Genomic DNA, 55,117 nt, shown 5'->3' with positions numbered 1-55,117 from the left:
AAAACTAAACGGCATTTTGGAGGCTTTATGACCTATGGAGAACTGACGGACCGTCTGGCCCAAAAAAGCGGCACGGGAAAACAGCAGCAGAGCTATGCTGTTCTGGTGCCTGTGGTGGAAGAGCACGGGGAGCTCTCGCTTCTCTTTGAAGTGCGCGCGGCCTCGCTGCGGACACAGCCCGGGGAGGTCTGTTTTCCGGGCGGCGCCATCGAGCTGGGGGAAGATCCTGCTGGGGCGGCCCTTCGGGAGACGGAGGAGGAGCTGGGGTTGGGGGCATCCTTTGTGGAGCTTGGCCCGGCTCTCGGGCGGGAGCGCCACGCGTCTGGATTCTGGACGGAGCCTGTTCTGGCCCGCCTGAACTCCGGTTGGCGGGAGGCGATTCACCCTTCTCCCGCAGAGGTGCAGGAGGTCTTTACCGTTCCCCTGGACTTTTTCCGCCGCACACCGCCTGAAGTCTACCGCTGCGCGGTGGTCACCGTGCCGCCGGAGGACTTTCCCTCTGCCGCACTGGGCTTCCCCGAGGGATATTCCTGGCGGGAGGGGGCGTTTGAGGTTCCGGTCTGGTTTTGGGAAAACCGGCCGATCTGGGGACTCACCGCCCGTATCGTGCGTCGCCTGGCGGGGCGTCTGTGAGGGGCGGCGAAGAGCGCCTGGGGCGTTTCCGCTACCGCTGGACGGAAACATGCTTTCCGCTGGGCGGGGACAGTCTGGCTTTAGGGGAGTTCTGCACGCTTCGTCGGGGAGACTCTGTTCTGGACCTGGGCTGCGGGGCAGGGCTTTTACTGCTGCTCTGTGCCCGGCGGGAGGAGGGGTTGACCCTCACGGGGGTGGAACTTGATCCGGAAGCCGGGGAAACGGCCCGGGGGAATCTGGCTGAAAATGCCCTGGAGGGGCGCATCCTCACCGGGGACCTGCGGGAGGTACCGCTGCCCAGGGGTGTGGATCTGGTGATTTCCAATCCACCCTGGTATCCGGCTGGCTCCGGGGGCCTGGGAGGCCCGGGCCGGATGGAGGAAGGCTGCACACTGCCGCAGCTATGCCGGACCGCGGCGGGCGCGCTCCGGGGGAAGGGCCGCTTCGCGCTGGTCCACCGGGCGGAGCGGCTCGCCGGAGTGCTGGCCGCTCTGCAGGATGCCGGATTGGAGCCCAAACGGCTCCAATTTTGCCGCCATGCCCCGGACAAGCTGCCTTACGCAGTGTTGGCCGAGGGCGTGAAGGGCGGCAGGCCCGGTCTGACGGTCCTGCCCGATCTGATTTGAAAAGGAGGCCCTTTGGATGGCCGGAACGCTGTATCTGGTCCCCACCCCCATCGGAAATTTGGGAGACATCTCCCGCCGGATGGCGGAGACGCTGGGGGAAGTGGATTTTATTGCCGCCGAGGACACCCGTGTGACCCTGCGGCTGCTCAACCATATGGGACTGAAGAAAAGTCTCATGAGTTACTACCGGCACAACACGGCGGAAGCCGGCCGGCAGGTGCTGGATCGCCTGCTGGCCGGGGAGAACGGGGCTCTGGTCACCGACGCCGGGACACCGGCGGTCAGCGATCCCGGAGAGGACCTGGTGGCGCTGTGCGCGGAAAACGGAGTGGAGGTGGTGGCCGTCCCGGGCCCCTGCGCGCTCATCACCGCTCTGGCTGTTTCGGGGCTTCCCACGGCCCGCTTTACATTTGAGGGATTCCTGCCCATGAACCGGAAAAACCGCCGCGCCCTGCTGGACACGCTGGCGGCCGAGGAGCGGACCATGATCTTTTATGAGGCGCCGCACAAGCTGTCCGCTACGCTGGAAGATCTGGCGGCGGCCTTCGGTGGGGATCGGCGTGTCTCTCTCTGCCGGGAATTGACCAAGCTCCATGAGGAGGTCGACCGGACCACACTGGCCGGGGCGGTGGAGCGCTATCGGACGCAAGCGCCCCGGGGCGAGTTTGTGCTGGTGGTGGAGGGTGTCCGCCATATAGAGACAGAAGGAGCGACTATCGGGCAGGGGCTGGAGCGGGTGGGGGACCTTCAGAGTGGGGGGCTTTCCCGGAAAGACGCAGTTAAACAGGCGGCTAAAGAGTTGGGCCTGACCCGGAACGAGCTGTATGCGGCGGCTATCAAGGAGAGATAGAGGTTTTGTATTAAAACGTCGAAAGATGGGGAAAAATGTAGAAAGGTGCGGACATTGCTTTTGAAGCAATGTCCGCACCTTTTTCGGAAAGGCTGAGCCGAAACGCAGGAACGGCCTGCTGTGGCGGAATGACCATGGCACAAAGAGAGGGCCGCCGCAAAACGGCGTTCGGCCCCTTGGATCCTGAGCAAAAGATTACAGCGCACCCAACTCCCGCAGGCAGTTCCTGCAAATGGTCTTACCCTTGTAGTTGATCACATCGCTGGCGTCATCGCAAAAGACGCAGGCAGGCTGATACTTCCGAAGAACGATGGACGAGCCGTCCACATAGATCTCCAGGGAGTCCTTTTCCTCAATGTCCAAAGTGCGGCGCAGCTCGATTGGGAGCACGATACGCCCCAACTCATCTACTTTTCTAACGATTCCGGTTGATTTCACAGTTCTATCTCCTTTGATATTTGTTTCTGAAAATCTTAACGTAATTATAACATAGGATGTTAATTTGTCAATCAAAATTTGGAAAATTTAGAAGAAAATATTAGATATAATTTCAAATAACTGGAAATCAGTCGAGAAAAGGCATTGGTATAGCTTGGCCCACCGGTGCATAGGTTGGAGGGACAGGAGGGAAAAGCAATGGCAATGTCTTGGATTTGGACTGGAATGGTCGTTGTGTCCGTGGTATACGGACTTTGGTCTGGAAATGGATCGGCAGTGGCGGCTGCCGCAGTAGAGGGAGCCGCCGCTGCCATCCAGCTCTGCCTTACCATGGCGGGGGTGATGTGCCTGTGGATGGGGGTCATGGAGGTGATGAAGCGCTCCGGTTTGGCAGCGGGGCTTTCCCGGCTGCTGCGCCCCATTCTGTGCCGGCTCTATCCCGACTTCAAAAATGATCGGGAGACCATGGATGCCGTTTCAGCCAATGTCTCGGCCAATCTGCTGGGACTGGGCAACGCGGCAACGCCGCTGGGCATTCAGGCGGCCCGCCGGATGGCCAGGCGGACGCCGGGAAAAGCTTCGAACAGTCTGTGTATGCTGGTGGTCTGCAATACCGCCTCCATCCAGCTCATCCCCACCACGGTGGCCGGAGTGCGGCTGGCGGCGGGGTGCGCCGCGCCGTTTGATATTTTGCCCGCGGTATGGCTGGCCTCCGGGATCTCGGTATTGGTGGGGATCCTGGCGGCCAAACTTATGGGCAGTGTGTGGAGGGAATAGGGATGGATCTTCTTTTCGATATGGTGGTGCCCCTCCTCATCGCTTTTGTGGCCCTCTGGGGAATGGCCCACCGGGTGGACGTGTACGACGGACTGGTCCAGGGGGCGGGAGAGGGATTGGGCGTTCTGGTGAAGATCATTCCGGCCATGGTGGGGCTGATGACGGCGGTGTATATGCTCCGTGCCTCCGGTGTGCTGGAGCTGGCGGGCCGGCTGCTGGAGCCGCTGCTCACCCGACTGGGAGTGCCGCCTGAGACGGTTGGACTGCTGCTGGTGCGGCCGGTGAGCGGCAACGCCGCACTGGGAGTAGGGGCAGAGCTCATCTCCACCTATGGGGCTGATTCCACAGTGGGGCGTACCGCCGCCGTTATGCTGGGTTCCACTGAGACCACCTTCTACACCATTGCCGTCTATTTCGGCGCCGCCGGGGTCTCCAAGACGCGTTACGCCGTCCCGGCAGCTCTGTGTGCCGATATTGCCGCCTTCCTGGCGGCCTCCTGGGCCGTGCGGGTTTGCTTCGGTTAGAAAATGAGGTTGACAAAAGATGCGGAATGGAGTAAAATGCAAAAAACCTACAAGAAAGATGGGAATTAAAATGAACACTGCTTCCATTCTGACCGACCTGATCGGAAACACCCCGCTTCTGTGCCTGGGACGCTTTGCGCCGGACGGGAATGTGCTGGCCAAGCTGGAGTGCATGAATCCCCTCTCCTCCGCCAAGGACCGGGCGGCCCTCTATATGATCGACGGGGCGGAGCGCACCGGAAAGCTGACCCCGGGCGGGGTCATTGTGGAACCCACCAGCGGCAACACCGGTGTGGGCCTGGCTTACATCGGGGTGCTGCGGGGCTACCGGGTCATCCTTACGATGCCGGAGTCCATGAGTCTGGAGCGGCGGAACCTGCTCTCCGCCCTGGGTGCCGAGCTGGTGCTCACCCCGGCCGCCGAGGGGATGGCAGGGGCGGTCAGCGAGGCCAAGCGTCTGGCCGCTGATCTGCCTGGGGCGTGGATCCCGGATCAGTTCGGCAATCCGGACAACCCCAGGGCCCACTACGAGACCACCGGCCCCGAGATCTGGCGGGATACCGACGGCGGAGTGGATGTGCTGGTGGCCGGGGTAGGTACCGGCGGCACGCTCTGCGGTGCGGGACGCTACCTCAAGGAGCGCAAGAGCGGCGTGAAGGTGATGGCGGTGGAGCCTGCCGAGTCTCCTATCCTCTCCGGAGGGAAGGCCGGCCCCCACAAGATCCAGGGGATCGGCGCCAACTTTGTGCCGGAGAACTTTGACCGCGGTGTGGTGGACGAAGTCCTCACCGTGCCCGGTGAGGCTGCCCTGGCAGCCGGGCGGGAGCTGGTCCGGACCGAGGGGCTGCTGTGCGGCATCTCCTCCGGGGCGGCCGCCTATGCCGCCCGGGCGCTGGCGCAGCGCCCGGAGTTCCGGGGCAAGACCATCGTGGCGGTGCTGCCCGACACGGGAGAGCGCTATTTGTCCACCGAGCTGTTTCAAAAGTGAGCCGTTTTTCCATTTGACTGAAAAGCGACCGCCCCAACGGATCATCTCCGCTGGGGCGGTCGCTTTTGAAATTTCTCTTTGCCGGGACTGCGTCAGGCGGAGGGCCCACACTTTTCCTGATAGCGGGTCACCAGGTCGCCCAAAGTCATACCGTCCACCACCTGATTCACCGCCTGGCGGATCTTGGTCCACACTTCCACGGTGACGCACTGATCGATCCGATCGCAGGTACAGCCCTCCTCGGCACAGACAACGGGCGCCAGGCTGCCCTCCAGAACCCGCAGGATCTCTCCCACGGTGTATTCCTCCGGAGCGCGGGTCAGCAGATAGCCGCCTCCGGCGCCCCGGACGCTGCGCACCAGCCCGGCCCGGCTGAGCTGAGTGACGATCTGTTCCAGATATTTATCGGAAATGTCCTGCCGTTCCGCCACATCCCGCAGAGGGACGGGCTGGCCGGAGCTGGTGAGGGCGATGTCCAGCATCAGCCGCAGGGCATAACGCCCTTTTGTGGAAATCTTCATGGAGTGTCCTCCTAAATCCTGCTTTTTTTGTATGATATATATCATATCATATTTCTCTGAAATTACAAGCAAAAAAACACTTGACTTTCGTACAAAAAAGCGCTAAAGTAAACCACGGAAAGCAGGTGACAGATCGTGAATTTTGGGCTTTGGCACGGCTATTGCGATTCCTACCGCTATTATGATAGCGGTTTTTTGCCATGCCCATAACCGGATCTGTCGTTGCGTGAGAAGAGGACGCGGCAGCCCGATTTGGGCCGCCGCGTTTTTTGATGTGAAAACCGTTAAAGAAGGAGAGAAATCATCATGGTCGTCATTATGAAGCAGGGCTTTACCCAGGCGGAACTGGACCACGCCATTCAGGAGATGAGGAACGGCGGGGTCAAAGTCATGATCTCCCGGGGCAGCGAGACCACCATCCTGGGCGCCGAGGGCAACGCGCAGAACATTGATGTGGAAAAGATGGAGGCCCTTCCCGGTGTGGAGCGGGTCATGCGGGTCAGCGAGCCCTATAAGAAGGCCAATCGAAAGTACCACCCGGATGACACCGTGGTGGAGATCGTGCCCGGCACGGCGGTGGGCGGAAACAAACTGCTGGTGGTGGCCGGGCCCTGCTCGGTGGAGAGCGAGACCCAGATCACCGGCATTGCCCGGGCGGTGCAAGGCGCCGGGGCGGCAGCTCTCCGGGGGGGCGCCTTCAAACCCCGCACCTCGCCCTACTCCTTTCAGGGGATGGGCTACCAGGGGCTGGATCTGCTGGAGAAGGCCCGGGCGGCCACCGGACTGCCCATTGTCACCGAGCTTATGTCCACCGACGACATCGACTACTTCGCCGAGCATGTGGATGTGATTCAGGTGGGGGCCCGGAACATGCAGAACTTTGATCTGCTCAAGCGCCTGGGAAAACTCAACAAGCCCATTCTCCTCAAGCGGGGCCTTTCGGCCACCATCGAGGAGTGGCTCATGTCCGCAGAGTACATTCTGGCGGGAGGCAATCCCAACGTTATTCTCTGTGAGCGCGGCATCCGCACCTTTGAGACCTTCACCCGCAATACGCTGGATCTGTCCGCCGTCATGGCGGTGAAGCGGCAGTCCCACCTGCCGGTGATGGTGGATCCCTCTCATGCGGGGGGCCAGGCCTGGATGGTGGAACGCATGAGCCTGGCGGCCATCGCCGCGGGGGCGGACGGCCTGATCATCGAGGTGCACAACGACCCTATCCACGCCCTGTGCGACGGGCAGCAGTCCATCACGCCGCCCCAGTTCAGCGCGCTGATGGAGAAGGCCCGCAGAGTGGCCGAGTGCGTGGGACGCACGATGTAGCACGAAAGGATCGGAAGCGGGGAGGAAGCGGCAGTGGAGAAAAAATTTGTGGTGGTGGGGCTTGGCCTGATCGGCGGGTCCATGGCACTGGCCCTGAAGGGGTTTGAGGGATTTCGGATCGTGGGTGTGGATGTGTCCCAGCCCACCCTCCGCTTTGCCCGGGAGCACGGCGTGGCCGACGAGGTCACCGAAAACGCCGCGGAGGCGGTGGAGGGGGCGGATGTGGTGATGCTGGCCCTCCATCCTCAGGGGATCCTGGACTTTCTGGAGCGGCATCGGGACCAGTTCAAGCCCGGGTGCCTGGTTACCGACGTGTGCGGCGTGAAATCCGCCGTGATGGCCGCGGCGGAGTGCCTGCCCGAGGGAGTGGACTTCATCGGTTGTCATCCCATGGCGGGAACAGAATTTTCCGGAGTGGAGCACGCCTTTGCCGGGATGTTCCGGGACTCCCATTTCATCCTGACGCCTCGGGAGACCAGTACTCCAGAGCATCTGTCGCTCATGGAGCGGCTGGCCGAGCGGATCGGCTGCCAGGATGTCGTGCGCACCACACCCGAGGTCCACGACGCCATTCTGGCCTACACCAGTCAGATGATGCACATCATCGCCGTGTCGGTGTGCGACGATCCCAGCCTGTTTGCCTGTAAGGGCTATGAGGGCAGCTCCTTCCGGGGCTGTACCCGTGTGGCGGCGCTGGACGTGGGGCTGTGGACGCAGCTTTTTTCTCTGAACGCTCCGGCGCTGGTGGGGTGCCTGGACACCCTCATCGGCAATCTGAGCGCCTACCGGGAGGCAGTGGCCTCCGGAGACCGGGCGGCTCTGGCTGCAAAGCTGGCCTGGTCGGCGGATCGGAAACGGCAGATGGACCTGCCCGGGCCGGACCTGCTGGGGTAAGGGGGCGGGCCGGAGGCGGAACGAGGCGGCCTCGCACGGGAAGATCCCCGGCGCGCGGCGGCCTCGCGGTGTTCAATCTCCCTGGATCATGCGGACCATATCCCGGGTGACATCGGTGGTATAGGGGTTGAGGCAGGAGTTGATGATCTTCAGGCTTTCCTCCACATCCAGCGCGTAGCAGGCTTCGGTTCCCCGGTAAGTGGCGGTGCCGTCTCCCGGCAGGGTGGCTGTGGTGAGGTCGGCAAAGTCGAAGCCCAGGGCGGGGTCGGCAAACCAGAGCAGATTGCCCAAAGAGAGGTCGGTCTTGACATACCGGGAGAAGATTTCAATGTAGCTGCCCAACTTCTGAGGATTGGAGAGGACCTTCCTGGCGATGGCCTTGACCATGTTCTGCTGGGTGCGGGTACGGCCGATGTCGGCGTCAGGGTAGGCGTCGTAGATGTTGTGGGGGTAGCGCCCGGGCCCGTCGGAATTCTTCCGGCAGCGCACCACCTCCAGAGCCTGCTGGCCCGTCAGGTGCTGAAGGCCGGGCTCAAAGTGGATATGAAGGTCCTGGTCAGGGGCATCATAGCTCATGTGGACGGGTACGTCGAAGTCCACGCCGCCCACCTCGTCCACGACCTCCACGAAGATCTCGGTGTCCACCAGCACATAGTGGTCGATGGGGATGCCCAGGACCTCGCTGACGGCGTCCTTCAGATCCAAAATGCCGCCGTCGGGAGGATTGGCGATGTTGCCGTTGGGATAGGCGGCGTTGATCTTGTGATATTTCCACCCATCCCGGTCCACCAGTGTATCCCGGGGGACAGAGACCAGACCGATCTTCTGGTTGACAGTGTCGTAAGTGCACACCATGATGGTGTCCGTACTCCCGCTGACCTGATCCTCGGCGGCCAGCAGGAAAGTCCAGGTGCCGTCTTTTCGGGTGAGGCCCTGGCTCTCATTCTCCTCGGTGCCGGGGTCGTCGGTAACGGCGGAGGAGGATTGGGGTGGAGGGTCGGCGGTGGAGGGCCGGCGGGAGGCCAGTTTCCAGCCGGCCCAGAGGATCACGACGCCGGCGGAGAGGACCACCAGGGTCCGATAAAGCACCTTGGCCAGCCGCCGGGGGCCGGAGGAGCGTTTCTTCTTTCGTGGACTGGATGACACGGGTCAGGTTCCCCTTTCCGTCTTTGGTAACAGACATGGTTCAGTATAGCCAGTTTTGACGGGGGAAGCAAGGCAGAATGAAAAAAATAAGAAAATTGTAAAACGGATGGCTAGGGTGTCTTTTTACACAGCAGAGCCGCAGTGAGGGAGTTGACCGCCCCCAGCAGGTCTACGAGAAGCTGATTTTGGCAGGCAAGCTGTTCCAGCGCCTGCGTCATGGCTGCCGAGGCACCCTCGGATGAGTGGGGGCATATGCCCGGTTCCGGCTGCGGGATGGAAAAGACATAGCGGCGCATGGGCTCCTCTTCTTCCAGCTCCAGCTCGCGCTGGGCGGCCAGAACCTTGGAGTGAGCTCTGGCGGCGGTTCGATATGTACGGCTGTCGCGCCTGGTCATTTCAAAAACCTCCTTTCTTGGCTGCTCCATTTTATGCCCGGTGTGGAAAAAGGTCCCTCCCTCTTGACAATACCCTACTCATTGAGTAGACTGAATGACAGTTTAGAAAGGAAGTTGTGCTATGAAAAAGAAGCGACTTTTGGCCCTCGCACTCAGTTTGTCCCTGTTGGCCGCCTGCGGCTCCAAGCAGGCCGACCCGACCCCTGCCCCCACAGCCGAGCCGACGCCGGCAGCCACCCCCGCCCCTGTGGGAGAAGATGTGAGTGTGGCCGTGCTCAAAGGCCCCACCGGGCTGGGCGCCGCCAAGCTGATGGCGGAGAACGAGGCGGGCGAGGCCGTCAATCACTATACCTTCAGCGTTCTGGCGGAGCCCACCGAGGCAGTGGCCGGCCTGTCCCGCGCAGAGGAGCCTTTTGACATCGCCGCCGTACCTACCAACCTGGCCTCCACTCTGTACCACAAGACGGATGGGGGCGTTCAGCTCCTGGCCCTCAACACGCTGGGAGTCCTCTACCTGCTGGAGAAGGGAGATGCGGTGCACTCCATGGCGGATCTGGCGGGCAAGACCGTCTACGCCACAGGCCAGGGAGCCAATCCCGAGTATGTCCTCAACTACCTCCTGCGTCAGAACGGCCTGGAGCCGGGAAAGGACGTGACGGTGGAGTGGAAGGCCAGCGATGAGCTCACCACTCTCATGGCCTCCGGGGAGATCGACCTGTGCATGCTCCCCGTGCCTGCCGCCACCAGTGTGCTGATGCAGAACGCCGACGTGCGCAAAGCGGTGAGCCTGACCGACGAGTGGGAGAAATCCGGCGCCGAAGGTGTGCTCACCATGGGCTGCGTGGTGGCCCGGACGGCCTTTGTTCAGGAACACCCTGAGGCGGTCAAGGCCTTCCTGGAGGAGTACGGCGCCTCCATCGCCTATATGTCTGATAAGGCCAATCTGGACGACGCCTCCGCCCTGGCCGAGACCTACGGCATCGTTCCCAAGGCCGCTGTGGCCAAGAAGGCCCTGCCCGACGCCAACCTTTGCTTTATCACCGGAGACGACATGATCGCCGGGATCCAGGGCTACTACGAGGTCCTCTTTGCCGCGGATCCGGCCTCCATCGGCGGCTCCATCCCTGACGGGGCGTTCTATTTCGGCGCAGACGCGTAAAACATGAGGGAGAAGCTGCAGAATGTGGGGCTGCCCCTGCTTTTCTGGTTCCTGGTGTGGGAGCTGACGGCCCGCTGGGTGGGGAAGGAGCTGATCCTCCCCGCACCGGAGGCAGTGGCCCGCTCCCTGGCCACCTTGGCGGGGACGGGGGATTTCTGGCGCGCCGCCGCCGCCACACTGCTGCGTATTCTGGCGGGTTTTGGCGTGGGGGCGGTCCTGGGCACGGCGCTGGGGGCGGCCACCGCCGCCTCCCGGTGGTGCGACCGGCTGTTTTCCCCCGCCCTTCGGGCGGTGCGGACGGTTCCGGTGGTCTCCTTTATTCTTCTGCTCTACTTTTCCCTTCCTACGGCCCGGGTTCCGGTGGCGGTGGCCGCCCTCATGGCGCTGCCGGTGGTCTGGCGTTCCGCCCGGCAGGGCATTGCCGCCGCCGATCCCCTTTTGCTGGAGTTGGCGGGAGCCTATCGTTTCGGCCGGGCCAAGACCCTTCGCCTGGTCTATCTTCCCGCCGCGGCTCCTGCGTTGACCGCCGGATGGGAGACGGCCCTGGGGCTGGCCTGGAAGTCGGGCGTGGCGGCGGAGGTGCTCTGCCAGCCCCGCTGGGCGGCCGGGACCGGCCTCCAGAGCGCCAAGGCCTATCTGGATACCGCCGGCGTAGTAGCGTGGACCGTGGTGATCGTTCTCATGAGCCTGGCGGTCGAGGGAGTCCTGAAATGGGCCCTCCACCGGTGGAGGAGGGGATACGAAAGGTGATCCGAGCGAGAGATATAACAGTTCGTTATGGAGAAAAGCTGGTTTTAGACCACTTTAACCTCTCGGTACCCGAGACTGGGCTCACGTTTCTCTCCGGAGCGTCGGGGCGCGGCAAGACCACCCTTCTGCGCGTGCTGGCGGGGCTTTCCACCCCCGAGAGCGGAGAGGTCTCCCTGCCGGGTCGGGCGGTGCTCCTGTTTCAGGAGGATCGCCTTTTTCCCTGGCGGACTGTCCGGCAGCAGATAGAGGATGTGCTCCCCAAGGCGGAGGCTGGCCGGGCGGCGGAGTTTCTGGCCCTGACTGAGCTCACAGAGGCGGCAGAGCTGCGTCCGGCTCAGCTTTCCGGCGGCATGGCCCGACGGTTGGCTCTGGCCCGGGCCCTGGCGCTGAGCGGGGCGGTCTACCTCCTGGACGAACCCTTCGCCGGGGTGGACCTGGCCCGGGCGGAGCGCATTTTAGCGCGGATGCGATCTCTAAGCCGGCCAATGCTGCTCACAGGCCATGTGCCGGAACTGGCCCGACTCTGTGATCGGGTGGTGGAAATGTTGTAGGTCCCTTGCAAAAAAAGTCCCCAAAACGGAGTCCACTCCGTTTTGGGGACTTTTTGATTTGCGGGCACAAAGCCGCTATTTTTTGGACTGGGCGGCCGGAGTGATGGGCTCGTCGTGCTCGAAGGTGTCGAAGTAATCCTCGTCCTGAAGCACCGGGCGGCGGTGACGGATGATGGCCGTGATGGTGGGATAGAGGACGATGGCGATGAGACCGCCGGAATAGCCGTTGTTGTAGAGGTTGATACCCTCCACGGGAGTACCGGCGTGGAGCACCACGGAGGAGTGAAGAAATCCGGCCAGTACGCCGAAGGGCCAGCCGAAACAGCCCGCGATGGGGGCCAGAGTGGTGCAGAAGAGGCCGGCCAACTGAACGGAGCTGTCGTTGATGTTCCACTGCATGGTGAGTCCGCCGATCACGACTCCCAGCATGATGGGGGTGATATTGCGGCAGTGTTTTCCGTAGGCGGAAAAGCCGATGATGGTAAAAATGCCGCCCAGGGTTGGGCCGTTCAGATCGCCGCCGATGACCAGGATGTAAAGTACGCCGATCAGGCCGTTCACACCCATATTGATGAGTACCGGAGCGGCGCCGTAAGTACGAAGAAAGTCGCTGGGGGCCCGACCGCTGTCTTTCAGCAGGTGCCGGTAACCGGCCCATGCGGCCCAGGGGGGGCGGCCGCAGAAGAAGAAGCCGGCCAGAATAAATGTGCCGCACAGCAGCGCCATAAAGATCCCCAGCGTAAAGTTGTAGCCTTTTGCCCAGTAATAGGCGGTGGTGGGCGCGTGGCCCATGGAGCTCATCACGGGGACCAGCATCATGGCCACCAGGCCGCAGGCAAAACCCATGTTGTAGAGGTTCATGCCGTTTTGGATGCGGTAGGTATAGGCGGACAGGGAAGGCAGCAGGAAACCGATGCAGACGCCCAGCATGATCCCCACAAAAAAGCCCGACACACCGCCGGAGAAGCATACAAAGCTGACCACTGGGGCCAGCGAGGTGGCCAGCAAAGAGACGTTGGAGTATTTGACGAAGGGTTCCCGCCGGAAACGGGCATAGAGGAAGGAACCCAGAATGATCGGCCAGATGTTGAAGATGTTTTTGCCGAACAGGGAGAATCCGCCCATCAGGCCCAGCGTGACAATGGTGTATCCGTTGAGCGGATCTTTTACCAGCCAGATGATCAGCAGCGTGGCGAGGATGACCAGAGCGGAGTTGATGAAGGCGGCGCCGATCCCTGCCAGCTCAATGTAGTCGGTGATGAGGGAGTCCTCCATGAAAATGATCTTCTGCATGCCCTCCCAGATATGGGCGGGCGAATCCAGCACGAAGGCCAAAAACACCAACGAGATACAGTAACAGATGGCGGCGGGGTATATCCTTTTATAGCGCATCCTTGGCTCCCCCTTCGGGTCAGTTTGCGGCAAAAAAGTCCTCAGTCTGCCGGGCATTTTTCATTACTTCAGTTTTTAACTCTTCCAGTGTATCAAATTTTCTTTCGCTGCGCAAGTGTTTAAAAAATTCCATACGAATATTTTGCCCATAAAGATCTCCGTCAAAATGGAGGATAAAACCTTCCACGGTCACCGCGCCTCCGTCGTCCAAAGTGGGGCGGACCCCGATATTGGTCACGGCAGGGTGGACCTCTCCGTTTTCCAGAACTACGCGGGTGACGTATACGCCGTGGGCGGGCACCAGCATCCCGGGGGCGAAGTGGAGATTCACGGTTGGGAAGCCCAGGGTGGTCCCCAGACGCTTGCCGTGGGAGACCGTGTCGGTGAGGGTATAGGGGTGGCCCAGGAAGCGGACCGCCTGCTCCATTTCCCCCTGGGCGACCAGCGTACGGATATAGGTGGAGGAGACGGTGATCCCATCCCGTTCCACCTTGGGCACGATGTCGCAGCCGATGCACAGCTCCCGGCACAGCTCCCGCAGGCGCTGCGGGTTTCCCTCACCCTTGTATCCGAAGTGGAAGTCGTGACCGGCCACCAGGTGGACGGCGTGGTGTTCCTTCACCAGCAGCTCGGTGACAAACTCCCGCCAGGGGGTCTTCATCATCCGCTCGTCATAGTGGCCGATGATGACGTCCCGGATGCCGTAGTACCGGCGCATCAGGTCCGCCCGGTCGGCGGGGGTGGAGAGAAGAGGGACCGGCGTGTTCAAAATCAGCGCGGAGGGATGGGTGTCGAAGGTAAAGGCGGAAGGGACGGCGTCCAGTTCCCGGGCGCGCTGGGCACAAAGGGAGAGGAGCGCGCCGTGGCCCGTGTGGACGCCGTCAAAAAATCCCAGGGCGATGACCCTGGCGTGTTCATTTGTATTCAAAAGCTACACCTCGAAAAAGTTCTTGATGGAGGAGAGGGAGCCCGCTGCAACTGATCCCAAAAGAAGAAAGTCTCCCTCCGGGCCGTAAACCCGGTAAGTCCCGTCAGAGACATTTTTTATGGTCAGCCCGGCCCCGTGACGGAGCCGTGTCTCTCCCGCGGCATTCACCGTAAGGGCGGGCCTGTCCCGAAACAGCTGGTCCAGAGGCCGGAGCAGGGAGAGCGGGTCCGAGGCGTTCACCACTTCGGCCAGGGGCAGAGCGTCCTGTTCCAAGGAAAAGCCGCAGGCCTCGGTGCGGATCAGAGAGGACATCACACCCCCGCAGCCCAGGGCCTGTCCAATGTCGTGGCAGAGGGTGCGGATGTAGGTGCCCTTGGAGCACCGGACACGAAGCTGAAAGTCCCCGTCCGGGGACAGCTCCTCCAGCAGCTCCAGATCGTAGATCGTTACGGCCCGGGGCGGGCGCTCCACTTCCACGCCTCTGCGGGCCAATTCATAGAGCTTTTTTCCGCCGATCTTGATGGCAGAATACATGGGGGGCACTTGCAGGATCTCGCCGTGGAAGGGGAGAAGGGCGGCGTGGACCCGCTCCCAGTCTGTGATGGCCGGCCGGCGTTCCAGCACCTCCCCGGAGCTGTCCTGGGTGCTGGTGGTCAGGCCCAGCCGCAGACCGGCCAGGTATTCCTTCTCTCCGGTCTCGGCAAACTGGATGGCCCGGGTGGCCCGGCCCAGAAAGACCGGCAGAACGCCGGTGGCCATGGGATCCAGCGTTCCGGCGTGTCCCACCCGTTTTTCATGGAACACGCCCCGCAGTTTGGCGCACACGTCCATGCTGGTCCAGTCCCGGGGCTTGTCGATGATGAGAATGCCGCTGGGCATGTCAGTCCCTCCCGTCTCCATTTTTCCCCTGCACCCGGCGAATGGCACCGAGAATGGCCTGCTTGGCATCGGCAATGGAACCCATCACGGTGCATCCGGAAGCAGCCGCATGCCCCCCGCCGCCCAAAAGGGCGCAGACATGGGAGGCGTTCAGATCGGCCCCCGTTCGTACGGAGAGTTTGCATTCCCCGGGCTTCATCTCCCGGATGGTGACGGCCGTGTGGACGCCCTCCAGTTGTCCCACAAAGGCGGCGATATCTTCCACGTCCTCCTCCCGGGCATTGAGCTCGGCCAGGTCAGCCAGGGAGAGGGCAGCCAGGGCGATCTGCCCGTGATCCAAGAGCTCCAGCGTCTCCATGATCCGCGCCTCCAGGCGCAGACGGGTATAGCTCTTGGTGCGGAAATGGCGCTTATTGACCCATGCGGTGTCGATTCCGGTCTCCATCAGGGCCGCCGCCACCCGGTGGGTGTTGGGGGTGGTGTTGGAGTACATGAAACAGCCGGTGTCGGTGGATACCGCCACGTAGAGGGGGAGGGCGATCTCCCGGGTGACGGGGAACCACTGGCCGACGATGTCGTAGATGATCTCGCCGCAGGCGGCCCGGTCTGCCGCCACGCAGTTATTTTGTGCGAAACCCTCGTTGGAGGGATGGTGATCGATGGCCAGCGCCACCTTTCCCGCATAGGGAAGGGCATTTTCGGGAAACAGTCCCTCGCTGGCGATGTCCACTGAGAGGACCGTCTCGGGCACAAATCCCGCCGGGGCCAGGACCCCCTCCAGGTAGGGGGTGAACAGGGAGGTGGCGTCGGCGTTGGGAAGGATCCAGGCGGTCTTGCCCAGCGCCCTGAGAGCCAGGCAAAGCCCGGCGGCGCAGCCCAGGGTGTCACCGTCGGGGCGTTTGTGGGTGAGGATGAGATAGCCGTCCCGATCAGAGAGCCAGCGGGCGGCGGCTTGGATGGTCATTGCCATAAGCGATTGCCTCCTGAACGAATGCTTATTTGTCCAGCCCTTCCAGAATTTCCAAAATATGAGCGCCCTTGTCGATGGAGTCGTCCCGCAGGAAGACCAGCTCCGGGGTGCAGCGCAGGGAGAGCTCGGCACCCAGTTCCCGGCGTAGGTATCCCGCGGCGGACTTAAGCCCCTTGATCACTTGATCGGCGTCGCTCTTGTCCAGAATGCTGACATGGACCTTGGCGTATTTGAGGTCGGGAGTGGTTTCCACACCGGTAATGGAGATGAGGCCGTGGACCCGGGGATCCTTGACTGAACGGATCAGCTCGGACAGGGTCCGCTGGATCTCCTCGTTGATGCGTCCGATACGGTTGTTGGGCATAATGGGGCCTCCTTTTATGATGTGAGGCGGCAGCGCCGCCGGAACTTGAAAAGCACAAAAAAGGGGCGGGCGCTATGCCCGCCCCTATGGCTTTTACTGTTGGATCTGCTGCATTTCAAAGCACTCCAAGGTGTCGCCAACCTTGATGTCGCTGTACTTCTCCACTCCGATGCCGCACTCATAGCCCTGGGCGACTTCCTTCACGTCATCCTTGAACCGGCGCAGGGAACCGATGGCGCCTTCGTGGACCACGATGCCGTCCCGCACCAGGCGGATCTGGGCGCTGCGGGTAACGCGCCCGGAAGTGACGTAGCAGCCGGCGATGATGCCGGCACCGGTGATCTTGTAGACCTCCCGGACCTCCACGGTGCCCAGCTCCACTTCCTTGAACTTGGGAGAGAGCATACCCTTCATGGCCGTCTCGATCTCGTCGATACAGTCATAGATGACCCGGTACATCCGCATATCCACATGATCCCGGGCGGCGGTGGCCTTGGCGTTGCCGTCGGGCCGGACGTTGAAGCCCACGATGATGGCGTTGGAGGTGGCGGCCAGCATGACGTCGCTTTCATTGATGGCGCCCACCGCACAGTGGATGACCCGCACCCGGACCTCTTCGTTGGAGATCTTCTCCAGAGAGGACTTCACAGCCTCGGCGGAGCCCTGGACATCGGCTTTGACGATGACGTTCAGATTTTTCATTTCGCCCTGCTGGATCTGGCTGAACAGATCCTCCAGCGTGACCTTACCCACCGCGCCGGAGGCGGCCATCTTCTGGTCGTGCTTGCGCTGCTCGGCCAGCTCCCGGGCCATGCGCTCGTCGGCCACGGCATGGAAGTCGTCGCCCGCCTCGGGGACCTCGGCCATACCGATGATCTCTACGGGCACGGAGGGACCGGCGTGCTCCAGCTTTTGGCCGGAGGCGTCGGTCATGGCGCGGACGCGGCCCACGGCGGTGCCCGCGATGATGACGTCGCCCTGGTTCAGGGTGCCGTTCTGCACCAGCAGAGTGGCCACAGGGCCGCGGCCCTTGTCCAGGCGGGCCTCGATGACTGCGCCGTGAGCGGAGCGGTTGGGGTTGGCCTTGAGCTCCTTCATCTCGGCGGTAAGGGTGACCATATCCAGCAGATTGTCCACGCCCTCGCCGGTCTTGGCGGAGATGGGGCAGATGATGGTCTCGCCGCCCCACTCCTCGGCTACCAGTTCGTACTCGGTGAGCTGCTGCTTGATGCGCTCGGGGTTGGCCTCCGGCTTATCCATCTTGTTGATGGCTACGATGATGGGCACCCCGGCGGCTTTGGCGTGGTTGATGGACTCCACCGTCTGGGGCATGATACCGTCGTCGGCGGCCACCACCAGAATGGCGATGTCAGTGATCATAGCGCCGCGGGCACGCATGGCGGTAAAGGCCTCATGACCCGGCGTATCCAGGAAGGTGATGAGCTTGCCCTCCACATTGACCTGATAGGCGCCGATGTGCTGGGTGATGCCGCCAGCCTCCCGGGAGGCTACGTGGGCGTTGCGGATATAGTCCAGAAGAGAGGTCTTGCCGTGGTCAACGTGGCCCATGACCACCACCACGGGGGCGCGGGTCTCCAGATCTTCATCCTTGTCCTCGGCGGTGTCGATGAGCTTTTCCTCGATGGTGACGATGATCTCCTTCTCCACCTTGCAGCCCATCTCTTCCGCGATGATGGCCGCGGTGTCGAAGTCGATGACGTCGCTCATGGAGGCCATGATGCCGTTCTTCATCAGCGTTTTGACCACCTCGGCTCCGGTCTTCTTCATGCGGGAAGCCAGTTCGCCCACGGCGATCTCGTCGGGGATCTTCACGGTGACGGGAGCCTTTTTGGCGATCTCCAGCTGGAGCCGGCGCATCTTCTCCTGCTCCTCCTGACGCCGCTTGTTGCCGCCGAAGGTATTGCCCCGGCGCTGGTTGCTGCCGCGGTTCTTGAACTTTTCGCGGCCGGCGTCCATCTGCTTGGTCTTGGAGGAGGCGATCTTCTCCAGACGCTCATCGTACTTTTCCAGATTGACGTTGCCGCCCTTGCGGGTATCCACCAGCTTCTTTTCGGGGACCCGGCTGGTGGGCGTGCGCTGGGCCGGCACCTGGGCGCGGGGCTGGCCCTGCGCCTGCGCGGGAGCCGGCTGCTGGGGCCGGGAGGCCTGGTTCCGGGGCGCGGACTGGGCGGATGCGCCGCCCTGGGGGGCTCTGGGTCCGGGAGCGGGTTTGACCGCCTCGGGCCGGGGGGCCGGCGCGGCAGGCTTGGGCTCGTGATACACGTCGGCAAAGACGCTCTCGATGCTCTCCACCTGGTTGTGCTGGGTCAGGTACTCGAAGATGAGAGAGAGCTCCCGATCCTCCAGCGCCTGCATATGGTTCTTGGGGGCCGTGGCATACTCCGTGAGGATGTCAACGATCTCCTTGGAATTCCGGCCAAAATCCTTGGCTACTTCATGGACACGATATTTAGTATTCAGCAAATAAGCCACCTCCATACAGGGGACTTGCGCCAATGAGAAAAGAGGAGAGGGATTCTCCCCCTTTCTGATTGGAACAAGCCCGATTGCCTATGCTCACAGTTTTTGCGGTCATGATCCGGGTGCCTTGGGCGGCGGCGCCCAGGGTTTGCGGGCGGAGCTTCGCTCCGCTTTTTCTCTGGCCCGGGTCTCCTTTTGGCGGCGAAAGGCCTTTTCTGCCTTTCGATCCAGCCGCTGGGCAGCTTCCCCGCAGAGCTCCGGGTCCAGTTCGGCCAGTTTTTTTGCCGCCGCGGCGGCAAAACTGGTGTCGGTAATGGCCAGGATCGCGCAGGAACTCCGTCCCAGGGCAAAGCCCAGCTCCGATTTGGTACAGGGGATGCTCAAACAGGGACAGTTTCCGATCTCTTCCAGACTTTTGCCCCGCCGTTGGGTATTTTCGGCGGTGTCCCCGGCCATCAGGATAAGCCTGGCCTTGTGAGTGCGGGCAGCGATGGAGACGGGCTCCTCGCCCACCTCAATCTTACCCGCCTTCCGGGCCAGGCCGACAAGGCCCAGCAGAGCGCTGTTATCCATCTCGGTCACCTGCCTCCATCTGGGCCTCCAGCGCCGTCCATACCTCGTCGGGCAGGGGGGCGGAGAAAGCCCGCTCCAGGGCCCGGGATTTCCGGGCCCGCTTCAGACACTCGGGATCGGGGCATACATAGGCCCCGCGGCCCGGTTTCTTCCCTTTAAAATCCAGTGAGACCTCTCCCTCCGGAGAGCGGACGACCCGGATGAGTTCGGGCTTGGGCCTGTGTTCCCGGCAGCCCACGCACTGGCGCAGGGGAATCTTTTTCGGCATGGGGAGATCTCCTTTCTTTCACAGCACGCCCCGAAGCTGTCATGCGCCACCAAACGCGGCGGTCCGGCGGAGATTATTCCTCGGCCGGCTCGTCGTCCAGAATGAGGTCCTCATCCGGATCTTCGGGGGCGCTGGCGGGCTTGATGTCAATTTTATAACCGGTGAGTTTGGCGGCCAGACGGGCGTTCTGGCCCTCCTTTCCGATGGCCAGGGAGAGCTGGTCGTCAGGGACTACCACCCGGCAGTTCTTGCCTTCGTCCAGTGTGGTGACGCTGATGACGTCGGCGGGGGCCAGGGCAGCGGCCACATACTGGGCCGGATCCTCGGACCATTTAATGATGTCCACCTTTTCACCCTTGAGCTCGTCGACGATATTGTTCACGCGCTGGCCCTTTGGGCCTACGCAGGCGCCGATAGGATCCACGTTGGGATCGGAGGACCACACTGCCAGTTTGGTGCGGCTGCCCGCCTCACGGGCAATGGATTTGACCTCCACGGTGCCGTCGTAGATCTCGGGCACTTCCAGTTCGAAAAGCCGCTTCACCAGACCCGGATGGGTCCGGGAAATGAGCACCTGGGGACCGCGGGTGGAGCGGCGGACCTCCACCACATACACCTTCAGCCGCATGCCCTCCACGTAGCTCTCACCGCGGACCTGCTCACTGGGGGCGAGGTAGGCCTCGGTGAATTCGCTGCCCGAGGAGATGCGCAGGGAAGCGCCTCCGCTGCGGGGGTCGATGCGGGTGATGAGACCGGTGAGGATCTCATGCTCCTTAGAGGTGAACTCGTCAAAGACCATGCCGCGCTCGGCTTCCCGCATCCCCTGGATGATGACCTGACGGGCGGTCTGGGCGGCGATGCGGCCGAAATCCCGGGTCTTGACCTCGATGCGGATCACGTCGCCCAGCATGGCCTGAGGCAGCTTCTGGCGGGCGTCCTCCAGACTGATCTCGACAGCGGGGTTGTCGACGGTCTCGACCACATCCTTTTTAATATACATGCGGACGGTGCCCTTGTCCGGATCCGCGTCCACCACGATGTTGTCGCCGGCCTCCTCGTGGTCCTTCTTATAGGCGGAGACCAGGGCCAGGGTGATCTTCTCCATCATATAGCCCTTGGGGATGCCTTTTTCCTTTTCAATGAGTTCAATGGCGGTGAAGAACTCGGCGGCGTCCAGCTCGTTGGTCTTGGGGGCCTTCTGGTTTTTCTTCGGCATGATACTGATTCTCCTTTTCCCAGTCAAACGCGCACGTACAGCCTGACCTGCGCCACGTCTTTTTTCAAAAAGGTCTTTTCCCCGGTGGAAACGTTGAGGGTGACATCGCCGTCAGCATAGGCGGACAGGGTACCCACCCAGTCCTTTCGACCGCCGTCGGGACGGTAGAGGCGCACCTCCACCTCGCTGCCCAGAAAGGCGGCGAAATGCTCCGGCTTTTTCAGCGCCCGGTCGGCACCGGCAGAGGAGACCTCAAAGGTGTAGCTGCCCTCGACAGGATCGACCTCGTCAAGCTTGTCGCTCATCACCCGGCTGATCGCCTCGCAGTCGTTGATGGAGACGCCGCCCTCTCGATCAATATAGAGCCGCAGGTACCACACCCCCGCCTCCTTGACATATTCCACGTCCCAGAGCGTGCAGCCGTTTTCCTCCACCACGGGCTGGGCCAGGGCCTGAACCACTTCGGTCACCTTTGCCATACGGTGTTTAAACCCCTCTTTCAATTAAAAAGAGTGAGGAATAAACCCCACTCTCACCATACTTACAATACTATCGTAAGGAGTATATCATGAAAACGCCTGCAATGCAAGGCTTTTTCGCAAAAAGAACCGCTGAAACGGGAGATCAGGTCCCCTTTTTTGCCTTCTGGGGGGAAAACAGGACAGGAACCGCCTGAGTGTGCCCATCGTGAGGGGTGGGCGGGGGAAATGACCTGAGCCCAAAAGCGGACGCAAAGGGTGTGAAGCCCCCTTATAAGAGTGTTAATTTTTATACATGAAGTAAGGATATGTAACATGTCACAAAAATGCAGATCATTTATTATATAATCTCACGTATTGACATAATTAATTACAGCATGTAAAATTAATATCGTAATGTAAAAGAAAAGACGACATAAAAGAAATTTAAAAGGAGCTGTGATTACATGGAACGTGATTTTCAGACGGCAGAAAATTTTCGGATCAAGGTTGTGGAACCCATCAAAAAGACCACCCGTGCCGAGCGCGAGGAGTACCTGAAGCAGGCGCAGTACAACGTTTTCCGGCTGAAGGCCGAGAATGTGTATGTGGACTGTCTCACCGACTCGGGTACCACCGCCATGAGCACTGAACAGTGGGCTGCCATGATGCTGGGCGATGAGAGCTACGCTGGCTGTAAGAGCTTCTACAAGCTGGAGGCCTCTGCCCAGGAGGTCTTTGGCATGCCCTATGTGCAGCCTACCCACCAGGGCCGCGGCGCTGACTTCATTATGGCGCAGTACTACGCCAAACCCGGCAAATATGCCGTGGGCAACATGCACTTTGATACCTTCCACGGCAACGCCGAGATCTTGGGCGCCTATCCTGTGGACTGTGTCATCGACGCAGGACTGGACGCCTCCAGCCCCGCCGAGGATTTCAAGGGCAACATCGATCTCAGAAAAGTTCAGAAGATCATTGATGAGCACGGGGAGGATTCCATTTCCGTCATCATCATCACCGTGACCTGCAACAACAACGGCGGCCAGCCGGTTTCCATGGCCAACATCCGTGCCGTCAGCGAGTTTGCCGCGGCCCACAAGATCCCCATGGTGATCGACAGCGCCCGCCTGGCGGAGAACGCCTGGTTTATCAAACACCGTGAGCCCGGCTATGCCGATAAGGATATCCGGGAGATCACCCGGGAGATGTTCTCCTACTGCGAGACGGCCACCATGAGCTCCAAGAAGGACGGCCTGGTCAATATCGGCGGTCTGATCGTGACCCGCAACCACGACTTCTATCTCTATTCCAATGTTCAGTCCATCGTCCACGAGGGCTTTATTACTTACGGCGGTCAGTCCGGCCGCGACATGGAAGCCTTGGCCGTCGGCCTGCGGGAAGCGACCACCGACGCCTATCTGGACACCCGCATTGCCCAGGTCAAGTATCTCGGAGACCGCCTGAGAGAGAAGGGGATCCCCATTGTGGAGCCCTCCGGCGGCCATGGGATCTACGTGGACGGACGCCGCTTCTTCCCCCAGATCCCCCAGTATGAATTCCCCGCTCAGCGGCTGGTGGTGGCCCTCTATGAAGAGGCCGGCATCCGCGCGGTGGAAATGGGGGCCTGCGCGTTCGGCAGCAAGGACGCCGACGGCAATCCCATCTGGCCCGAGCTGGAACTGATGCGCATCTCGGTCTCCCGCCGCGTCTACACCAACAATCACCTGGACTGCATCGCCAATGCGCTGGAGTATATCTACGCTCATCGGGATGAATACAGGGGTATGAAAATGGTCTACGAAGGCCCCATCACGGCGCTGCGTCACTTTACCGCAGGGTTCGAGCTGCTGTAATCCGCACCGGCCCGTGCTGGTGTCCGGTGCGGGCCGGGATTTCAAACGCACAAGATGAAGAGGAGACCTAACAGCCGGAACAAAGAGTAGATTTGCTCGGGTTGGATCCACATTCCGCGTGTGCTCCGGTCTGTGGATCGAACGGCTCGGCACAAAAAACGCCGTCGAAAAGCTGGCACTTTTCGACGGCGGAGCGGGCAGACTTCCGCACCTTGCGGAGCGGCAGAGTCAAAAACCACAATTGAATATTATATGCCCGTTCTTTTCGCTTGTCAAGCGGGAAATGTGTGGGGCGGCAGCGCAATACCTGTTAATACCAAATCCTATCTTGTTCGTACGCACAGGTCTTCGCGATCCTTGTCACAATGACAGGAGGGGTTTATGATGGAAATACCTGAGAACACCCTGGAATCTCCGAAGCGTGAACAATTTGGCAGCCGTATTGCATTTGTCCTGGCGTCCATGGGCGGCGCCATTGGCCTTGGAAACGTATGGAAATTTCCTTATATGGTGGGCCGCTACGGCGGCGCTGCCTTCATCGTGGTCTACATTATCGCACTGCTTGTCATCGGCGCACCTGTGCTGATGACTGAATTCGCCATTGGGCGCAAGACCGGCACCAGCTATACCAGTGCGCTCAAGAAACTGCTCCCGGGCACCAAGTGGTATCTGTTGGGCATTATCGGTGTCATTGCGCTGACTCTGACGCTTGGGTTCTACGGCGGCATTGCCGGCTGGACGGTTGCATACCTGTTCAAGTCGATCACAGGTGTGTTTGTCGGAATGGACGCCGCCCAGGTGGGGGCCGAGTTCGGCTCGTTTATTACCAACTCCGGCCAGGTCATCCTATGGCTGGCTGTGATGCTGGGAATCACGACCTTTGTCGTCCTCCGGGGCGTCAAGGGCGGAATCGAAAAAGTCTGCAACATTCTGCTGCCGGTTCTGTTTGTCATGATCGTATTCCTGGCGATTCGCTCCATTCTGCTCCCCGGCGCAGGTGCCGGACTGGAGTTCTATCTCATGCCAAAGCTGGAGAACCTCAACGGTGAGACAGTGGTGGCCGGTGTGGGACAGGCACTTTTCACATTGGGAGTAGGAGCGGGAAACCTGGTCATCTACGGAAGTTATTTGGACAAGAAAAAGTCTCTGGGCAGCAGCACCATCATGGTCGGCCTGGGAGATACTCTGGCGGCGATCCTCTTTGGCTTTATCATTTTCCCTGCTTGTGCCTCCTTTAATATCGAAGCTGGTATGGGGCCTCCGCTGGTATTTATCACGCTGCCTGCCATCTTCGCACAGATGAAGTTCGGAATGCTTTTCTCCACAGTTTTCTTCCTGCTGCTCTTTTTTGCCTGCCTCACCTCTACCATCTGCATTATGGAAGCCATTGTCGGCTTTTTTACCGATGAATTGAAGGTGGAAAGAAAGAAGGCCACTCTCATCGTAGCTGCCATCGTCTTTGCGGTGGGCGTACTGATGATGCTCTCTTTTGGCGCACTGTCTGATGTGATGATCTTCGGACGCAGCATCTTCGACTTTACCAATGACGTGCTGGTTTCCGCAATCCTGCTCCCGCTGGGGGCCCTGTTCATGATCATTCTGGTGGGCTGGGTAATCAAGCCCAAGACGATCGTGGATGAGATCAACCTCGGGGACGGCATCAAGTTCGACCGTCTCTATGTGGTCCTGGTCAAGTACATCGTACCTGTGGTCATAGCGGCTGTATTCGTGCAGTTGGTGGTCAACTTGCTGTCAGCCTAAACCTGATTTGCTGCCACAATCTCTTTATTATTTCGATATCTATCTCTCTCATGGAAACAGGCAGACTGTCCGTTTGGGGTACGGATGGCCTGCCTGTTTCAAGCTCTTTGCACTGGACTTTTTTTGCTTTTTATATTATCATATAAGAAAAGTTGTATATTTATCAAGGCCTTGCAAGCCTTGAAGGAACGCGAAACACTGCTGCAGGGAGGGCGTGTGCCTATGTCTGGAAATATGGACCATTTTTTGCCGTTGACCCAATTTGTCGCCGAGCTGATGAGCCCCGACACCGAGGTGATCCTTTATGACGCACGGGCCCGCTGCGTTTTCCATGTGATCAATCCCATGGACGATGAAATGGTGGTCGGCAGCGAGATGCGCTCTCTGGAGCGGAGCTTTCTGGATGATAGGATCTATGAAAGGGAAAACTTTATCGTCAACTACCGGGCGCTCTCCAAACATAAAAACAAGCTGAAGTCGGCCACCATGTTCCTGCGGGACGGTACCGGGGAGCTGGCCGCCATGCTGACAGTGAACGTCAATGTGGACCGGTTGGTGGAACTCAGAGACCTGCTGAATATCATGGTGTCCGGGCAGAGACCCTACGACACGCAGCAGAGAACTTCTTTTTACAACAGCTTCGACGTTTCCATCGAGGGGATGGTGAGCAGTGCCATCCAGGAGGAGCTTCGGCGCTACCATATTGACCCGCTCCGCCTGTCGCAGCAGGAAAAACTGGAAATCGTGCGCAATCTGGATCAAAAGGGGATCTTCCTGGTCAAGGGGGCGATCTCTGAGCTGGCCGGAATTCTCCAAACAACGGAGACCACGATCTATCGCTACCTCAACAAGCTGTCCAATATGGAATAAAGGACCTGAATGGCCCACCGAAGATCAGAAAGGAACCCGGCCGGGGAATTCCCGGCCGGGTTCCTTTCTGATTTTTGTTCTCAATTCAGGCGTCCAGCTCGGCCATGGCCTTGGCGGCCTCGATGGCTTTTTCCTGGGCGGCGGGAGGAGCCTCCTCGTAACGGATAAAGTGGAAGGTGAAGGAGCCGCGGCTCTGGGTCATGGAGCGCAGGTCGATGGCATAGCGGCCCATTTCGGCCATGGGCACCTCGGCCTCTACGATCTGGCCGCCCTCGCCGTCGGGGGTCATGCCCAGCACACGGCCGCGGCGCTTGTTCAGATCGCCGATGACGTCGCCCATGTAGCTGTCGGGGATGGAGACCTTCAGCTCGCCGATGGGCTCCAGCAGCACGGGACTGGCCTGGGGCATACCGGCCTTGTAGGCCAACTGTACGGCGGTCTTGAACGCCATTTCGGAGGAGTCCACCGGGTGATAGGAGCCGTCAAACAGGGTGGCCTTCAGATTCACCACGGGATAGCCTGCCAGCACGCCGTGCACCACGGCTTCCCGCATACCCTTTTCCACGGCGGGGAAGTAGTTCTTGGGCACGGCGCCGCCCACCACCTCCACGCAGAACTCCAGATCTTCCTGTTCGCCGGGCTCAAAGCGCATCCAGACGTCGCCGAACTGGCCGTGGCCGCCGGTCTGCTTCTTGTGGCGGCCCTGGACCTCCACCTTTTTGCGGATCTTCTCCCGGTAGGCCACCCGGGGATCGGAGAGCTCGGCGTCTACCGCGAAGCGGCTCTTGAGCCGGGAGACCAATACGTCCATCTGCATGTCGCCGGTGCCGGAGATCACCATCTGGCGGGTCTCGGCATTGTTGATCCAGTGGAAGGTCAGATCCTCCTCGCCCAGACGGGTCAGTCCGGAGGCGATCTTGTCCTCCTGTCCCTTGGCCTTGGGGGCGACCGCCACGGAGTAGCAGGGCTCGGGGAAGGGGATGGGCTCGATGCGGACCACCTTGCGGGGGTCGCACAGGGTGTCGCCGGTCCGGAGCTTCTCCATTTTGCCCACGGCGCCGATGTCGCCGCACTGCAGTTCCTTGACCTCCTCGGCCTTCTTGCCCCGGATCTGGTACAGACGGCCCAGCTTTTCGGTCTCCCCAGTGCGGGCGTTCACCATGGGCATATCCGGTTTGATGGAGCCGGAGAGCACCTTGATGTAGGAGTACTTCCCATACTGATCGGAGACGGTTTTCCACACAAAGGCGGCGGGCAGAGCGCCGGGAGCGGCCACAAACTCGTCCACCTCTCCGCTGGCGTTTTCCCCCATGAGCGGGCGGCCCTCCAGAGGATTGGGCAGCAGTTCGATGATGGTGTCCAGAAGCATGCGGGTGCCGAGACCGGTGTAGGCCGAGCCGCACACCACAGGGAAGAGGGAGAGGTCCTTCACGCCCTGGCGCAGGCCCTGGATCATTTCGGCATAGGAGAAGTCCTCGCCGGCAAAATATTTGTCCATCATGGCCTCGCTGGTCTCGGCCACGGATTCCTTCAAAGCGTCGTAGAGCTCATCCAAAACGGGGAGTTTGTCCTCCGGCACATCGATCTCCATCCGCTGGCCCTTGTCGCCGAACTCAAAGGCGCGCTTTTGGAGCACGTCGATGATGCCGATGACCTTCTTGTCGGCGTCCCAGATGGGGGCGACGATGGGGGCGACGTTCTTTCCCAGATGCTCCCGCATGCTGGCAAAGGCGGCGTTGTAGTCGGCGTTGTCCTCATCGGTTTTGGAGACATAGAGAATGCGGGGCAGTTTCCGGTCTGCGCAGTACTTCCATGCCTTTTCAGCGCCCACGCTCATGCCGGATTTGGCAGAGCAGACGATGACGGCGGCATCGGCAGCCTGAAGGGCTTCCATCACCTCGCCGGAAAAATCGAAATAGCCCGGGGTGTCCAGCACGTTGATCTTGCAGCCGTCATACTCCACCGGAAGGATGGAGGTGGAGATGGAGATCTGCCGCTTGCTCTCTTCGGGGTCGTAATCACTGACGGTGTTGCCGTCGGATACTTTGCCCAGACGGTCGGTCCCGCCGGTGAGATAAAGCATACTTTCCGCCAGGGAGGTCTTTCCGTTGCCACCGTGCCCCAGCAGGCAGACGTTGCGGATGTTTTGCGCGGAATAGCTCATTTGATTCCTCTCCTTACGTTATGGGATGGGGAACAGTGGGAAGGCTGGAAACCATTCCACCGCTCTTGTTCATTATAACTCAAAAATATTTACATGACAACAAAAATTTGAGAAAAATGCACAGATTGTAAAAGAGAGAAAATCAGCGAATTTTCCGGACAAAACAGAGAGCTCCGGCGACCCCAGAACGGGGTCGCCGGAGCTCTTTTTAGGGAGATTCCGGGGTAACGGTCCCCGCTGCAAGATCGACCAGATAATGCGCAGAGGTTTCCCCGCTCTGACAGGTGACCGGATATTGGCCGGAAGCATCCGCTTCCCCGCAGGAGAGCGTCCACCGGCTTCCGTCCGGGAGGACCAGGGGGAGGGAGAAAGTCTCCTGCCCTGCGTCGGTGGCCGCCGATTCGTCTGTCTGCCAGCCCGGAAAAGCCTGGTCGGCACAGAGGGACAGTGCCTGGACCTGGGGAGGAAGAGAGAGCGTCAGGCCGGTGGACGGCTGGCCCTCTGCCTTTGCGGCGTCTGAGTCCGGGGCAGCGTCCCGGGCTTCCGGTGCGGCGGCGCCAAAGCCAGTGATGCCGTTTTCGGGATTAGCATTGGCAGGAGCGGCGGCATTCTCTTGGACACTGGCCAGACCGGCACTCTGGGGGGCGGAGCCGGAATGGGAGAGGCGCAGCCCGCTCGCGCCGATCAAAATGACGGCCAATACGGCGGCGGAGGCCGCCCATCGCTTCCATTGCAGAGGCTTTTTCCGGTACTCGGACGGGATCAGGGGAACGACATTGTCCCTCCGAACAGCCTCCATGATGCGGCTGTTCAGATCGGCGGGGGGCTGGACCAGGGGCAGTTCATCCCACAGCGTCTTCAGGCCGCCCAACTCCGCCGCCAGCCTTCGACACTGAGGACATCCGGCCAGATGAGCCTCCAGCCGGGCACTTTCCTCGGGAGAGAGGGCCCCGTCCAGCCGGGCGCTGATCAGCAGTTCGTATTCTTCACAGTTGGGCATGGGCACCCTCCTTTCTTCATTGGTTCAGTCTTTGGACGGCGGCGGGCCGGAAAAGTTCCCGGACTTTTTCAGAAAATCACGGAGGGCCAGTCGAGCCCGGGCAATACGGGATTTTACCGTGCCTTCCTCCAACGCGAGACTTTGAGCAATTTCAGAATAGCTCTGCCCCTCCAGCTCCCGCAGCAGAAGCACTTGCCGGTGGTCGGGAGAGAGTGCGGCCAGCCCGGCCTCCAGGGCCTCTTTTGCCTCCCGGCGCTCCAGCTCCCGTTCCGGGGACCAGCGCTCGTCGGGCCGCTCCGCCTGACGGGCCTCGTCCCCGTTTTCCTCCACGGTCATGGACAGGGTCTCCCTCCGGCCCTGGCGGCGGAGGAAGTCGATGCAGGCGTTAGAGGTCAGGCGATAGAGCCAGGTGGAAAACGCGCTCTGACCGCCAAAGCGGGCCAGACCGCGCCAGGCGTTGAGAAACGCCTCCTGGGTGAGGTCGGCGGCGTCCTCCGGGTTCCCGGTCATGCGGTAAGCCAGATTGTACACTTTGGTCTGGTTGGCCTCCACCAGCCGGGCAAAGGCGTCCGGATCGCCGCTCCGGGCGGCGGCGACCAGTTCCTGCTCCGTCATATCCTCACCTGCCTCTCCTGATTGAAATAGGGGCACGATCCTGAAAAAGACGTGCGGTTATGACGGCTCGCCGTCTTTCAGATCGCGCTTGATCCTTTCTGTGATCTTGTAGATCTGTTCCAGAGTCTCCACCTTGCAGATCTGCTCTTTATAGTAGCCGGCATATGGGACTCCCTTTAAATACCAGGCATAGTGCTTCCGTGCCTCCAGGCAGGCGATGTGCTCTCCCTTGTGCCGGGCGGCCAGCTCGATCTGCTCCACCACGGTGTCGCATCGGGCGGCGAGAGGGGGCCTGGGTGGAATGGGCAGGCCGTCCAGCGCGGCGGCGCACTGCTGGAAAAGCCAGGGGTTGCCGAAAGCGCCCCGGCCGATCATGGCCATGGGGCAGCCGGTGTGTTTCAGAATTTTCACTGCGTCCTCAGGGGAAAACACATCTCCGTTGGCGATGACGGGAATGGACACAGCCTCCCGCACCTGGGCGATGGCGTCCCAGTCGGCCCGGCCGGAGTACATCTGCACCTTGGTGCGGCCGTGGACGGTGAGGGCGGCGGCCCCGGCATCCTCCAGCCGTTTGGCCAGTTCCACCGCGTTGAGGTGTCCCCGGTCCCAGCCCAGGCGCAGTTTGGCAGTCACCGGCACGGTCCCCGCGCCCCGGACCACAGCGGCGGTCACCCGGGCGGCCTGCTCCGGATCCCGGGCCAGACCGGAGCCGTCCCCGTTGTTGCAGACCTTGGGGACCGGGCAGCCCATATTGATGTCCAGCACGTCGGCCCCCGCCAGCTCGGCCGCCCGGGCGGCGGCCCGCTCCATGCAGGCGGGGTCGCTGCCGAAGAGCTGGACGGCGGCGGGGTGCTCTTCCTCTCCCAGCCGAAGCAGAGGGAGGGTTTTCTTATCCTGATAGCAGAGGGCCTTGGCCGACACCATCTCCGTGACGGTGTATCCCGCACCCAGCCGGCGGCAGACGGCGCGGAAAGCCAGGTCGGTCACGCCGGCCATGGGGGCCAGGGCCAGGCGGGAATGGATCTCAACATTGCCGATCTTCAAGAGAATTTCTCCTGTTCGTGTCATTGATGAAGCTATTTTAGCACGGATCCCCCGGTTTGACAATCCAAAGCGGCAGCAGTTGGGAAAATCCATTTGGACAAAACGCAGCAGCTCCCAAATTTCGGCAAAGCTTTCCTTCAGACTGTATTATACTGCCACTGGATGGATAAAATTGGAAATTTCTACATAGGAGGAGACAGCAATGGCGGCAAAGTGGAAGACCAGGGCGGCCCGAATGGGGGAGGAACTGGGGCAGACGGGCAGGGTGGTGCTCCGGGCACCCGCGCTGGCCCGTGGAGCGGAATGTGCCATTCGCTTTCTGCTGGGCGCGGTGCTGGCCGGGGGAGAGATCTTCGGCGGCTATGCGCCGTTCGGCATTGGACTGACCGCCTGCTCCGGCTCCGGCCTGGAGGGGCTATGCGCTCTGCTGGGGGCCTGCTTCGGCTACTTGACCTTCCGGGGGTTTGTGGAAGGACTGCGCTACGCCGCTGCCTGCATGCTGGCATTTTCAGTGTCCTTTGCATTCTGCGATGTCAGGTTCTGCCAAAAGAGCTGGTTTATGCCCGCCATTGCTGCCGCCATGGATGCGATCACCGGTTTTGTCTATCTCAGCGATGTGGCCTGGAGGCCGGCTCAGGTGGTGTTTTTCGGGACCGAGGTCCTGCTGGCGGGGGCGTCCGCCTATTTTTACCGTCTGGCCTTCTCCCCCTGGAAGCAAAAACGGGAGGATGCCGCTCTCTCCACCCGGCAGACAGTGAGCCTCTTTTTTCTCCTGGGCACCCTGCTGGTATCCATGGCGGGCGTGACGTTTTTAGAGGACCTGTCCCTGGGACGGCTGGCGGCGGCTCTGCTGGTGATGGCGGTGGCCCATGAGGGCGGGCTGGGCATGGGGGCGGCCACGGGGGTGGCCGCCGGGCTGGGCATGGATCTGGCCGCAGGCGGGAGCCCTTTCTATGCCATGGCCTATGGATTCTCCGGTCTGCTCACCGGGGCCGGATGGAGACAGGGCCGTCTGTTCGGCGCGCTGACCTATGTGATCTCCAACGCCGTGGCGGTGCTGTGGAGCTGGGACGGCGTGCCCAGAGTCTCCAGCCTCTATGAGGTATTTATCGCGTCTGTTCTCTTCCTCCTGCTGCCGGACAAGCTGCTCCGGCAGCTGTCTGCGCTCCTGTCCCGGGAGGCGGGGCGGGAGACGGCCCGCCGGGCGGCCGACTATGTACGGGAGCGGCTGTCCGCCACTGCCGGGGCGTTTCGCCAGGTCTACGACAGCCTTCGGGCCTCCTTTCCGCCCCGGCAGCCCAACGACGAGGATGTTTCCACGGTGTTTGACCGGACAGCGGAGCGGGTGTGCCGCAAGTGCGCCCTGCGGAACACCTGCTGGGAACACGACTATGTCAGCACCTACCACACTCTGAACGACGCCCTCCCTGCCCTTTTGGAGCGGGGAAAAGGGGAGAGCGGCGACTTTGCCCCCTGGTTTGCCAGCCGCTGCCTTCATTTTCAGGAATTTTTGCGCACGGCCAACGAAGAGGTCTCCGCGCTGCTCTACCGCCGGCAGTTTCGCAGCCGGCTGAAGGAGAGCCGCGGCGCGGTGTGCCGGCAGTACGAGGCGCTGGCCGACGTGCTTTCCAACGCTGCCGCCGAGCTCTCCGCCGATCTGACGCCAGATCCGCTGCGGGAGAAGAAGCTCCGCCAGCACCTCACTGCCCTGGGACTGGAGGGGGAGGTGGCCGCCTATTATGACGAGGCGGGCCACCTCCGGGCGGAGATCCGGGGGGATGGCCTGGAGAAGCTCCGCAGTCCGGAGGAGCAGAAAAAAATCTCTGATCTGCTGGGCCTTCCTCTCCGGCTGGACGAAGAGGAGCGGGGGCAGGTCCTTTATCTCCAGGCCGAGCCGCTGATGGCGGTGGCGGGCCTGGCGGCCCGGCGCAAGGAGGGGCAGCGGGAGAGCGGAGATACCGGGACATGGTTCAAACGAGCCGACGGCAGCCTTTTCGTCTTGCTCTGCGACGGGATGGGGAGCGGCGCCCCCGCACAGCGGGAGAGCGCTCTGGCCGTGCGGCTGCTGGAGGAGTTCCTCCGCGCCGGGCTGGAGTCCTCCGCGGCATTGCGCACGGTGAACTCCGCTCTGGCGCTGAAAAACGAGGAATCGGGCGCCTTTACCACTGTGGACCTGCTGCGGCTGGATCTGTTCACCGGCGAGGGAGAGGTCTGCAAATACGGAGCTGCGCCCACCTATGTGCGAAAGGGCGGCGCCGTCAGCCGGCTCACCGGTTCTGCTCTTCCCGCAGGGTTGGCGGACGGAGATGGTGTGGGCCCGGATGTCACCGGGATCTCCCTGGGGCCGGGGGACTGTGTGGTGCTCCTCAGCGACGGTGTGGCGGGCAGTGAGGAGGATCAGTGGATCCGGGACATGCTGATCACCTTTGACGGGGCCAGTCCGAAAGACCTGGCCCGGGACATCATGGCGGAGAGTGAGAAGCGCGTAGGTGCGGCAGACGACCGGACGGCGGTGGTCATCCGGCTGGGAAAGCGGTGATCTGCCCACCGCAGATCAGAGAAAAAGTGCCCTCCGGTGCGGGATGATCCGGGCCGGAGGCCTTTTTGTGCAGGTGCTGCAAAAAAGTGAGCGATTTTGCAGCGAGAATAAAAATTTCCAAATTTTTAAAAAGGGGTTGACGATCCCTGGGAAAGACAGTAGTATATCAATACTAAGTCCTGATAATAGATATCAAAGAAATGAGAGGCTGGGGGACGCATGAAGCGGGTATTTGGCAAGGTTGAGGCGGTCTTTGACCTTTTTTATCTGGCCGCCGGACTGGCGATCGGCCTTTGGCTGTTGAGGAGCGCGGGGGAGAGCATGGCGCGGCTGTTGGCCGGGATCATGGCGCTGGTGCTGGCCGGAGGGGATGCCTTTCACCTGATCCCGCGGGTGCGGGTGATCCTCTCGGGCCGAGAAGAGGCGCTGCGCGGGGCACTGGGCCGGGGCAAGCAGATCACCTCCATCACTATGACGGTGTTTTACCTGCTCCTGTGGCAGATCGGGCTGCTGCTCTTTGCCCAAAAACCGGCCCCTGTCTGGACGGGGCTGACGTTTCTTCTGGCGGCGGTGCGGATTTTTCTTTGCCTGATGCCGCAGAATCGCTGGCAGGATCGATACCCGCCCATTTCCTGGGGAATTTGGCGCAATATCCCCTTTTTTCTGCTGGGGGCGGAGACGGCGGCTGCCTTCTTCCTGGCCCGGGCTGGGCGGAATGAGTTCCGTGTGGCTGGCCATTGTACTGAGCTTTGGCTGCTATCTCCCAGTGGTGCTCTGGTCGAACCGAAGCCCCGGGGTGGGGATGCTGATGCTGCCCAAGACCTGCGCCTATCTCTGGATACTGGTCATGTGTCTCTCGATCCCGCAATAGACAGCGTACATGCAGGATGTTTTGCCCCAGACTGATCATTGGGGGGAGCTCGTTTCTGATCGTTGGGATTTTTCATCCCATTGAGATCCAGTGCGAGTATCATTTTACCGATCGGGTTTGGCCCGTGTTTCTGGCGGGCGGCCTTCTTTTTGTGTCCCGTTCCTGATCGTATCAACGGCGCTGGCGGTCGCGCCTTTACCATGCTGTGTAGCATCGGAGAACCGAAGGATCAGACCGAACGGGTGCGGAAGGGCTTGTTTCTGCCGATCCCAGGCGGGGGCTTGAACGCCGGTCACAGGAGGAAGGAAACTTCCCCTCCACCCAGAACGGCCGGGATTTTTGGACCCCGCTGCCCGAGACGTTCCACCAGACCACCGTGGTCATGTCCGACCGGGGGGCCCGGCCTCCTTCCGCAACATGTATTTCTTTGGGGAGCACATGTTCTCCTTTTATAACGCCAAAAACGAGCGCGTCTGGTGCAAGTTCCACCACCCCCGCCCATGTGGCGCCGGTTACCGTCAACATCAAGTACCGCCACGCGGTCCACTGCTGCCCGGCCGATCCTGGCTGGGTACGGCCGCCGCATGACTGAGGTCCTGGGGCTTGATCTGAAAAAGGTAAGGGGACTGGCCGAATTGGACCATAGGGCTTGATTCAGACCGCGCTTCCCACTACAATGTAAGCAGTTTTTACACACGGGAGTGTCTGAGATGAAACAGCTTCGCAATACGAGACAGCGGCAGTTGGTTTTGGATGCGGTGCGGGCACGGCGCGACCACCCCAGCGCGGACCAGATCTATCTTGACGTTCGGGCCGTGGACGGGCGGATCAGCCGGGGGACGGTGTACCGGAATCTCAGTATTCTTGAGGAAAGCGGGGAGATCCTCCATGTCAAGGTCCCCACTGCCGACCGCTACGACAATCGTCTGGACCTGCATTATCACCTGCTTTGCATGGGATGCGGCGCAGTGAAAGATGTAGAGCTTCCCTATCACCAGGAGCTGGACCGTGAGCTGGCCGAAAAGACAGGCTATTTCATCGCGCGTCACCGTACGGTCTTTGAAGGTTTCTGCCCAGAGTGCAGGCGAAGAAAATAAAACTTTGACCGTCATACCGCATATCAAAAGGAGATCCCCGGGAATAAAACGGGGACCTCCTTTTTTATCGCGCAAGTTGGAAAAAGGGCAAAAAGGACACCGCCCGACATTCTTTCAAATGTTGGGCGGTGTCCTTAAGGAGAAAACGGTCAGGCTTCGTATTTACAGTGAAACCGCTTCTCAAACTCCTCAATGAGGGGAGCCCGGAAGTCGGGGTGGGTGATGCCAATGAGGTTCTTGGCGCGGGTGCGGAGAGTCTCGCCCTTCAGATGGGCGATGCCGTACTCGGTGATGACATAATCCACATCGTTCCGGCAGGTGGTGACGGCAGCGCCGTGATCCAGGAAGGGAACGATCTTGGAGACGGTGCCGTGCGCGGCAGTAGAGGGGCAGGCCATGATGGACACGCCGCCCTTGGAGGCGGAAGCGCCGCGGACGAAATCAACCTGACCGCCGGTGCCGGAGATCTGCTTCAGGCCGACGGCCTCGGAGCACACCTGGCCCATCAGATCCACCTGTACGCAGGAGTTGATGGAAATCAGATTCTCGTTCTGGGCAATGACGTAGGGGTTGTTGACGTAATCAACAGGCTCCATGTCCACGTCGGGGTTGTTGTTAACGAAGTCATACAGCCGCTTGGTGCCCATCAGGAAGGTGACGACAAACTTGCCGGGCTTCAGAGTCTTCTTGGCGTTGGTGATGACGCCGGCCTCGACCAGCTCCACCACGCCGTCGGAGAACATCTCGGAGTGGATGCCCAGATCCTTCTTGTCCTTCAGGAACAGCAGGACGGCGTCGGGGATGGCTCCGATGCCCAGCTGCAGAGTGGCTCCGTCGGGAATCAGAGAAGCGCAGTGCTCCCCGATAGACTTCTCAACGTCGCCGATCTTGGGCTTGCCCAGCTCGATCAGGGGCTCGTCATGCTCGACAAAGGCATCGATCTCAGAGACGGGGATGACGGTGGCGCCATAAGTGTAGGGCATGCAGGCGTTGACCTGGGCGATGACGGTCTTGGCGGTTTTGACGGCCTCCACCGTGTAGTCGCAGGACACGCCCAGAGAGACGTTGCCGTTCTCATCGGGAGGAGTCACGTTGATGAGCGCCACGTCCACAGGCAGGGTGGTGTGGAACAGGCGAGGGATCTCAAAGAAGAAGCAGGGCGTGAAATCGCCCTGGCCGCTCTCCACGGCCTTCCGGGTGGAAGCGCCGACGAAGAGGGAGTTGTGACGGAAATGCTCACCCATATCGGGGGCGCAGTAGCCGCCCTTGCCCATGGCCACCATGTGGACGATCTCCACGTCCTTGTAGGCCGCGGCGTTCTCCACCATCTTGTCCACCAGGTAAATGGGTTCGCCGCAGGCGTGGTCGATGACGACGCGGTTGCCGGACTTGATCAGGTTGACGGCTTCCTCGGCAGGCATGGTATGCTCTTTGTAATAAGTTTTCCAATCCATAGTATTGGGGCCCCTTTCCGATTGTTTTACGTTTGCTGTCGCAACGGATCTGTAAGGATCACAGGCATGGTCAGGAATGATTGCGGCCCATCAGAGCCCGGGCTTCTGCCAGCAGATCCTCGCTCACCTGCTGAACCAGAATGACGTCCTTGATCTCGGGGATGGCTCTTTTCAATTCCTCTGCTACGACCTCTTCCGTGGTGAGGTAGGCGGAGGGGCAGCCGGAGCAATGCCCCAGGAATTGAAAACGATAGGTGCCTGCTTCGAAACTCAGAGACTTCAATTCACCTCCGTGCTCTCGCAGATGGGGGCGCACCTTTTCGTCCAATACCTTTTCGATCTCTTCCAATGTAGCCATGTTTGGATCCTCCGTTTCGTTCGTCGATGGGGTTGTGACAGCATCCGGGCCGCCCTCCGCAAATGTATTTTATTTGCAGAAGGCGGCCCGACGCTGGATCTAATTCAGTTCGACCCGCTCACGCGGGATACGTCCCAGCTGCGGAGGAATTCTCCGGCCGCTTTGCTGCTACGAGCAAGCAGGAAAGATTACTCCTTGATGTGGGCGATGGCCTTGGCCAGCTCCTTCTTGTGAGCCAGGTTGCCCTGACGGGCGATCATGATGCGCTGAGCCTGGGGAGAGCCGGCGCCGTGCATGGACTCGGTCCGGTAGCCGACGGCGGCGGTGCCGAGGGACAGGTTCTCGATCAGGCGCAGGATGCGCAGACGGTTTTCGGTGGAGACGCTGGCGACACCGCGGAGATACTTGTCGATGACGGGGCCCAGCTTGGGATCGCGGAAGTCAGCCTCGGAGGGAGCGGTGACCATCAGGCCGCCAGCAATGTCTTCGGCCAGACGGACGATCTCGTAGGGGAAGCGGGTGACGTTCTGCTTGCAGACGTTGGCCAGCAGCAGATCGATGATGTAGTTGCCGGACTCGGTGGGAGTGCCCATGGCGGAGCAGGCGATGCCGCAGCAGAACAGGGTCTCGTTGAGGTGAGTCATCTCAATGAGCTTATCCTTCACGTGGCTGGCCTTGGCGGCGCCGTTGTAATCGGCGGCGACGGCGGCAGCGCCGATGAGGACGTCGCCCACGCCGACCTTGCAGCCGCCGTAGCTCTGGCGGTGATAGCCGGCGAAACGCTCGACCAGCATGCCGGCGAACTCGGTCTCGCCGTTGAGGAAGATCCGGTCATTGGGAACGAACACGTTGTCGAACACGGTCAGGGCCTCAACACCGCCGAAGGTGGAGTTGCCCACGTCCATCTCGCTGCCCTCGCGCTTGCGGGTGTCGCAGGACTGACGGCCGACAATCATGAACAGACCCTTGGTGTCGAGAGGAACAGCAAAGGAGATAGCGTAATCCTTGTCGTCGGGGCCCATGGAGATGGTGGGCATGACGATGACTTCGTGGCTGTTCAGGATGCCGGTCTGATGGGCCTTGGCACCGCGGACGACCACGCCGTCGGGACGGCGCTCAACAACATGCAGGAACAGATCGGGATCCGCCTGAGCGTGAGGAGCCAGAGAACGGTCGCCCTTGGTATCGGTCATGGCGCCGTCGACGGTCAGGTCATTCTCCTGGCAGTAGGTCATGAAGTTCTTGAAGTTCTCATGATACTTGGTGCCGTACTTCTTGTCGATCTCATAGGTGGTGGAGAACTCGGCGTTGAAGGCGTCCATGCCCACGCAGCGCTGGAAGCAGGCGGCAGTCTTCTGGCCGCACAGACGCTGCATCTTGACCTTGTTCATCAGATCCTCAGTGGACTGATGGATGTGGGTGAAACGGTTGACCCGCTTGCCGGTGTAAGGGGAGACGGCAGTCATCAGATCCTGATACTCGGGCATCTGGGCCAGATCGTAGGTCATCTTCACGGAGTTCAGAGAGGGGCGGAGGATCGGATCGTCGACGGGGTTCTCCACCTTCTTACCAAACATATAGACTTCCATTTTGATCTTGCGGATGCTTTCGACGTACTGCTCACCAGTCATCAGTGCCATGATTCATTCATCCTTTCTTTCATCACGTTTTGCGGATACGTTTCGTGTTTTTGCTCTTAAGAAATAAACGGACTATGGATTCCGGCAGAGCCGGGATTCAACCTTGGGAGAAAAGTTGAACGCAGAGAGGGGAGGGAAAATTACTCCTTGATCCCAGCGGAAGCAGCCTTGGCAGCCGCCTTGTTCTTGCTGTAGAAGTGCAGCAGGAAGTGGAGCAGAAGGCCGACGGCCAGACCCCAGGCAGCGCCCTTGATAGCGAGAACAGAACCCATAACGCCGCAGATGCCGCGCTCGTTCTCGTCTTCGCACATCTCCATGCCCAGGCGGGTGCAGATAAAGCCCTGGACCATCAGAGTCATGGACAGAGCGATGGGGAGCACCGGCTGCAGCAGGGAGGAGATGGGCATCAGGGATACGGCCACGAAGGTGGACCAACGGAAGGAGCCGGCGCCGGAATAGAAGGACTCCATCGCCTCGGGACCCTCCTCATACCGCTGAGAAACTGCAGCGGTAACGGCGGCCCACAGAGGACCACACATCTGAGTGTAGGGGCAGGTGAGGGACATGACCACGTTACGGATGCCGCTGATCAGGTTGGAACGGTTGGCATCGAATTCCAGAACCTCGTCGGGACGGGCCACGTCGGCGTGGTGCAGCAGGGCCTCGGAAGTGACGAAGTCACCGAAAGCGATGATGTAGACCACCACGGCGGTGGGGATAGCGGCAATAAAGGTGGCGGCAGTGGGGAAGCCAATGCCGAAGGGAGTCAGCTGGCTGATGATGTTGCCGAACTCAGGAACCTTGAACAGAGGCCACCAGGTGATGTCGGGGATGGCGATCTCGCCCACCAGAGGGCCGACAATAACGGCGATGATGATGGCGGGAAGCATACCAAACTTGCCGATGGCGTTGATAAATTTATTGTTCTTGCGGATGTAGGCGAACTGGGGGCTGAACAGGCAGAAATAAGCAACCAGCAGGCCGACAGTAATACCGATGGGATAGATGCCGAAACGACCGCCGGACTTAAACTCGCCGATGACGGAAGCAATACCGCCGCCCATCAGAACACCGGCCTTCACGGAGTTAGGAACGATATCGATGACCTTGGCCCCCAGGCCGGTGATGCCGAACACCAGGAAGATGATACCGACTTCCATCTGCAGGGCGATCAGGGCGTGGGTGCGGTCAGGGCCGATGGCGTAGCCGTTGGTCAGGAACGCGGTGATGATGGGGATGGCGGGGGTGATCCAGCCGGGGACCACGGGGTCGCCCAGAAGGACGTGGAGGTTATACAGGAAACCGTTGATGATGACCATGGACAGGGCCACGCCGTACTCTACGCCGAGCACCTCGGTGAGGACGGGGATGGCACCCAAGCAGGTTGCGCACATCAGCAGGCCCTGGAGCATCTCAGGGACAGACCATGCATAGTGAACGAAGGGAAGACGGATCTTGAAGATACCCACCTTCCAGCACGGCTGGACCTCGCCCCACTTACGGTAGCGGCTGTAGCATACTTTTTCATTTGCCATTTGGATGTAAACCACCTTTCTCCTTATGTTCTGGAATTTCTTGAACTCCCTCCGCGGCGCCTGACTATCGAGCTGACGTCTCCCACCGTCCCGCGGACTTAACACACCCATTTATAATGCAAGGGGCGTGCCAAGTTGCACCGCAAATTTTTGGGCGAGGCCGAAAGCCATTGCACCACAATGGATTGATGGGAAAATAAAAATCAAAGTTTTCAAAAAATTTAAAAAGGACGAATTCCTATTGTTGCGGAAGCGCAACAATAGGAATTCGTTTAAACCCAACTGGGCCACTATTTTCTTATTTGACGTGCGTTGCAGAAATGACACGTGTTGCAAAAATGAAACAATCACATTTCAGGTATTTCTTCGGGGAAAAGTTCGGCGGAGTATTTTTTCCGCTTTCGGACAAAAGTGGAGGCGTCCATCATCAGACTGGCTGCGGCCTGGCGGACGTTTCCGTACTTTGCATAGGCACGGTTGATGGCTTGGAATTCAAGGGTTTCCACCGCTTTTTTCAGATCCATGGGGCCGTCGCCCTCCGAGTCCAGCAGGACGCCCGGAGTCCAGCTTCCGCGGAAGGGGAGGTCGGCGGTGCGGATGAGGTCGTTGGGACTCATAATGACCATCCGCTCCACCAGGTTGCGCAGTTCCCGGACATTACCCGGCCAGTCATAGTCCAACAGGGCCTGGAGAGCGGGGGGCGTAAACTGTTTGTGAAGGCCGTATTTCTTGTTCAGCTCGGCCAAAAAGGCCTTGGTGAAGGGGAGAATATCGTCCCGACGCTCCCGAAGAGGCGGGATGGTGATGGGAACCACGTTGAGGCGGTAATAGAGATCTTCCCGAAAGGTCTTTTTGCGGACCATATCCGCCAGATCGCGGTTGGTGGCGGCCAGAATGCGCACATTGATGGGGATGGGGTCTGTGCCGCCTACCCGGACGACCTGCTGCTCCTGAAGAACCCGCAGGAGTTTGACCTGCATGTCCAGAGGGAGTTCGCCGATCTCGTCGAGAAAGACCGTGCCCTTGTCGGCCATCTCAAAAAGGCCCAGTTTGCCCTCCCGGTTGGCCCCGGTAAAGGCGCCTTTCTCATAGCCGAAGAGTTCCGACTCGATGAGGTTGGGAGGGATGGCCCCGCAGTTGATGGTAAGGAATCGCTCTCCCTTTCGGGGGCTGCTCTTATAAATGTACTTGGCGATCTTCTCCTTGCCGACGCCGGTTTCACCCAGCAGCAGTACGGTGGCGTCCATAGCGGCCACCCGGTCGACCATGGACAGCACTTCCAGCATCCTGGGGTCGGAGGCGATGAGGTCGGCTGAATCCAGCACCTGGCGCCGGGCAAACTGGATCTCGGAATAATATTTTTGAGTCAGAGCTTCGGTGGCCTTGAATTTTTCCTGCAGTTCATAGAAATCAGTCATATCCCGCACATTGGTCACCACCATGACGATGCGGTCGCCCTCTCCGAATACGGGCGTGCTGGTGATGAGTGCCTTGCGGCCTGAGCGGAAGGTCTGCTCCAGAGAGGCCGGCTTCCGGGTGGACAGGGCGATGATGGTCCCGGAGCGGTCGATGACACCGGCCTTCTGGATGTCCCACATGTTTTTGCCGATGACCTCTTCCTCCCGCAGGCCGGTGATGTCCAGATAGGCCCGGTTGACGCGAATGGTGACGGCGTTGCCATCGGTGATGTAGATCCCGTCATAGGAGCTTTCAATAATCGCGTCCAGACGGTCATAGGCCTCTTGAAGGTTGTCGAACATCCCGGTGCCGTCATTGCGGCGGTAATAGCTGGGTTGACGGGTTGCCATAAGGAACACCTCCTGGGCGTAAAATAAAAGAAGAGCATGTAAAAATGCGCGTCAGGCCAGACTGGCGATGAACTGTTGTGCCGTGCGGGGGGAACGGCCGGGGTGACGGGCATCCCATCGGACGGCCCGGGCGAAAAGCTCCTCCTGAGGCATCTGTATATCCGCCTGGGCAGCCAGACGCTCCACCAGAGAGAGATACTCCGCCTTGGCCAGTCCCAGGTAAGGGATGCGCAGACCGAACCGGTCGGCCAGGGCGGTCTTTTCCTGAATGGTCTCGCCCCGATCCACCTCGTCTCCCTCCCGGTCCGAGAAGGTCTGCCGAACCAGGTTCCGGCGGTTGGAGGTGGCGTAGATGGCAACATTGGCGGGGCGGGGCTCCAGGCCGCCCTCCAGGATGGTCTTGAGGACGCCGTAGGTACGGTCGTCCTGGTCGAAGGCCAGGTCGTCGATAAACAGGATGAATTTCTGCCGCCGGCCACCCAGGGAACGGATCAGCTGAGGCATCTGTGCCACGCTGTTCTTTTCGATCTCGATCAGACGGAGATCCCCACTGTCCGGCAGAGAGAGGAGCGATTTGACCGTGGCGGATTTTCCGGTGCCGCTGTCGCCGAAGAGCAGGACATTGTTGACCAGCCGCCCCGCCAGCAGAGCCCGCGTGTTGGCCTCCACCTGGGCGCGCTGGAGCCGGTAACCCATCAGCGTCTCGCTCCCGGGAGCGTCAGGCCGTGGTACAGGCAGAAGTTGGCCGTCCTCCCATAAAAAAGCCCGGTAGCGGGCGAAGGGCCCGGTGCCATGTGACCGGTACCAGTTTGACAGGGTATCAAAGTCAAAGGCGGGCCCGGAAGTCCAAAGGGGCAGCTCTTCCGCGGCGGCACGGCCCTCCGGGGGGAGAAGGGCGGCCAGGGTTTGGCGCAGGGACGCACTGTCCAGAGCCGACAGCGCGGAGAAAGTCTCCAGATCCCGTCGGGCCGACAGCTCTCCCCCGGGCAAAGAACAGCCGGACTCCACAGCCCGGGGCCACGGGGCGTCGCAGTAACGAAGCTGCTCCAGCAGCCAGGAACCCGGCCCCTCGGCGCCTGCCTTTTCCAGTTGAAAACAAAATTCTGCCCAGGCATCCAAAGCCGGCTCTCCCGCTCCGCCGCTCAGGTGATCCAGAAGGGAGATGGCCGAGCGGAGGACCGGCTGCTCCAAAAGGGGCCGATAGGCGGTCAAACTGCGAAGCCTGTAATATAAGGAAGTCAATTCCATTTTGATGCCCTCCGATCTCTTATCCTTTATCATAAAAGGTTCCAGGGCCACTGTCAACGAAAACCGACTCTTGCGTCTCGAAGAAAAACAGGGTAGAATAAATAAAAGTTGCGCGTTTTGTCAGGAGACCGGTCTTTGGAGGCTGCCTCCCGACTGACGCATCGGCGCAGGGACAAAGAGAGGGAAGACCCATGACAAACGAGACCAAGCCGCTTTCCGTCGCTGTGGAAGAACAGATCATCCGGATCATCAAAGAGAATGAGCTTCGGCCGGGGGACCGCCTGGACACCGAGATGGAGCTCTCCCGCCGCCTGGGCGTGGGGCGGGGCACAGTACGGGAGGCCATTAAGGGACTGGTGTCCCGGAACATCCTCGTGGTGCGGCAGGGGTCGGGGACCTTTATCTCCCCGCGGCCCGGTGTGTCGGACGATCCGCTGGGGCTTACCTTTGCCAAACAAGATCGACAGCTCGCACTGGATCTGCTGGATGTGCGGCTGATGCTGGAGCCGGAGATGGCCGCCATGGCCGCTGACCGCGCCACGGACTACGAGCTGAAGCGCCTGGAAGCCCAGTGCGCCAAGGTGGAACGTTTTATAAGGGGAGAGCGGGTCTATCAGCAGGAGGATGTGGAGCTCCACCGCTGCATTGCGCTGGCCAGCCACAATCAGGTGGTGGGCACTCTCGTGCCGGTGATTCACTCCTCGGCCAGCCTGAACATCGATCTGACCCGCAACGAGCTCAAGGAGAACACCATTCGCTCACATCGGGAACTGGTGAACGCCATTCGCGGTCGAGATCCTCAGCGGGCTCGATATGCCATGATCCTGCATCTGGCGGAAAACCGCCGCTATCTCCAGGGAACACAGCAGGAATAAAAGACAAAAAAGGGCTTTTTTACCGCAATTCATCCGATGACTTTGTTAATAAATTATCAACTAAAAATTGAGACATGTCAAAACGCACAAAATATATTCTCAAAAAACAGCACTTATTCACAAAGTGAGATTTTGTTATGAAAAATTCGTTGACAAACCGGTTTCATGGAGGTAGGATGAATACGCAATCGAGAATGTCCGAGAGGGGGAAGCCGGATATGCCGAGCCTGGGCGGGCGAAAAAAGTCAGTCACCATCGATCAGGTAGCGGCACAGGCCGGGGTCTCCAAGACAACGGTCTCGCGGTTCCTCAACGGGCGGTATGATGCGCTCTCCAATGAGACACGGGAGCGGGTGGAGGAAGTCATCGAACAACTTCACTACCGCCCGAACCGGATGGCCCAGAGCCTGAAGGCCCGGAACAGCCGGCTGATCGGATGCCTGGTGAGTGATATCTCCAGTCCCTTCTCCGCTTTGATTGTCAAAGGGATCAACAGCGTATGTCTGACTGCTGGATATCAGCTTTTGCTGGTGGACAGCGGTGACGACCCTGAGCGGGAGCGCATGGGGATCCGGGATCTGCTGGAAAATCAGGTGGATGGGCTGATCGTCAACACCACCGGACAGAACGACGAATACCTCATTTCTCTGCACGAGCGGGGAGTCCCCCTGGTCCTGGCGGACCGGTGCCTGTCGGCACCCGGGCTGCTGGATACGGTGGCCACAGAGAGCTATCACATTACTTATCAGTGTGTCACTTACTTAAAAAGCCTGGGATATGACCAGGTGGCCTTTTTTACCCAGGGAAACGGACATGTGGCGCCCCGTCTGCTCCGCTATCAGGGCTATTACGATGCGCTGCGCGATCACTTCGGGCACGACGGCGGAGAGCGGCTCTACCAGTTCCGACTGGAGGACAAGAACGACTGCGTCCGTTGTCTGGACACCTTTCGCAGCAAATATTCCGGGCAGCGTCTGGCGGCCTTTGCCGTCAACGGCGTGACCATGCTCAACCTGCTTCAGGGAATTCAGGCCGCAGGGATCCAGATCGGCGCGGCCTTTGGCGTGTGTGGCTTCGATGATTGGGGCTGGGCGGATCTGATCCCGCCCGGGATCACGACCATTACCCAGGACTCCTGGATGGTGGGACGGCGTTCCGCAGAGCTCCTTCTGGAGCGGATTGCCGGAAAGGGACCGGAGTATCAAGTCTATGAAGAATTGCCCAACCGTTTGGAAATTCGCGGTTCGACCGTAAAAGGGTGAGGAAGCTCTCCCTTTTTTCGGCAGACTTTGCAAACCGGTTTCAAAGGACGGCACAGGCCCCTGTTTTCAAGGTTGCTCCCCGGCGAAGATGCCGGTTGCAATAAAGATTTTTCGAGGAGGAAAAAGAACATGACCAGTAAGAAATCTGCCCTTGCACTGCTCCTGGCCGGTACCCTCATGATGGGCGCCGCTGCCTGCGGCGGCAATAAGCCCGCCGAGTCTGCAGCCCCTGCCGAGTCCGCCGCCGCCGAGAGCCAGGCGCCCGCTGACAACGGCGGCGCGAAGGTCGGCCAGACCGTCCTGAAGTGCTCCTTCAACCAGACCATGGAGAACCCTGAGGCCAAGACTGTGGTGGAGCTGAGCGACAAGCTTTACGACGCCACCGAGGGCCGTTATTCCATCGAAGTCTATCCCAGCGAGCAGCTCGGCTCTCAGCAGGAGTCCCTGGAGCTGGTGCAGTCCGGCGCCATCGAGATGGCGATCGTGGCCAACTCCATCATCGAGGGCGTGAACCCCGACTTTGCCATCATCGGCACTCCCTACATCTATGACAGTATCGACCACCAGAAGAAGCTGTTCCAGTCCGGCGCGCTTGACGAGCTGTTCTCCACCACCGAAGCCAACGGCTTCAACGTGCTGGCCGCTTACAGCCTTGGCCCCCGCTGCCTGTACACCAAGGAACTTATCACCACTCCCGAGCAGCTGGCCGGCAAGAAGATCCGCGTCATGCAGTCTGACACCATGATCCAGATGATGAACCTCATGGGCGGCGTGGGCACCGCCATGGCACAGGGCGATGTATACTCTGCCATCCAGGCCGGCACTCTCGACGGCGCTGAGAACAACATCATCACCTACACCGACCTGCTCCAGTACGAGGTCGCTCCTTACTACACCCTGACCAACCACCTGATGATCCCCGATGAGCTGATCATCAATGCTGACGTGCTCAAGGGCATGTCTGAAGAGGATCAGGCCTCTCTGAAGAAGCTCGCCACCGAGTCTGTGGACACCATGTTCTCTCTGGCCGAGACTCTGCGTGAGGAGTACTTCACCAAGTGCAAGGATGAATTCGGCGTCACCATCACCGAGATCGACATTGCTCCCTTCCAGGAGAAGGTCTCTCCCCTCATCAAGGAGATCGCTGCCCGCAGCGAGATGACCCAGAAGGTCTACGACGAGATCCAGGCGCTGCGGTAATTACCGCCCAATTTTAGTGCCACAGTATAGCCACAATACTCTTACGTAACAGCAAGAGGCCCGCAGGCTCCTGCGGGCCTCTTCTGATAAAACTGCGGAAAAACCGGCAAGTAAGAGAAAAGGAGGACCCTGTATGCAAGCGTTAACCGCCGTCAAACGGGTGGTGGATAAGGTCATGGAGTGGATGTGCATCATCATCCTGGCCGTGATGACCGTCCTGGTGACCTACCAGGTGGTCACCCGCTACTTCTTCAACAAGCCCAGCGCCATTTCCGAGGCTCTGGCCCAGTACCTCTTTGTCTGGATGATCATGTATGGCTCTGCCTACGTGTTTGGCCTCAGAGAGCATCTGGACATCACCGTCCTGAAGGATAAACTTCATGGCGTGCCCCTGTTGCTGGTGGAGCTGCTCACCAACGTTGTACTCATTCTGTTTTCCCTGGTGGTTTTGATGTATGGGGGAAAGATGGTCACAGCCCAGCAGATGGGCACCGTGGACGCCGCCCTTCAGATCCCCATGGGCGTCATCTACTCTGCCATTCCCATTTCCGGCGTGTTCATTCTGTTCTACGCTATCTACAACATTTTTCTGGCCTTTGACAACTACAAAAAGGGCCAGTCCGGTATCAGCAAGGATGCCGGAAGCACCATGTAAGAGGAGGTAAGAAATTATGGAACAAGCAGCACTCGCCGCCCTCGTCATGGTTGTGAGTATCGTCATCATGCTGGCCCTGGGCTTTCCCATCGGCCTGTCCATCGGCGCCGGCGCCGCCGCCGCCGTCATGGTGGTACTGCCCTTTGAGCAGGCCATGATGACTGCCGCCAAACGCACCTTTACCGGTGCCAACTCGTTCTCCCTGCTGGCCATCCCCTTCTTCGTGCTGGCGGGCAACATCATGAACAACGGCGGTATCGCCAAACGATTGATCGGCTGTGCCAAAATACTGGCGCATAAGCTTCCCGGCGCCTTGGCCCAGACCAATATCGTGGCCAACATGCTTTTCGGCGCCATCTCCGGCTCCGGCGTGGCCGCAGCTTCCGCCATGGGCGGCATCCTGGGTCCCATGGAGGAGGAGGAGGGCTACGCCCGTGAATTCTCCGCCGCTGTCAATATCGCCTCCGGCCCGACCGGCATGATGATCCCCCCCAGCAACATTATGATCGTCTACTCCACCGTGGCCGGTTCTGTCTCCATCGCTGCCCTCTTTATGGCCGGCTACATCCCCGGCATCCTCTGGGGCATCGGCTGTATGATCCTCACCGGTTTTATGGCCAAGAAGCGCGGCTATGTCTCCACCGAAAAGTTCCCCCTCAAGCTGGCGCTTAAGACTCTGTGGGAGGGCATTCCCAGCCTGCTGCTCATTGTCATCGTCATCGGCGGCATTCTGGGCGGCGTCTTTACCGCCACGGAGGGCTCCGCCATCGCTGTGGTCTATTCGCTGCTGCTGAGCGTTATTTACCGCAGCATCAAGATGAAGGACCTGCCCAAGATCCTGCTGGCCAGCGTTAAGACTACCGCTGTGGTGGAATTCCTGGTGTGTGTGTCCTCCATCATGAGCTGGGTCATGTCCTTTGCCAAGATCCCCCAGATGATCTCCAACGCCATGCTGGGGATCAGCAACAATCCCATCGTGATCCTGATCATCATGAATATTATCCTGCTGCTGGTGGGCACCTTCATGGATCCCACTCCGGCGGTCCTGATCTTCACCCCCATCTTCCTGCCCATTGTGCAGTCCTTCGGGATGAACGCCGTCCACTTCGGACTGATGATGGTCATGAACCTCTGCGTGGGCACGCTGACCCCGCCGGTGGGCGCCATCCTCTTCGCGGGCTGCAAGATCGCCAATGTGAAGATCGAGCAGGTCATCAAAACGCTGCTGCCATTCTTTGGCGTGGTGCTGGTCGCGCTGCTGCTCATCACCTATATCCCGTTCTTCTCTCTCCTCATCCCCAAGGCGCTGGGCCTGATCAGCCTGCCCGCCGGGTTCAACATGTTCTTTGTGGGCGGCTGAGTCCGTCCCTTCCCTCCTCTTTTTTAGACCCATCTGCCTGACGAAAGGAATTCGCTGCTATGGAACTCAATCCCAAAATCATGATCTGTGACTGTGACCACAAGGATGTGGACACAGAAAAGGCCATTTTTGACGCTGCAGGCCTCGACTTCAAGTGGCTCCACTGCCAGACGCAGGATGAGGTCATCGAGCAGTGCCAGGGAGCGGTGTGCTTCCTCAACCAGTACGCCAGGATGGACAAGAAGATCTTTGAGGCCATTCCCACGCTCAAGCTTGTGGTGCGTTACGGTGTGGGCGTGGACAATGTGAATCTGGACGACGCTACCGAGTACGGCGTGCAGATCTGCAATGTGCCCGACTATGGCACCAACGAGGTCGCCGATCAGGCGCTGGCCCTGATGCTCTCCCTCACCCGCAAGACCCACATGATCGGCAACATGACCCGCGCCGGGGTTTGGAACTATATTGAGGCCGTTCCCGTCCATCGCCTGTCCACCCGCACGGTGGGCATCCTTGGCGCCGGGCGCATCGGAACCGCCTTCGCCCAGCGGGTGAAGGCTCTGGGCTGCAAGATCATCGCCTATGATGCTGCCTACGGTAAACCCGGCTTCCACGCGCCCGACTTTATCGAGTTCAAGGCCACCGAGGACGAGGTCCTCGCCGAGGCCGACATTCTCTCTCTCCACTGCGGCCTGAACCCCGAGACCAAGGGGATGATGGACGCCGCGGCCTTCTCCAAGATGAAGGACGGAGCCTATTTCATCAACGTGGCCCGGGGCGGACTGGTGGATGAGGATGCCTTGGAGGCGGCCCTCTCCTCCGGAAAGCTGGCCGGGGCAGGAATCGACGTGGTGTGCGCCGAGCCGCTCTCCAAGGACAGCCCGCTCTTCCGGCATGAGAACGTGGTGGTGACCCCCCACATGGGCTGGTATTCTGAGGAGTCCGCTGTGGAGCTCAACCGCAAGTGTGCCGAGGAGACCGTCCGCTTTCTGAAGGGAGAGCCGGTCCGCTACCCGGTCAACACACCCAAAAAATAAGCCGGGAAAGCACCGCACGACGGGGAGCCGGCGTGCGGTGTTTTTCCAAAACCCACCTTTGGAGGCGAAACGATATGCAGGCAATCATTTATGAAGGTGCCAACCAGCTGGCGGTCAAGGACATCCCCGTGCCCCAGGTCAAGGAGGGCTACGCCCTGGTGAAGGTGTCCCACGCGGGCATCTGCGGCACCGATCTTCACATTTACGCGGGACTCCATCCCCGGGCCAAGGCCCCTCTGGTCATGGGTCATGAGTTTTCCGGTACCCTGGAATCCGACGACGTCCCCGGCATTGCCAAAGGCACCCGGGTCACCGTCTATCCTTTGCTTTCCTGCGGCCACTGCACCCCCTGCCGGGAGGGGAACAGCCATGTGTGCAACACTCTGGGCCTGCTGGGCATCGACTGCGACGGCGGATTTGCCCAATACGTCCAGGTGCCCAAGGAGAGCATCATTCCTCTGGCCGACAATGCCTCCAACAAGCTGGGGGCCTTTGTGGAGCCCGCCGCCGTGGCGGTCCACGCCCTGCGGGAGCGGGGGTATACCCCCGGCGACAACGCCGTGGTCTTTGGCTGCGGCACGATCGGGATGGTCGTTGCCCTCACCCTGCGGGTGTTTGGCTGCCAGGACCTGGTGATGATGGAGACCGATCCCGCCCGCGCCGCGCTGGCCCGGGAGATGGGCTTCGAGGTCCAGGACCCCACCAAGCTGGGGGATATGGGCGACTACTGCAAGAGCCGTACCGGCGGCGACGGCTACGACTGGGTCTTTGACTGCGCCGGGGTGCAGCCTGTGGCTGATGTGCTGCTGGACGCTGTGAAGGTCAAGGGCCACATCCTGGTGGTGGCCTCCTACTCCAAACCTGTGGCGATGCCCTACTTCAAGGGAATGGCCAAGGAGACCGATATCCAGTTCACCCGGGTCTACCGGCTGAAGGACTTCGCCCTGGCCGCCCAGATCGTGGGCGCCGATCCCAACTATGAGAAGATCATCACGCACGTCCTCCCCGCCGCCGAGGCCCAGAAGGGCTTCGATCTCCTGACCACCAAGGGGACCGGCGCGGTGAAGGTCATGTTCACCTTTGACTGAGGAGGAGACGGCAATGACGAATTTATTTGATCTGACAGGCAAGCGGGCGCTGGTCACCGGCGGCGGCCGGGGCCTGGGTCTGGGCATGGCCGAGGGCCTGGCGGAGGCTGGGGCCAAGGTGGTCATCCTGGGATCCAGCGACGCCGTTTTGAAGGCGGCCGAGGCCCTGCGGGCCAAGGGCCTGGACGTTACCGGGCTGCGGGGAGACCTCTCCGACCGGGCCGGAATTCCCGCTGTATTTGACGCGGCGGTAGAGCTGCTGGGCGGCGGCATCGACATTCTTCTCAACAACGCCGGGGTGCAGCGCCGGAACCACTGTGAGGACTTCACGCTGGAGGACTGGGACACGGTTTTGAACGTCAATCTGACCGCCGTGTTTGTACTCTGCCAGCTGGCCGGGCGAAAGATGATCGCCCAGGGCGGCGGCAAGATCATCAATCTGGCCTCCATGCTCTCCTTCTTCGGGGGCTTTACAGTCCCGGCCTACGCCGCCAGCAAGGGCGGCGTGGCGCAGCTCACCAAGGCCCTCTCCAACGAGTGGGCGGGCAGGAACATCCAGGTCAACGCCATTGCCCCCGGCTACATGGCAACTGAGATGAACACTGCCCTCATTGCGGACGAGGGGCGCAACAAGGAGATCCTGGGCCGCATCCCTGCCGGACGATGGGGCACGCCTGAAGATATGAAGGGCCTGGCCATTTTCCTGGCAAGCTCTGCCTCCAACTACCTCAACGGCGCCGTTATCCCCGTGGACGGCGGCTACCTCTCCAGATAACCTACTTTCTTTTGAAAAAGAAAGTAGGCAAAGAAAACCTAATAGTCTTTGTCTCGCTGCTGAAAGAGAGCGCAAGCGAAAAAACTTTGATTGTTATTGCCCCTCTTCTGAAGGGGAGTGCAGGCAAAGAAACCTTTAAAATTTTTTGCGGCTCCGTATTTCCCGGGCGGCCTGCTCCAGGGATGGGGTGCAAAAGGAGTATGATTTATGGACGTAAAAGAGCTGGGCTTTGAACTGGCCCACATCGGCGTCAATCAGTCCGACGCGGCCGAGGCCAAACAGACTGTGGAGACCCTGTGCACGCTTTTCGGCTTTGACAGCCGGGAGACCGACGGCAGCTTCTTTGTCAACGATCAGTTTGAGATCATGAAGATGCCCTTCCTGGGGCGTCTGGGCCATGTGGCCATCCGCACCAACGACACCGAGAAGGCTATGGAATACCTCAAGGGCAAGGGAATTGCTTTTGACGATTCCACTGCGGGCCGCGGCCCGGACGGCAAGGTCCGGGTCATCTACTTTGCCGAGGATATCGCTGGTTTCCGGTTCCATCTGGCACAGAAGGCTTAAAGGAGGATCACATCCATGGATATTCGTTATTCCACCGGTCCCGAGGACATGAAGCACTATACCACCGAGGAGCTGCGGAAGGAATTCCTCATTGAGGATCTCTATCAGCCCGACCAGGTCACCGCCACCTACTCCCATGTGGACCGTATGGTGGTGCTGGGGATCATGCCCGTGAGCAAGACCGTGTCCATTGACCAGGGCATCGACATCTGGCACAATTTCGGAACCCGCTACTTCCTGGAGCGCCGGGAGGCCGGTGTGTTCAATCTGGGAGGCCCGGGCGTCATCGTGGCCGACGGGGTGCAGTACGACCTGGACTTCGAGGACTGCCTGTATATCACCAAAGAGACCAAGGAAGTCACCTTCCGGAGCAAGGACGGGGCCAATCCCGCCCGGTTCTATCTGGTCTCCGCCCCCGCCCACAAGGTCTGCAAGACTACCTTTATCTCCATGAAGGACGCCAACAAGCGCCCCTGCGGCGCGGAGGAAACCTGCAACAAGCGGGTCATCAACCAGTTTATCCACCCCGACGTGCTGGAGACCTGCCAGCTCTCCATGGGCCTGACCCAGCTGGCCCCCGGCAGTGTGTGGAACTCCATGCCCTGCCACACCCATGAGCGCCGGATGGAGATCTATACCTACTTCAACATCCCCGAGGACAACGCCGTGTTCCACATCATGGGCCAGCCTCAGCAGACCCGGCATCTGGTGATGCGCAATTTCGACGCGGTGATCTCGCCCTCCTGGTCCATCCACTGCGGCTGCGGCACCAGCAACTACACCTTTATCTGGGCCATGGGCGGCGAGAATCAGGCATTTGACGACATGGACAATATCGCCGTGCCCGACCTGCGGTGATAGGGTCTTTTTTCAGCGTCAGAATGTCTGTGTTCTCCGGCGGTTTTCCGGGGAACGATTTTGGAAAGGAATGATACCATGATTACCGACAAAAGCTTCCGTCTGGACGGCAAGGTGGCCCTCATCACCGGCGCCTCCTACGGCATCGGCTTTGCCATCGCTTCGGCCTACGCCTCCATGGGCGCGACCATCGTATTCAACGACATCAACGAAGAACTGATGAACAAGGGCCTGGCCGCTTACAAAGAGGCGGGGATCACCGCCCACGGCTATGTCTGCGACGTCACCGACGAAGCGGCTGTGGCTGCGTTCATTGCCAAGGTGGAGCAGGAGGTCGGCACCGTCGACATCCTGGTCAACAACGCCGGCATCATCAAGCGCATCCCCATGCTGGACATGTCCGCCGACGAATTCCGCAAGGTCATCGACGTGGATCTGAACGCCCCCTTCATCGTCTCCAAGGCGGTGATCCCCGGGATGCTCAAAAAGGGCCACGGCAAGATCATCAACATCTGCTCCATGATGAGCGAGCTGGGCCGGGAGACCGTTTCCGCCTACGCCGCCGCCAAGGGCGGCCTGAAGATGCTGACCCGGAACATCTGCTCCGAGTACGGCGAGGCCAACATCCAGTGCAACGGCATCGGCCCCGGTTACATTGCCACTCCCCAGACCGCTCCCCTTCGGGAGCGTCAGCCGGACGGCAGCCGCCACCCCTTTGACCAGTTCATCATTGCCAAGACCCCGGCCGCCCGCTGGGGCACCACCGACGACCTGATGGGCCCGGCCGTGTTCCTGGCCTCTGAGGCGTCCGACTTTGTCAACGGCCACATCCTCTATGTGGACGGCGGCATTCTGGCTTATATCGGCAAACAGCCCTAAGGGGGTCATACCAATGGAAGCAAAGCGTATTCTCACCGCCGGAGAGCCCATGGGACTCTTCATCGCGCAGGAGGAGGCCAAACTGGAGAAGGTCAAGCACTTCTCCACCTCTGTGGCGGGGGCGGAATTCAACGTGGCCGTGGGCCTGACCCGGCTGGGACACACTGCCGGGTACCTTACCAAGGTGGGAGATGATCCCTTCGGCCGTCAGATCATCAACTGCATGAACGAAAACGGCATCGACACCTCTCTGACCCAGATCGACCCGGACCACCGCACCGGTTTCATGCTCAAGAGCAAGACCAGCCAGGGAGATCCGGACATCTACTACTACCGGAAGGGCTCCGCCTCCTCCACGATTTCCCCGGAGGATGTGAGGGATGTGGACCTCACCCAGTGGGACGCCATCCATCTCTCCGGCATTCTGCCCGCCACTTCGGAAACTGCGCTGGCCACGACCTATCACCTGATGGCTGCGGCCAAAAAAGCGGGAATTCCCATCTTCTTTGATCCCAACCTGCGGCCCCAGCTCTGGCCCAGCAAGGAGAAGATGGTGGAGGAGATCAACAAGATGGCGGCCCAGGCCGACTACGTCCTCCCGGGGGAAAACGAAGGCCTGACGCTCTGCGGCAGAAAGGATCCGCTGGGCATCGGGAGCTTCTACCTGGGGCTGGGAGCCAAGACGGTCATTGTCAAGACCGGCGCCGACGGGGCGGAGACCTTTACCAAAGACGGCTCCTTCCACACCCCCGCTTATCCGCCCAAGGAGATCGTGGACACCGTGGGCGCGGGCGACGGCTTTGCCGCCGGGGTCATCAGCGCGGTACTGGAGGGCCTGCCTCTGGAGGAGGCCGTCCGCCGGGGCAGCGCCATCGGCACCATTCAGATCATGCATGTCAGTGACAACGAGGGCCTCCCCACTCGGGAGCAGCTTGCGAAGTTTATGGCGGAAAACAAGCAGAAGAACTGCTGAGAGGAGTGATTCCCATGGAGATGGAACAGGTTCTTTATCAGGTGGGCATCGTGCCTGTCATTAAAATGGACTGCGTGGAGCACGCTGTCCCGCTGGCCAGAGCGCTGGCCAACGGCGGCCTGCCCGCGGCGGAGATCACCTTCCGGTCTGCCGCCGCCGCTGGGTCTATCCGGGCCATCGCCGACGCGGTGCCCGAGCTGTTTATCTGCGCCGGGACGGTGCTGACCCCCGAGACCGCCCAGGAGGCGGTGGCGGCCGGGTCCAAGGCGATCATCAGCCCGGGACTCAATCTCGAGACGGTGCGCTGGTGTGTGCAGCAAGACGTGTCCGTCATTCCCGGTACCGCCACTCCCTCCGAGGTGGAGGCTTGTATGCGGGAAGGCCTGAAGCTGGTGAAGCTCTTCCCCGCCGAGGTGGTGGGTGGCGTGGGGATGCTCAAAGCCCTGTCCGGCCCCTACGCCGGGATGAAGTTTATGCCGACCGGCGGCGTCAAGCCGGGCAACGCCAAGGACTACCTGACACAAAAGAACGTGGTGGCCTGCGGCGGCACCTGGATCGTTCCCACCGACCTTCTGGAGGCCGGGAGGTTCGATGAGATCGAGAAGCTGGCCCGGGAAGCGGCCC

Annotated in this window: 57 protein-coding genes and 1 pseudogene (1 of these 58 cut by a window edge); 34 read left to right on the top strand and 24 right to left on the bottom strand. The window is 60.4% G+C overall.

Features of this window, described 5'->3' with window-relative positions; all coding sequences use genetic code 11:
• The 4 genes in view from ACQRD3_RS05010 to rsmI are tightly spaced (at most 16 nt apart) and all read left to right on the top strand, a layout consistent with a single transcriptional unit that may run on beyond the window.
• A protein-coding gene (locus ACQRD3_RS05010; protein ID WP_427780204.1) for a CatA-like O-acetyltransferase crosses the window boundary here: on the top strand, positions 1-31 show its final stretch. The gene continues 596 nt to the left of window position 1, outside the view; 31 of the gene's 627 nt are visible here — the last part of the coding sequence; its start codon lies off the left edge, out of view; its stop codon occupies positions 29-31.
• Complete coding sequence (locus ACQRD3_RS05005) at positions 28-633, top strand: NUDIX hydrolase (RefSeq protein WP_427780202.1); 606 nt, start codon at positions 28-30, stop codon at positions 631-633. Before ACQRD3_RS05010 ends, ACQRD3_RS05005 begins: the two co-directional genes overlap by 4 nt.
• The gene (locus ACQRD3_RS05000) at positions 630-1,259 is read left to right on the top strand and encodes a tRNA1(Val) (adenine(37)-N6)-methyltransferase (RefSeq protein WP_427780200.1); all 630 of its coding nucleotides are present in this window, start codon (positions 630-632) and stop codon (positions 1,257-1,259) included. The genes ACQRD3_RS05005 and ACQRD3_RS05000 overlap by 4 nt, the downstream gene beginning before the upstream one ends.
• A gap of 16 nt (positions 1,260-1,275) precedes the next feature.
• The gene (gene rsmI / locus ACQRD3_RS04995; protein WP_427780199.1) at positions 1,276-2,109 is read left to right on the top strand and encodes a 16S rRNA (cytidine(1402)-2'-O)-methyltransferase; all 834 of its coding nucleotides are present in this window, start codon (positions 1,276-1,278) and stop codon (positions 2,107-2,109) included.
• Positions 2,110-2,304: 195 nt separating this feature from the next.
• On the opposite strand, the gene ACQRD3_RS04990 is transcribed toward rsmI, so the two are convergent.
• Complete coding sequence (locus ACQRD3_RS04990; RefSeq protein ID WP_080907346.1) at positions 2,305-2,547, bottom strand: AbrB/MazE/SpoVT family DNA-binding domain-containing protein; 243 nt, start codon at positions 2,545-2,547, stop codon at positions 2,305-2,307.
• 198 nt (positions 2,548-2,745) lie between these two features.
• Here ACQRD3_RS04990 and ACQRD3_RS04985 point away from each other — a divergent pair, with 198 nt between their 5' ends.
• The 3 genes from ACQRD3_RS04985 to cysK all read left to right on the top strand — a co-directional run bounded on the left by ACQRD3_RS04985 (position 2,746) and on the right by cysK (position 4,836).
• On the top strand, positions 2,746-3,324 hold the full coding sequence (locus tag ACQRD3_RS04985) for a spore maturation protein A (RefSeq protein ID WP_427780197.1): 579 nt from the start codon (positions 2,746-2,748) through the stop codon (positions 3,322-3,324).
• A gap of 2 nt (positions 3,325-3,326) precedes the next feature.
• Positions 3,327-3,848: a nucleoside recognition domain-containing protein gene (locus ACQRD3_RS04980; protein ID WP_080907348.1), complete on the top strand. Its 522-nt coding sequence runs from the start codon at positions 3,327-3,329 to the stop codon at positions 3,846-3,848.
• A 70-nt stretch (positions 3,849-3,918) separates the two neighbouring features.
• Positions 3,919-4,836 (top strand): cysteine synthase A, encoded by a 918-nt coding sequence (gene cysK / locus ACQRD3_RS04975; protein ID WP_080907487.1) that lies wholly within the window; start codon positions 3,919-3,921, stop codon positions 4,834-4,836.
• 92 nt (positions 4,837-4,928) lie between these two features.
• On the opposite strand, the gene ACQRD3_RS04970 is transcribed toward cysK, so the two are convergent.
• Positions 4,929-5,357 (bottom strand): Rrf2 family transcriptional regulator, encoded by a 429-nt coding sequence (locus ACQRD3_RS04970; protein ID WP_080907350.1) that lies wholly within the window; start codon positions 5,355-5,357, stop codon positions 4,929-4,931.
• Positions 5,358-5,663: 306 nt separating this feature from the next.
• Here ACQRD3_RS04970 and aroF point away from each other — a divergent pair, with 306 nt between their 5' ends.
• Together aroF and ACQRD3_RS04960 are read left to right on the top strand one after the other, a co-directional pair.
• A complete protein-coding gene (aroF, locus tag ACQRD3_RS04965) occupies positions 5,664-6,680 on the top strand; it encodes a 3-deoxy-7-phosphoheptulonate synthase (protein WP_080907351.1) in 1,017 nt (338 codons plus the stop codon).
• Positions 6,681-6,713: 33 nt separating this feature from the next.
• Positions 6,714-7,574 (top strand): prephenate dehydrogenase, encoded by an 861-nt coding sequence (locus ACQRD3_RS04960; RefSeq protein WP_080907352.1) that lies wholly within the window; start codon positions 6,714-6,716, stop codon positions 7,572-7,574.
• A 72-nt stretch (positions 7,575-7,646) separates the two neighbouring features.
• Here ACQRD3_RS04960 and ACQRD3_RS04955 read toward each other — a convergent pair whose 3' ends face one another.
• A complete protein-coding gene (locus ACQRD3_RS04955; protein WP_427780194.1) occupies positions 7,647-8,720 on the bottom strand; it encodes an LCP family protein in 1,074 nt (357 codons plus the stop codon).
• Between the two features lie 110 nt (positions 8,721-8,830).
• Positions 8,831-9,115 carry a hypothetical protein gene (locus ACQRD3_RS04950; protein WP_080907353.1) on the bottom strand — a complete coding sequence of 95 codons (285 nt, stop codon included), beginning with the start codon at positions 9,113-9,115 and terminating at the stop codon, positions 8,831-8,833.
• Between the two features lie 121 nt (positions 9,116-9,236).
• On the opposite strand from ACQRD3_RS04950, the gene ACQRD3_RS04945 reads away from it, so the two are divergent.
• Genes ACQRD3_RS04945 through ACQRD3_RS04935 form a run of 3 tightly spaced genes read left to right on the top strand, consistent with a single transcriptional unit; the run spans position 9,237 to position 11,575 of the window.
• Positions 9,237-10,274 (top strand): ABC transporter substrate-binding protein, encoded by a 1,038-nt coding sequence (locus ACQRD3_RS04945; protein ID WP_427780192.1) that lies wholly within the window; start codon positions 9,237-9,239, stop codon positions 10,272-10,274.
• A gap of 3 nt (positions 10,275-10,277) precedes the next feature.
• On the top strand, positions 10,278-11,024 hold the full coding sequence (locus ACQRD3_RS04940) for an ABC transporter permease (RefSeq protein ID WP_427780190.1): 747 nt from the start codon (positions 10,278-10,280) through the stop codon (positions 11,022-11,024).
• Entirely contained in the window at positions 11,021-11,575 is a 555-nt protein-coding gene (locus ACQRD3_RS04935) for an ATP-binding cassette domain-containing protein (RefSeq protein ID WP_427780188.1), read from the top strand. The genes ACQRD3_RS04940 and ACQRD3_RS04935 overlap by 4 nt, the downstream gene beginning before the upstream one ends.
• A gap of 75 nt (positions 11,576-11,650) precedes the next feature.
• On the opposite strand, the gene ACQRD3_RS04930 is transcribed toward ACQRD3_RS04935, so the two are convergent.
• The 10 genes from ACQRD3_RS04930 to rimP form a co-directional block, all read right to left on the bottom strand.
• Complete coding sequence (locus tag ACQRD3_RS04930; protein WP_080907355.1) at positions 11,651-12,967, bottom strand: DUF1576 domain-containing protein; 1,317 nt, start codon at positions 12,965-12,967, stop codon at positions 11,651-11,653.
• 19 nt (positions 12,968-12,986) lie between these two features.
• Positions 12,987-13,895, bottom strand: coding sequence for a riboflavin biosynthesis protein RibF (gene ribF / locus ACQRD3_RS04925; RefSeq protein WP_427780185.1), 909 nt, complete (start codon positions 13,893-13,895; stop codon positions 12,987-12,989).
• Positions 13,896-13,898: 3 nt separating this feature from the next.
• Positions 13,899-14,774: a tRNA pseudouridine(55) synthase TruB gene (gene truB, locus ACQRD3_RS04920; protein WP_080907357.1), complete on the bottom strand. Its 876-nt coding sequence runs from the start codon at positions 14,772-14,774 to the stop codon at positions 13,899-13,901.
• 1 nt (position 14,775) lies between these two features.
• Entirely contained in the window at positions 14,776-15,744 is a 969-nt protein-coding gene (locus ACQRD3_RS04915) for a DHH family phosphoesterase (RefSeq protein ID WP_427780183.1), read from the bottom strand.
• A gap of 25 nt (positions 15,745-15,769) precedes the next feature.
• Entirely contained in the window at positions 15,770-16,108 is a 339-nt protein-coding gene (gene rbfA / locus ACQRD3_RS04910; RefSeq protein WP_080907358.1) for a 30S ribosome-binding factor RbfA, read from the bottom strand.
• 93 nt (positions 16,109-16,201) lie between these two features.
• The gene (infB, locus tag ACQRD3_RS04905; protein ID WP_080907359.1) at positions 16,202-18,607 is read right to left on the bottom strand and encodes a translation initiation factor IF-2; all 2,406 of its coding nucleotides are present in this window, start codon (positions 18,605-18,607) and stop codon (positions 16,202-16,204) included.
• 93 nt (positions 18,608-18,700) lie between these two features.
• Complete coding sequence (locus ACQRD3_RS04900) at positions 18,701-19,162, bottom strand: ribosomal L7Ae/L30e/S12e/Gadd45 family protein (protein WP_080907360.1); 462 nt, start codon at positions 19,160-19,162, stop codon at positions 18,701-18,703.
• Positions 19,155-19,430 carry an RNase P modulator RnpM gene (gene rnpM, locus ACQRD3_RS04895; protein WP_080907361.1) on the bottom strand — a complete coding sequence of 92 codons (276 nt, stop codon included), beginning with the start codon at positions 19,428-19,430 and terminating at the stop codon, positions 19,155-19,157. Before rnpM ends, ACQRD3_RS04900 begins: the two co-directional genes overlap by 8 nt.
• Before the next feature lie 73 nt (positions 19,431-19,503).
• Complete coding sequence (gene nusA, locus ACQRD3_RS04890; protein WP_080907362.1) at positions 19,504-20,646, bottom strand: transcription termination factor NusA; 1,143 nt, start codon at positions 20,644-20,646, stop codon at positions 19,504-19,506.
• 23 nt (positions 20,647-20,669) lie between these two features.
• Positions 20,670-21,125, bottom strand: coding sequence for a ribosome maturation factor RimP (rimP, locus tag ACQRD3_RS04885; RefSeq protein WP_080907363.1), 456 nt, complete (start codon positions 21,123-21,125; stop codon positions 20,670-20,672).
• Between the two features lie 446 nt (positions 21,126-21,571).
• Here rimP and ACQRD3_RS04880 point away from each other — a divergent pair, with 446 nt between their 5' ends.
• From ACQRD3_RS04880 to ACQRD3_RS04870, 3 genes are all read left to right on the top strand, one after another.
• Positions 21,572-22,960 carry a tryptophanase gene (locus tag ACQRD3_RS04880; protein WP_427780180.1) on the top strand — a complete coding sequence of 463 codons (1,389 nt, stop codon included), beginning with the start codon at positions 21,572-21,574 and terminating at the stop codon, positions 22,958-22,960.
• A 384-nt stretch (positions 22,961-23,344) separates the two neighbouring features.
• A complete protein-coding gene (locus tag ACQRD3_RS04875; RefSeq protein ID WP_427780179.1) occupies positions 23,345-24,721 on the top strand; it encodes a sodium-dependent transporter in 1,377 nt (458 codons plus the stop codon).
• A 222-nt stretch (positions 24,722-24,943) separates the two neighbouring features.
• Positions 24,944-25,591, top strand: coding sequence for a helix-turn-helix transcriptional regulator (locus ACQRD3_RS04870; RefSeq protein WP_427780177.1), 648 nt, complete (start codon positions 24,944-24,946; stop codon positions 25,589-25,591).
• Positions 25,592-25,676: 85 nt separating this feature from the next.
• On the opposite strand, the gene ACQRD3_RS04865 is transcribed toward ACQRD3_RS04870, so the two are convergent.
• The 4 genes from ACQRD3_RS04865 to dusB all read right to left on the bottom strand — a co-directional run bounded on the left by ACQRD3_RS04865 (position 25,677) and on the right by dusB (position 30,414).
• Positions 25,677-27,755 (bottom strand): elongation factor G, encoded by a 2,079-nt coding sequence (locus ACQRD3_RS04865; RefSeq protein ID WP_427780175.1) that lies wholly within the window; start codon positions 27,753-27,755, stop codon positions 25,677-25,679.
• A gap of 208 nt (positions 27,756-27,963) precedes the next feature.
• Entirely contained in the window at positions 27,964-28,755 is a 792-nt protein-coding gene (locus ACQRD3_RS04860; RefSeq protein WP_427780173.1) for an anti-sigma factor family protein, read from the bottom strand.
• A gap of 24 nt (positions 28,756-28,779) precedes the next feature.
• Positions 28,780-29,370: an RNA polymerase sigma factor gene (locus ACQRD3_RS04855; RefSeq protein WP_427780170.1), complete on the bottom strand. Its 591-nt coding sequence runs from the start codon at positions 29,368-29,370 to the stop codon at positions 28,780-28,782.
• Between the two features lie 57 nt (positions 29,371-29,427).
• Positions 29,428-30,414, bottom strand: a complete 987-nt coding sequence (gene dusB / locus ACQRD3_RS04850; RefSeq protein WP_427780167.1) for a tRNA dihydrouridine synthase DusB — start codon at positions 30,412-30,414, stop codon at positions 29,428-29,430.
• Between the two features lie 202 nt (positions 30,415-30,616).
• Between dusB and ACQRD3_RS04845 the strand changes: the two genes are divergently transcribed.
• The 5 genes and pseudogenes from ACQRD3_RS04845 (at position 30,617) to ACQRD3_RS04825 (ending at position 34,921) form a co-directional block, all read left to right on the top strand.
• The gene (locus ACQRD3_RS04845; protein ID WP_427780165.1) at positions 30,617-32,953 is read left to right on the top strand and encodes a SpoIIE family protein phosphatase; all 2,337 of its coding nucleotides are present in this window, start codon (positions 30,617-30,619) and stop codon (positions 32,951-32,953) included.
• A 219-nt stretch (positions 32,954-33,172) separates the two neighbouring features.
• Complete coding sequence (locus tag ACQRD3_RS04840; RefSeq protein ID WP_427780163.1) at positions 33,173-33,859, top strand: hypothetical protein; 687 nt, start codon at positions 33,173-33,175, stop codon at positions 33,857-33,859.
• Positions 33,841-33,990: a DUF4491 family protein gene (locus ACQRD3_RS04835; RefSeq protein ID WP_198933259.1), complete on the top strand. Its 150-nt coding sequence runs from the start codon at positions 33,841-33,843 to the stop codon at positions 33,988-33,990. Before ACQRD3_RS04840 ends, ACQRD3_RS04835 begins: the two co-directional genes overlap by 19 nt.
• A 90-nt stretch (positions 33,991-34,080) precedes the next feature.
• A pseudogene (locus tag ACQRD3_RS04830) lies at positions 34,081-34,313 on the top strand (catalase); the annotation flags it as partial.
• 221 nt (positions 34,314-34,534) lie between these two features.
• Positions 34,535-34,921 carry a Fur family transcriptional regulator gene (locus ACQRD3_RS04825; RefSeq protein ID WP_427780161.1) on the top strand — a complete coding sequence of 129 codons (387 nt, stop codon included), beginning with the start codon at positions 34,535-34,537 and terminating at the stop codon, positions 34,919-34,921.
• 149 nt (positions 34,922-35,070) lie between these two features.
• Here the strand turns inward: ACQRD3_RS04825 and ACQRD3_RS04820 are convergent, their stop codons facing one another.
• The 6 genes from ACQRD3_RS04820 to ACQRD3_RS04795 form a co-directional block, all read right to left on the bottom strand.
• The gene (locus tag ACQRD3_RS04820; RefSeq protein WP_427780159.1) at positions 35,071-36,375 is read right to left on the bottom strand and encodes an acetyl-CoA hydrolase/transferase family protein; all 1,305 of its coding nucleotides are present in this window, start codon (positions 36,373-36,375) and stop codon (positions 35,071-35,073) included.
• A 70-nt stretch (positions 36,376-36,445) separates the two neighbouring features.
• Positions 36,446-36,733: a NifU family protein gene (locus ACQRD3_RS04815; protein WP_080907421.1), complete on the bottom strand. Its 288-nt coding sequence runs from the start codon at positions 36,731-36,733 to the stop codon at positions 36,446-36,448.
• A gap of 188 nt (positions 36,734-36,921) precedes the next feature.
• Positions 36,922-38,373, bottom strand: coding sequence for a 4-hydroxyphenylacetate 3-hydroxylase family protein (locus tag ACQRD3_RS04810; RefSeq protein WP_080907422.1), 1,452 nt, complete (start codon positions 38,371-38,373; stop codon positions 36,922-36,924).
• Between the two features lie 140 nt (positions 38,374-38,513).
• The gene (locus tag ACQRD3_RS04805) at positions 38,514-39,908 is read right to left on the bottom strand and encodes a hypothetical protein (RefSeq protein WP_080907423.1); all 1,395 of its coding nucleotides are present in this window, start codon (positions 39,906-39,908) and stop codon (positions 38,514-38,516) included.
• Positions 39,909-40,255: 347 nt separating this feature from the next.
• The gene (locus tag ACQRD3_RS04800; RefSeq protein ID WP_080907424.1) at positions 40,256-41,716 is read right to left on the bottom strand and encodes a sigma 54-interacting transcriptional regulator; all 1,461 of its coding nucleotides are present in this window, start codon (positions 41,714-41,716) and stop codon (positions 40,256-40,258) included.
• A 51-nt stretch (positions 41,717-41,767) separates the two neighbouring features.
• Complete coding sequence (locus ACQRD3_RS04795; RefSeq protein ID WP_427780156.1) at positions 41,768-42,964, bottom strand: ATP-binding protein; 1,197 nt, start codon at positions 42,962-42,964, stop codon at positions 41,768-41,770.
• A 191-nt stretch (positions 42,965-43,155) separates the two neighbouring features.
• Here ACQRD3_RS04795 and ACQRD3_RS04790 point away from each other — a divergent pair, with 191 nt between their 5' ends.
• The 14 genes from ACQRD3_RS04790 to ACQRD3_RS04725 form a co-directional block, all read left to right on the top strand.
• Positions 43,156-43,839 (top strand): FadR/GntR family transcriptional regulator, encoded by a 684-nt coding sequence (locus ACQRD3_RS04790; protein ID WP_080907426.1) that lies wholly within the window; start codon positions 43,156-43,158, stop codon positions 43,837-43,839.
• 218 nt (positions 43,840-44,057) lie between these two features.
• Positions 44,058-45,101: a LacI family DNA-binding transcriptional regulator gene (locus ACQRD3_RS04785; RefSeq protein ID WP_158082937.1), complete on the top strand. Its 1,044-nt coding sequence runs from the start codon at positions 44,058-44,060 to the stop codon at positions 45,099-45,101.
• A gap of 129 nt (positions 45,102-45,230) precedes the next feature.
• Positions 45,231-46,301 carry a TRAP transporter substrate-binding protein gene (locus tag ACQRD3_RS04780; RefSeq protein WP_427780154.1) on the top strand — a complete coding sequence of 357 codons (1,071 nt, stop codon included), beginning with the start codon at positions 45,231-45,233 and terminating at the stop codon, positions 46,299-46,301.
• A gap of 133 nt (positions 46,302-46,434) precedes the next feature.
• Positions 46,435-46,956 (top strand): TRAP transporter small permease, encoded by a 522-nt coding sequence (locus ACQRD3_RS04775; RefSeq protein ID WP_080907429.1) that lies wholly within the window; start codon positions 46,435-46,437, stop codon positions 46,954-46,956.
• A 16-nt stretch (positions 46,957-46,972) separates the two neighbouring features.
• Positions 46,973-48,316 (top strand): TRAP transporter large permease, encoded by a 1,344-nt coding sequence (locus ACQRD3_RS04770; protein ID WP_080907430.1) that lies wholly within the window; start codon positions 46,973-46,975, stop codon positions 48,314-48,316.
• A gap of 59 nt (positions 48,317-48,375) precedes the next feature.
• Positions 48,376-49,353 carry a C-terminal binding protein gene (locus tag ACQRD3_RS04765; protein WP_080907431.1) on the top strand — a complete coding sequence of 326 codons (978 nt, stop codon included), beginning with the start codon at positions 48,376-48,378 and terminating at the stop codon, positions 49,351-49,353.
• A gap of 74 nt (positions 49,354-49,427) precedes the next feature.
• On the top strand, positions 49,428-50,441 hold the full coding sequence (locus tag ACQRD3_RS04760) for a zinc-dependent alcohol dehydrogenase (protein WP_427780152.1): 1,014 nt from the start codon (positions 49,428-49,430) through the stop codon (positions 50,439-50,441).
• A gap of 13 nt (positions 50,442-50,454) precedes the next feature.
• The gene (locus tag ACQRD3_RS04755) at positions 50,455-51,216 is read left to right on the top strand and encodes an SDR family oxidoreductase (protein WP_080907433.1); all 762 of its coding nucleotides are present in this window, start codon (positions 50,455-50,457) and stop codon (positions 51,214-51,216) included.
• Between the two features lie 11 nt (positions 51,217-51,227).
• Positions 51,228-51,449: a hypothetical protein gene (locus ACQRD3_RS04750; protein WP_427780150.1), complete on the top strand. Its 222-nt coding sequence runs from the start codon at positions 51,228-51,230 to the stop codon at positions 51,447-51,449.
• The gene (locus tag ACQRD3_RS04745) at positions 51,424-51,783 is read left to right on the top strand and encodes a hypothetical protein (protein WP_080907434.1); all 360 of its coding nucleotides are present in this window, start codon (positions 51,424-51,426) and stop codon (positions 51,781-51,783) included. Before ACQRD3_RS04750 ends, ACQRD3_RS04745 begins: the two co-directional genes overlap by 26 nt.
• A 15-nt stretch (positions 51,784-51,798) precedes the next feature.
• The gene (gene kduI, locus ACQRD3_RS04740; protein WP_080907435.1) at positions 51,799-52,641 is read left to right on the top strand and encodes a 5-dehydro-4-deoxy-D-glucuronate isomerase; all 843 of its coding nucleotides are present in this window, start codon (positions 51,799-51,801) and stop codon (positions 52,639-52,641) included.
• A 78-nt stretch (positions 52,642-52,719) separates the two neighbouring features.
• The gene (locus ACQRD3_RS04735) at positions 52,720-53,520 is read left to right on the top strand and encodes a gluconate 5-dehydrogenase (protein WP_080907436.1); all 801 of its coding nucleotides are present in this window, start codon (positions 52,720-52,722) and stop codon (positions 53,518-53,520) included.
• Positions 53,521-53,533: 13 nt separating this feature from the next.
• Positions 53,534-54,493, top strand: coding sequence for a sugar kinase (locus ACQRD3_RS04730; protein ID WP_427780147.1), 960 nt, complete (start codon positions 53,534-53,536; stop codon positions 54,491-54,493).
• 14 nt (positions 54,494-54,507) lie between these two features.
• On the top strand, positions 54,508-55,117 hold a 610-nt coding region (locus ACQRD3_RS04725; RefSeq protein ID WP_427780145.1), incomplete at its 3' end, for a bifunctional 4-hydroxy-2-oxoglutarate aldolase/2-dehydro-3-deoxy-phosphogluconate aldolase.

Source organism: Candidatus Pseudoscillospira sp. SGI.172 (assembly GCF_050313575.1).
Taxonomy (GTDB): domain Bacteria; phylum Bacillota; class Clostridia; order Oscillospirales; family Oscillospiraceae; genus Vermiculatibacterium.
This window is presented reverse-complemented; position numbering and strand designations above follow the sequence as displayed.

What these genes read in the sequence shown, in the direction of transcription:
- ACQRD3_RS05005 (WP_427780202.1), top strand. Translation starts at nt 28, where the DNA reads ATGACCTATGGAGAACTGACGGACCGTCTGGCCCAAAAAAGCGGCACG.
- rsmI (WP_427780199.1), top strand. Translation starts at nt 1,276, where the DNA reads ATGGCCGGAACGCTGTATCTGGTCCCCACCCCCATCGGAAATTTGGGA.
- ACQRD3_RS04985 (WP_427780197.1), top strand. Translation starts at nt 2,746, where the DNA reads ATGGCAATGTCTTGGATTTGGACTGGAATGGTCGTTGTGTCCGTGGTA.
- ACQRD3_RS04980 (WP_080907348.1), top strand. Translation starts at nt 3,327, where the DNA reads ATGGATCTTCTTTTCGATATGGTGGTGCCCCTCCTCATCGCTTTTGTG.
- cysK (WP_080907487.1), top strand. Translation starts at nt 3,919, where the DNA reads ATGAACACTGCTTCCATTCTGACCGACCTGATCGGAAACACCCCGCTT.
- ACQRD3_RS04970 (WP_080907350.1), bottom strand. Translation starts at nt 5,357, where the DNA reads ATGAAGATTTCCACAAAAGGGCGTTATGCCCTGCGGCTGATGCTGGAC.
- aroF (WP_080907351.1), top strand. Translation starts at nt 5,664, where the DNA reads ATGGTCGTCATTATGAAGCAGGGCTTTACCCAGGCGGAACTGGACCAC.
- ACQRD3_RS04950 (WP_080907353.1), bottom strand. Translation starts at nt 9,115, where the DNA reads ATGACCAGGCGCGACAGCCGTACATATCGAACCGCCGCCAGAGCTCAC.
- ACQRD3_RS04945 (WP_427780192.1), top strand. Translation starts at nt 9,237, where the DNA reads ATGAAAAAGAAGCGACTTTTGGCCCTCGCACTCAGTTTGTCCCTGTTG.
- ACQRD3_RS04940 (WP_427780190.1), top strand. Translation starts at nt 10,278, where the DNA reads ATGAGGGAGAAGCTGCAGAATGTGGGGCTGCCCCTGCTTTTCTGGTTC.
- ACQRD3_RS04930 (WP_080907355.1), bottom strand. Translation starts at nt 12,967, where the DNA reads ATGCGCTATAAAAGGATATACCCCGCCGCCATCTGTTACTGTATCTCG.
- truB (WP_080907357.1), bottom strand. Translation starts at nt 14,774, where the DNA reads ATGCCCAGCGGCATTCTCATCATCGACAAGCCCCGGGACTGGACCAGC.
- ACQRD3_RS04915 (WP_427780183.1), bottom strand. Translation starts at nt 15,744, where the DNA reads ATGGCAATGACCATCCAAGCCGCCGCCCGCTGGCTCTCTGATCGGGAC.
- rbfA (WP_080907358.1), bottom strand. Translation starts at nt 16,108, where the DNA reads ATGCCCAACAACCGTATCGGACGCATCAACGAGGAGATCCAGCGGACC.
- infB (WP_080907359.1), bottom strand. Translation starts at nt 18,607, where the DNA reads ATGGAGGTGGCTTATTTGCTGAATACTAAATATCGTGTCCATGAAGTA.
- ACQRD3_RS04900 (WP_080907360.1), bottom strand. Translation starts at nt 19,162, where the DNA reads ATGGATAACAGCGCTCTGCTGGGCCTTGTCGGCCTGGCCCGGAAGGCG.
- rnpM (WP_080907361.1), bottom strand. Translation starts at nt 19,430, where the DNA reads ATGCCGAAAAAGATTCCCCTGCGCCAGTGCGTGGGCTGCCGGGAACAC.
- nusA (WP_080907362.1), bottom strand. Translation starts at nt 20,646, where the DNA reads ATGCCGAAGAAAAACCAGAAGGCCCCCAAGACCAACGAGCTGGACGCC.
- rimP (WP_080907363.1), bottom strand. Translation starts at nt 21,125, where the DNA reads ATGGCAAAGGTGACCGAAGTGGTTCAGGCCCTGGCCCAGCCCGTGGTG.
- ACQRD3_RS04880 (WP_427780180.1), top strand. Translation starts at nt 21,572, where the DNA reads ATGGAACGTGATTTTCAGACGGCAGAAAATTTTCGGATCAAGGTTGTG.
- ACQRD3_RS04875 (WP_427780179.1), top strand. Translation starts at nt 23,345, where the DNA reads ATGGAAATACCTGAGAACACCCTGGAATCTCCGAAGCGTGAACAATTT.
- ACQRD3_RS04870 (WP_427780177.1), top strand. Translation starts at nt 24,944, where the DNA reads ATGTCTGGAAATATGGACCATTTTTTGCCGTTGACCCAATTTGTCGCC.
- ACQRD3_RS04865 (WP_427780175.1), bottom strand. Translation starts at nt 27,755, where the DNA reads ATGAGCTATTCCGCGCAAAACATCCGCAACGTCTGCCTGCTGGGGCAC.
- ACQRD3_RS04860 (WP_427780173.1), bottom strand. Translation starts at nt 28,755, where the DNA reads ATGCCCAACTGTGAAGAATACGAACTGCTGATCAGCGCCCGGCTGGAC.
- ACQRD3_RS04855 (WP_427780170.1), bottom strand. Translation starts at nt 29,370, where the DNA reads ATGACGGAGCAGGAACTGGTCGCCGCCGCCCGGAGCGGCGATCCGGAC.
- ACQRD3_RS04845 (WP_427780165.1), top strand. Translation starts at nt 30,617, where the DNA reads ATGGCGGCAAAGTGGAAGACCAGGGCGGCCCGAATGGGGGAGGAACTG.
- ACQRD3_RS04840 (WP_427780163.1), top strand. Translation starts at nt 33,173, where the DNA reads ATGAAGCGGGTATTTGGCAAGGTTGAGGCGGTCTTTGACCTTTTTTAT.
- ACQRD3_RS04835 (WP_198933259.1), top strand. Translation starts at nt 33,841, where the DNA reads ATGTTTTGCCCCAGACTGATCATTGGGGGGAGCTCGTTTCTGATCGTT.
- ACQRD3_RS04825 (WP_427780161.1), top strand. Translation starts at nt 34,535, where the DNA reads ATGAAACAGCTTCGCAATACGAGACAGCGGCAGTTGGTTTTGGATGCG.
- ACQRD3_RS04820 (WP_427780159.1), bottom strand. Translation starts at nt 36,375, where the DNA reads ATGGATTGGAAAACTTATTACAAAGAGCATACCATGCCTGCCGAGGAA.
- ACQRD3_RS04815 (WP_080907421.1), bottom strand. Translation starts at nt 36,733, where the DNA reads ATGGCTACATTGGAAGAGATCGAAAAGGTATTGGACGAAAAGGTGCGC.
- ACQRD3_RS04810 (WP_080907422.1), bottom strand. Translation starts at nt 38,373, where the DNA reads ATGGCACTGATGACTGGTGAGCAGTACGTCGAAAGCATCCGCAAGATC.
- ACQRD3_RS04805 (WP_080907423.1), bottom strand. Translation starts at nt 39,908, where the DNA reads ATGGCAAATGAAAAAGTATGCTACAGCCGCTACCGTAAGTGGGGCGAG.
- ACQRD3_RS04800 (WP_080907424.1), bottom strand. Translation starts at nt 41,716, where the DNA reads ATGGCAACCCGTCAACCCAGCTATTACCGCCGCAATGACGGCACCGGG.
- ACQRD3_RS04795 (WP_427780156.1), bottom strand. Translation starts at nt 42,964, where the DNA reads ATGGAATTGACTTCCTTATATTACAGGCTTCGCAGTTTGACCGCCTAT.
- ACQRD3_RS04790 (WP_080907426.1), top strand. Translation starts at nt 43,156, where the DNA reads ATGACAAACGAGACCAAGCCGCTTTCCGTCGCTGTGGAAGAACAGATC.
- ACQRD3_RS04785 (WP_158082937.1), top strand. Translation starts at nt 44,058, where the DNA reads ATGCCGAGCCTGGGCGGGCGAAAAAAGTCAGTCACCATCGATCAGGTA.
- ACQRD3_RS04780 (WP_427780154.1), top strand. Translation starts at nt 45,231, where the DNA reads ATGACCAGTAAGAAATCTGCCCTTGCACTGCTCCTGGCCGGTACCCTC.
- ACQRD3_RS04775 (WP_080907429.1), top strand. Translation starts at nt 46,435, where the DNA reads ATGCAAGCGTTAACCGCCGTCAAACGGGTGGTGGATAAGGTCATGGAG.
- ACQRD3_RS04770 (WP_080907430.1), top strand. Translation starts at nt 46,973, where the DNA reads ATGGAACAAGCAGCACTCGCCGCCCTCGTCATGGTTGTGAGTATCGTC.
- ACQRD3_RS04765 (WP_080907431.1), top strand. Translation starts at nt 48,376, where the DNA reads ATGGAACTCAATCCCAAAATCATGATCTGTGACTGTGACCACAAGGAT.
- ACQRD3_RS04760 (WP_427780152.1), top strand. Translation starts at nt 49,428, where the DNA reads ATGCAGGCAATCATTTATGAAGGTGCCAACCAGCTGGCGGTCAAGGAC.
- ACQRD3_RS04755 (WP_080907433.1), top strand. Translation starts at nt 50,455, where the DNA reads ATGACGAATTTATTTGATCTGACAGGCAAGCGGGCGCTGGTCACCGGC.
- ACQRD3_RS04745 (WP_080907434.1), top strand. Translation starts at nt 51,424, where the DNA reads ATGGACGTAAAAGAGCTGGGCTTTGAACTGGCCCACATCGGCGTCAAT.
- kduI (WP_080907435.1), top strand. Translation starts at nt 51,799, where the DNA reads ATGGATATTCGTTATTCCACCGGTCCCGAGGACATGAAGCACTATACC.
- ACQRD3_RS04735 (WP_080907436.1), top strand. Translation starts at nt 52,720, where the DNA reads ATGATTACCGACAAAAGCTTCCGTCTGGACGGCAAGGTGGCCCTCATC.
- ACQRD3_RS04730 (WP_427780147.1), top strand. Translation starts at nt 53,534, where the DNA reads ATGGAAGCAAAGCGTATTCTCACCGCCGGAGAGCCCATGGGACTCTTC.